This window comes from Exiguobacterium sp. s21 (assembly GCF_018617975.1).
GTDB classification, from domain to species: domain Bacteria; phylum Bacillota; class Bacilli; order Exiguobacteriales; family Exiguobacteriaceae; genus Exiguobacterium; species Exiguobacterium mexicanum_A.
In genome coordinates, this window is sequence record NZ_JACSLF010000006.1 from 114,720 (window position 1) to 159,034 (window position 44,315).

The window sequence follows — 44,315 nt, forward strand, 5'->3', positions numbered from 1 at the left end:
CGCTGATGACGAACATCGAACGGCCTTCAAGCTGCGTAAAATCGATTTGTTCTGTCTCGGCGTAAGGACCGAAGGCGGTGATGGTCAATTGTTCCGGTCTCAAATCGATTCCTCCCCTTCTAAGAAGCGTTGCACCGTCGCATCGGCATCGCGGCCGTGGACGGCTTTAAAGAAGTCCATATATACATCCTCGACCGATTGCCGTTCGAGCTTCTCCCGTTCGAAGCGGGACGTCTGGTCTTGGCGACGCAACAACTCAAGTTCGAGGTGTAAGATGTTCGGATAGACGGTCCGCAACTTCGCCATCGGGTCGAATAACGCACGTTCATCGGTCAAGACGATTTTTAAATAGTCGTCGACGGCCTCGTCTTGATAAAACGACGGATCGAGCAGCTCGTTCAACGTCCCGGTCAAGATGCGCAAGTCACGGCGCGCCTGAAGTGGACGACGTCGACGTGTCCACGTCCCGTCCCATTCGATGACGTCGACCGATTTCACATGCGTCGCCTCGGAGAACGAATATTTCATGAGCGACCCGCTGTACGCGATCCGGTCGTCGCGAATGGCGTCACGGTTATGCAGGTGTCCGAGCGCCGTATAGCCGAACGGCGCGTATAGTCCTTTGGCGACTTGCCCGGCCGTCCCGACGGACAGTTGCCGTTCGGAGTCGGTCTCGAGTCCGCCGGCGACGAAACTGTGGCCGACGGCGACCGCTCGTGCGTCGATCGCCCCATAAGAGTCGACGACTGCGGCGAGCGCGTCATGGTGAGTCCGAATCGACTCGTCGCCGAACGCGTAACGGATGCGCGCCGGCTCGAGGAACGGCATCAAATAAAACGGGATGTCATTCACGACAATCGGCCCTGTTCCCGGGTCATATTTCCCGACGATATGGAGACCGACTTTCGTCAACAGTTTGGAGCTGTATTGGAGCCGCTCGGCCGAATCATGATTGCCGGCGATGGCGAGCACGGGGATGCCCCGCTCGAGGACGAGCGCACGCCACATCTCATCGAGCAAGTCGACGGCCTCGACGGGCGGCACGGCCCGGTCATATAAATCACCGGCGACGACGATGGCATCAGGCTTCTCCTCGTCGACGATGTGTAAAAATGATTCAAATAAAATGATTTGTTGTTCTTCTGTCATGTGGCGGCCGTGGACGATTTTACCTAAATGCCAATCGGCCGTATGTATCCATTTCATGCGACTTCACCTCTGATTCCATTCTAGCATTATTCCGGTGTACGATTCGACGTCTTGACACTTGTTTTCGAAACAGCGAAAGTTAAAAGGAAAGGGGGACGTATCATGGAGTCCACATCCACATGGCAAGCCTTTCTACGCTTGTTCCGCGTCGCTCGACCACCGAAAGGTCTGTTCATCGGCGCTGTATTGATTTCGTTGCTCCAAGCGATGGCGTCACTCGCCATCCCGCTCATCTTGCAACGCGTCGTCGACAATTGGAGCGAGGCCGCGCTTGACGCCCGTCTCGTCGCCATCTTCGTCATCGCGTTTCTGATTCAAGTTATCTCGAGCGCGATTTCGATCTATTGGTTACATATCGTCGGACAACGCGTCGTCGCCAACCTGCGGACGACGTTATGGGAGCATCTCGTCGCGCTTCCGATTCCGTTCTATGACGGCGTCAAATCGGGGGATCTCGTCTCGCGGCTCAGCAATGACACGACGACGTTGCAGCAGCTCTTGTCCGAACAGAGCGTCCGCTTGTTGACGTCGTTCGTCTCGGTCATCGGCGCCGTCGGCATCTTATTCACACTCGATTGGCAGATGACGCTCGTCATCTTGTTCTCGGTGCCGACGACACTCTTGATTGTCATCCCGCTCGGGCGTAAACTTCGGAAAATCGCCAAGGCGACCCAACATGAACTCGGTGACTTGTCCGGGTTTTTCGCCGAACTGCTCGGGGAGATTCGGCTCGTGAAATCACAGGCGACCGAATCCGTCGAGGTCGCAGAAGGAAAACGCCGCATCGAGCGGCTCTTCGGTCTCGGTGTGCGCGAGGGACGGATTCAAGCAATCTTGATTCCGCTCTTGAACGTCACGTTGACGGCGATGCTGATCGCCATTCTCGGCTTCGGGGCTTATCGCGTCTCGACCGGTGCCCTGTCGACCGGCTCGTTGCTCGCGTTCATGCTGTACTTGTTCCAAATCATCACGCCGCTCATCACGATGACGGAGTTTATCACCCGGCTTCAAAAAGCACGCGGGGCGACCGAAAGAATCTCGGAACTGCTCGCCATCGAGCCGGAACCATACACGGCTGAGCCGTCGACGATTCGACAGTCGTCGCTCTCGTTCGAGGGCCTGACGTTCCGTTATGGCGACCAACCTGTGATTGACGACGTGTCCCTCATTGTCCCGTTCGGTGCCACGACAGCCATCGTCGGACGCAGCGGTGCCGGCAAGACGACACTGTTTGCCCTCGTCGAGCAGTTCTACCTTCCGTCGAGCGGTCACATCTATTACGGTGACCGGGATATCTCAACCTACGGCCGCAACGAATGGCGACAAGTCATCGGCTACGTCGCCCAAGATTCGCCCGTCCTATCCGGGACGGTGCGGCAAAATATCTTGTACGGCTTGACCCGGACAGCGACCGAGGACGAGATTCGACGAGCCTGCGACATGGCCAACGCCTGGTCGTTCATCGAGTCGATGCCGGACGGGCTCGATACAGAGATCGGTGAGCGCGGCGTCCGCTTGTCGGGTGGTCAACGACAACGACTCGCCATTGCCCGGGCGCTGTTACGCGACCCGCAAATCTTATTGCTCGACGAGGCGACATCAAGTCTCGACTCGGAATCTGAGCGTGTCGTCCAAGAAGCGCTCGACCGGCTCATGAAAGGCCGGACGACGCTCGTCATCGCCCACCGCCTTTCGACCGTCCAACATGCCGACCAAATCGTCGTGCTCGAGGACGGCGGCATCAGCGGGCTCGGGACGCACCAAGAGTTGCTTCGGGACAACAAACTCTATGAACGACTCGTGAAACAACAACTTTTAGGAGGCAATCAATTATGAAGACAATCGGATTTATCGGACTCGGTGTGATGGGTCAATCGATGGTCAGAAACTTAATGAAGGCGGGATTCGAAGTCCAAGCGTATACGCGGACGAAAGAGAAGGCGGCTGATTTATTGGCGGAAGGTGTCCGCTGGTGTGATTCGGTCGAAGCCGTCTGTCAAAACGCCGATGCCGTCATCACCATCGTTGGCTACCCGTCTGACGTCGAGAGCCTTTATTTCGGGGACGGTATGATTTTGCAGTCGGCCGAGCCGGGAACGCTCGTGATTGATATGACGACGTCTTCGCCGACGCTTGCCGAACGTATCGCTGAGGCGGCAATCGATCGCAGCTTACTCCCGCTCGACGCACCGGTCACGGGTGGCGATGTCGGTGCGAAGAACGGGACGTTGTCGATTCTCGTCGGTGGCGGCGAATACGCCTTCACGAAGGCACGACCGCTGTTCGAGGCGATGGGCCAATCGATCGAACGGATGGGCTATGCCGGGAGTGGCCAATATGGAAAGCTCGCCAATCAAATCGCAATCGCCGGCATCATGATGGGCAACGCCGAGATGCTCGCCTTTGCGAAACAAGCCGGGCTCAATCCCGATCAACTGCGCCAGACGATCCGAGGCGGCGCAGCCGGCAGCTGGACGCTCGAGAACCTTGTCCCGCGGATGATCATCGAGGACTACGCTCCTGGTTTCTTCATCAAACATTTCATCAAAGATATGAAACTTGCCCTCGAGAGCGCAGACCAGTTGAATATCAAACTGCCGAGCCTCGAGTTGGCGCATAAACTGTACTCGATCCTCGAAGAGAACGGCTACGGCGAGAACGGGACGCAGGCGCTCATCGAATACTACATGCACCAGGACGTTTGAATCGGCTCGCTCGTGGAATTAGTAGTACAGAAGGGAGCGATGTAAGATGCCATGGAATATGAAAGATTATCCGGAATCACTGAAAAACTTCGACCCGCTCGTCAAAAAGAAAGCCATTGATATCGCCAACGCCTTGCTCGCCCAAGGTTACTCCGATCAAAAGGCGATTCCGATCGCCACGGAACAAGCGAAAAAATGGCATGAACATGCCTCAAAAGAAGAGAAAGACGAGTTCCGTGACGCTCCCGACCCACAAAAGTCGGATCGGCACGGGACATAAAAACAACCGGTCGGCTCATTCAGCCGACCGGTTGTTCGTTTGCTTCTGTTTCTGCCTTGATTTCGACGTACAGTCCGGCGAGCGCCGTGTTGATATAAGGTTGCACGAAGATATAGGCCAATCCGCCGGTGAATAACACGAGCACATACCAACCGATGAAACTCGCATATAGACGAAGCATCGTGCGCTTGTGTCCAAACATGAGACGGCGGCTTTCACGCATCGCGCCGAAAGTGGATAGTTCCGGCCGGTCCCGTAGGACGAACGGGACGATCCGATACGTCAAATAGAACCAGATTCCCGGCACGATCAAGAACAGCATGAGCACGTTCAAGCCGAGATAAAAGACGGCATAATACGTGACGGCACGCATGTAATCTTTGAGCGAACCGAACGCTTCGAACAGCAGACCGAACGACGGTTTCTCGGCTTTGGCGATGTCAAGGAACACCCAGTTTCGGCCAAGTTCTAGCGGAGCGAGCAAGACGGTCGCGGTGTATAGCAAACCGATCGAGACGAACAGGATGCTCGGGTCTGTCGATTCTAAATCGAGCTGCGTCGTGATGACCGCTTGAACGAGCATCGTTGCCACGACCGCAAGGAACGAGATGCCCCAGTTCCCGGACAACATCCGAAGGGAAAATTGTTTATAGACTGATGATTGCATGACTTCACCTACTGTATCGTTTTTTTCATTATAGCAAAAAAACAGTCATCCGACTGTTTTTAGCGTGTCATCGTTTCCTTGATGGCGTTGAACTTCTGCTCATCTAGCTGTCCATCGGTCCTTACACCACTACCGACATGGACAAAGTCAATGCCTAATCGGTCGACGAGTTGGGACACGTTGTCCGCCGTGATCCCAGCGCCTGGAAGGATGTTCATTTCCGCGACGTCGTGCATCGCGCTCAACCGCTCTAAGCCCTCTAATGCCGTCGCTTGACCGCCAGACGTCAGCACATGGTCCACTTCAGGGAAATCATTCAACACGGTGATGGCGTCCATCAAATCGACCGCGTCATCAATGGCCCGATGGAACGTCAATGCCATCTCGCCCTTATGTTTAATCACTTCCCCGAGCAGTGCCTCATCGATGCGCCCGTCATTCGTCAAAGCACCGAACACGATGCCATCGGCTCCGAGCTCACGACACAGACCGACGTCTGCCAAAATCGTCTCCGCGTCCGCTTCATCATAGACGAATGAGTCTGCATGCGGACGAATCATGACGTGGACCGGAATCGTCGCTTGTTCGAGCACGTTTCGAATCGTCCCGAAACTTGGTGTCGTCCCGCCAGCTCGCATATCCGCAATCAATTCGAGACGGTCCGCCCCGTAACGCTCTGCCTGTTTCGCTTCTTTCAATGTGGTCACAATCACTTCAATCATGTCTTCTGCCTCCTTATTAAGGTGCGAAGCGCCATTCGACCTCGTGCTCCGCTAACGCACGTTTCCAATCTGCGGGCTCCGGGAAATCCGAGATGATTGTCGTCACCTTGGAAAAATCGGAGACCCGATACCGCTTTTGTTGGTTGAACTGGGTATGGTCGGCCAGTAGAAAACATTGTCTACTTTGGTCGAGTACCGCTTGCGTCACGGTCGAGAGACCGTGAGCATCACACGTCAAACCGAGCGAGGGATCGACCCCCTCGACAGAGAAAATCGCCATGTCAAACATGTACGTCTTTAACTGCTGCAAGACGTGTTCGCCGACGGTGACGAGATGCTTCGGATCAATCGTGCCGCCGAGCAGTTGGATGTCCCCCGTGAAGACGCCTTTGGCCCGTTGCTCGAAGAGGGCCTTTGCCGCCATGAGTGACGGTGTGACGACCGTCAAATTTCGTCCGCGAAGTCTCGCGGCGACTTGTTCCGGGGCGACCCCATGACCGATGTAAAGGAGGGTATCATCCTCGACGAGCTGAAACGCCGTATAGGCGATGCGACGAATCCCGTCCATGTTTGAAATCATCATCGGTTGGAACGATACGCTTTGATGCAGCACCGCCCCGCCATACACCCGTTTGATGCGATGTTCTTTTTCAAGTTCTTCTAAGTAGCGGCGGATCGACTCCCCAGAGACGTTCAACCGTTCAATCAACTCACTCGTCTTCACTTTGCCTTCTCGTTCAATCCATTCCACAATCTTTTGCTTACGTTCTTCTCCAATTAAAGACACTTCCCTGCCTCCTCCGCAAATATCGCTTCCTTTCTCAGTGTAGCGAACGGATGTAAATTTAACGTAAACAGAAAGTAAAGAACGGGCAAATCCAACAGATTTTTCGCTCATTTCGACGAAAATCAACAGAAATCCACAAAAAAGACAGTCGAAAGTTGACATCTTGCTTTCAATCCCGAGCGCATCTCATGAAAATGACCGACCTTCTCTCCGTGTCCTCCGAGAGCTTGCCGGTCATCGAAACATTCATTTTCGTTTTTGGAACAGTGGTACTTTCGGTTCAGTGCCGGAGCGAATCCGCTGCCAGTTCGTGCGGTGTTTGATGATGATGAACAAGGCGAGCGGAACGATGACGATGAGCGGTAGCCAATCTTTCGCGATGACACCATACGTGACGACGGTCACGATCCCCACGGCTGCGGCAGCCATCGAAGATAGCGATACCATCTTCGAGACGAACAGCGTCACGAGGAACGTCCCGACGACGACGACGAAAAACCATGGGAACGCCGCGAGCAGAACGCCCGCACTCGTCGCCACCGATTTTCCGCCTTTGAACTTGGCAAACACCGGATACGAATGACCGATGATGGCCGGGATCCCGGCGAGGAGCAAGCTCATCTCGCTCCCGAAGAGGAGCGGTAATAGCGCTGCGACCAACCCTTTACCCATATCCCCGAGCAGAACGAGCGTGCCGGCTTTTTTGCCGAGCACACGGAACGTGTTCGTAGTGCCCAAATTCCCACTCCCATGCTCCCGGACGTCGACCTTATAGCCGAGCTTTCCGACGATAAGAGCAAACGGAATCGCACCGAGTAAATAGCTGATTAAAATGATGATGATTTCTGTCATGTAAGGCATCGCAATTCCCCTTAATCCATTAATTGCTCGAGATAGTGCTCAAGCGGGACGTTCGCCTTGTGGACCTCCGTCGCATGCTCTACCCCGATATAGCGTAAGTGCCACGGTTCGTACATATAACCGGTTTCGGCCTCATATGCACGTTGATAACGGACGATGAATCCGTACGTGTGGGCATTGTCGGCCAACCACTTGCCCTCTTTCGTCTGATCTAGACTTTGTGTCAATTGATAGCCGACCGAGGCGCTCGAAACATCGATGGCGAGCCCGGTCTGATGTTCCGAGTGTCCTGGTGGTGCCGAATATTTCATCGCCTGTTCTTTCCCGTCCCGGGCGACATAGTTATTGAACAATTGCACTTGATAATCGTAGGAACGGAACGCACTCGTCCCTTTCAACTCAATGTCGGCCGCTTTCGCGCCCGTCATGAGCTTCTCGATGGCCTGTGCCGCTTCTTTACGAAGCATCTTCCGCTCCCCGGTCGCCGATTCGACGAAATCGATATTCGCCGTCACGAGATCGGCTGGTTTATAGCCCGCTGGCAAGGCGATTTGCTTATTGACAAGGATGAGTGTATCGAGCTTCAAATTCGCCGTCCCATTCTGTTCAAGCGGTTCGCTCGGCGCTTCAGTCGGCTCCTCTACAGGAGGGGCCTCGGCAACCGGCAATTCTTCTTCAGGCTGATCCTCGGAAGGCTCTTCCGCTGTCGGTTCCTCCGTTTCCGGAGTCGGTTGTTCTGCTTGCTCGTCTTCTTTATCCGTCGGCGTTTCGGTCGGAGTTTCTGTTTGTTGTTCGGTTTCGGCCGGTTTGTTCTCGGTTTCTTCCGTTTTGCTTTGGTCGCTTGTGGTACAGCCCACTAATGTGAGCGTCAAGGCGCAGCACACCATCAGCATAGATGGTTTTCGCATGCGATCTTCCCCTTTCATTGTACAAAAAATACCGTCAAGATATGATACCATACTGACGGTACAAAAGAACCACTGTTATAAGACGGGACTCATGACGCGCATATACATGTCATGCCACTCAGGAAACTCACGGTCGAGTCGAATCGGTTTGAAGTCACCGCGTTTGACGACGACATGTGTGGTCTTCGCCGAACCGACGAGATGACCGTTTTGATCAGTCAACTCATAGCCGTAGACCGTCCGGACCTTCGAATAACTATCGACCCAAACTCGTACGTGGACTGTGTCTCCGTACGTCACGCTCTTCTTATAATCGACCGAGACGTTCGTCACTGGGGAAACAAATCCCGCATCCTCCATGTCTTTATATTCGACCCCGAGCTGGCGCAACAATTCGGTGCGTGCCATTTCAAGATATACTAAATAGTTTGCATGATAGACGATGCCCATCATGTCGGTCTCCTGATAGCGGACCGGAATCTGAATCGTATGCATTGAATCGTCCTCACTTTCAACTTGATTATATTATAACTTGGTCTTAATATCTACTACTAAAATCCGATTCAATTCACTGTCTTGTGACGATGCTTCGATCAAACGATATGATTGTCTCGCGATCGCTTCATCGATCAACGATAGGGCCGTCCGTGCATTCGGTCGGTCGATTTCTTTTAGACGGTCAAGGAGTGCCAGACTGACATCTTCATCACACGTATAGCCGAATTTTGCGGCATACTTCTTGGCGATATCGACGAGCTGTTCAAGCGAGTAGTCCTCGAAGTGAATCGTCCGTTTGATCCGGCTGTTGAGCCCTGGGTTTGAGTCGATCAGGCGACGCATTGGTGCCTCATAGCCCGCCATCACGACGACGAGGTTGTCTCCATGCTTTGGCATCTCGTCGACGAGCGTATCAATCGCTTCACGCCCGTAGTCGTTCGGCCCTCCATTCAGGCTGTATGCCTCATCAATCAACAACACGCCACCGAGCGCATCGCGAATCGCGGCTTTCGTTTTTTGTGCCGTTTGTCCGACATAGCCGCTGACGAGATCGGCCCGGCTGACGACTTTCAAATGTCCGCGTTTTAAATAGCCCGTCTTCTTCAAGAGCTGGGCGTACAGGTGGGCGAACGTCGTTTTTCCGGTCCCGCTGTTCCCGACGAGGGCAGCATGGAGCTGGACGGGTGCCGTCTTCAACCCGAGTTCACGCCGACGCTTCTGAATCGTGACGAGTGCCTCAATCTCGCGCAGTTGACGTTTCGCCTCATCCATCCCGACCAAATCGTCGAGTGTCGGACCGGACGTATCCTCGGTCGCATCCATATCAAAATCGACTTCTGTCAGGAGGGCCATCTCGTCGAGTGGGGCATCGGCACCAAATCGCGACCCTTTCTTGAACATGGCGTCGAGTAGAATGTTGTGCACCGTCCGCGCGTTGCCGAACGTCGCGTCGACCCGTTCCCGGTCGATTCGCGCAATCAAGGCGCGCTTCGCTTCGACCGTCAGGACGTAGTTGTTCTCCGCCGCCACTTTTTCACCGATGGCGACGAGTTCGTCATCACTGTAATTCGGGAGCTCGTAATGGTTGGATTCCGGGAAGCGGGAACGAAGTCCTGGGTTCGCAAGCAGAAAATGACGCATTTCTTCCGGGTAACCGGCGAGAATCACGACAAATTTTCCCGCATACTCCCCGCTCGTCATCGCGGCGACGAGCGTGTCGATGGCTGCTTGTCCATAGTCACTCCCACTCGCATCTTGACGTTTCAAGGCATACGCCTCGTCGATGAATAAGACACCGCCCTCGGCTTCCTTCACCTTGTTCATGACCTGTTCTTCCGTTTGACCGACGAACGCACCGACGAGACTCGACCGGTCCGCCTCGACGACATCGGGACGTGCGAGCAGACCGAGCTCGAAATAAATCTCGGCCATGAGACGCGCGAGCGTCGTCTTGCCGGTCCCTGGATTGCCGGTGAACACGAGATGGAGTGAAGGTTGGTGTTTGGACGAGAACCCCGCTTTCTCACGCTCTTTCTGGAACAACAAGAACCGATACCATGCTTTGACACGTTGCTTCACGTCAGACAAGCCAATCATCGACTCAAGCGACTCAATCGCACTCGACCGTGTCGCTTCAGTTTGTTCTGGTAACAACGCAACGATCGCGTCGAGTCGTTCCTTGACGAGACCGACTCGTTCGCCGAAGCGGTGAAACGCCTCGCGGCTGAAATAATTCCCTTGCATCGACGCCAAGAGTGAGGCTGTGTCGTCTTCGAGCGCGGCAACTTCTTGCATCGCTTCGATGACGACGATGAACAAACGTTCGAGTTGCCCTTTAAACTCCGAGTCCCGTAAATCAGATTTGGCGCGGTCAATCTCATCGTGAAGCTGCTCGAGATGTTCGAGCAACTCGGATGTCTTCGACTCATATTCGGTCAATATTTGAACTTTCATCGACGCGTAATCCGTCTCGCGTAGCTTCGGCCACTCGACATGCAGCTGTTGCTTGTGGCGCCGCAAAAGATCATACAATTGACTGACACGAAGGGCTGGCGGCAAAGCACCGAGCGACTCCAACTCTTTCACCCAACGAGTTAACAGCGGGTCGATCGACTGACGGTGCTGTAACCGTCTCGTCGCGAGTAGTGTCAGTGTGCGAATCAATTCTTGACGATGCCCGGTCGCGCGTGACCAATGGGCGTAAGACAGGAGAGCCGCTTCATCGACGCGCCCACCTTCTTCCCAAGCCGTCAAATCGGTTTGGACTTGCTCCAAGGTGATCTGTTTCATAATATTCTCCTTTTTAGACGACAAAGGAGCCGACGTCTCAGTCTGCTCCTCGCCGGATTATCGTGATTCAAAAGAAGTCATGCGAATCGAATGGAACAACTTTCCGTTGTTACGCGACTCGGCGGCGAGCAGGATGCGCTCGTTCGCATCGACATAGTACGTCACCGCTTCTTCATTCTCATCTTCACTGAAAATCGATGGATACTTCTCGACCCATTCTGCTGGGACGGCTTCCGGTGTTTCTTTCTTGACGAACGCTTGTGCCGTACGACCGATGATATCGACATCGCCTTCGCTCGAGCCAAGTGTTCCGTCGTCTAGCCATTTACGAATCTGTTCGTTCGTCGCCCGTGACAAGAACGGGTGCGGGGCGACCGCGCCTGAGCTCGTCTCTTGACTGTTCGTCTCCTCACCGTCCTGATTGAACTCACGATAGACGGTCCCGTCCCACTCGGCACGGGCACCGACGTTCGGGCCCTCTACGACCTCGGACACGAAATGTCCGTCTTCGTCATATGTCACTTTATATTCACGAACTTCAAGCGTCTCCCCGTCCTCCGGCAACTTTTTCTCTTCATAGCCGATGACCACAGACGTATAGAAAGGCTCGGCCCGATTGGTGCGGCCGTCGTCGTCATTTAAATTGGTGACCAAATAAAAATTATAGGCGAGCAGGGCGCCGACAATGAGAATACCGGCAAAAATCACCCAACTCAATCGCTTCTTTACGTGTTGTTTCATAAAATGCCCTCCCAATCTTCTTCACTTACTATCCTACACTAGCGAGAAGGTCCTGCAAAACATTAACCACTAAAAAAGGCCTCCATAAGAGACCTCTTCGACTTATCCGAGCTTATCTTCTTCTTGCTTATACGCTTCAATATACTTGTCCCGTTCGTCTGGTTCGTCAGACAAATCTTTGAACAAGGCGACGATCATCAGGATTAACACGAAGATGAACGGGAACGCCACGAGGATGGCGACCGCTTGTAGCGCCCCGAGCCCACCTGCATATAAGAGGACGGCAGCGATTGAGGACTGGATGAAGCCCCAAATCAACTTGATGCGAATCGGCGGGATCAGTTTCCCGTTCGTCGTCAGCATTCCGAGCACGTAGGTGGCCGAATCTGCTGACGTGATGAAGAATGTCGAAATCAGGAAGATGGCCACGATACTGAGTACCATCCCAAATCCGCCGAACGTCTCGAACAAGGCGAACAACCCGACTTCCGTCCCGATTTCGTTGACTTGGTCGATCAGTGCTGCGCCGCCGAACAAGTCGGCCCAAATGGCCGATCCGCCGAAGACAGAGAACCAAAGCAGACCGAATGAAGTCGGAACGAGCAGAATCCCGATGATGAACTCACGAATTGTACGTCCTTTTGAGACGCGGGCGATAAAGGTTCCGACGAATGGTGACCAAGAGATCCACCATGCCCAATAGAAAATCGTCCAACCGTTGATCCATTCCCGTTCGACAGGCTCAAATGCACCCGTACGGAAACTCATCGACGGCAACTGTTGCAAATATGTCCCGATCGTCTGCGTGAACAAATCGAGAATGAACGCGCTCGGTCCGGCCACCAGTGTTGCTCCAAGCAAGACGATGGCAAGGAAGATGTTCGTGTTACTTAAAATCCGAATCCCTTTCTCGAGACCCGTCGAAGCGCTAATCATGTATAGCACCGTTACGACAGCGATGATGATCAGTTGTGTCGAGAACGCGTTCGGCACTCCTGGAATCAAGTAATGCAGACCACCAGCGATTTGCTGGGCCCCGAATCCGAGCGAGGTCGCGACACCGAAAGCGGTCGCGATGACTGCTAAAATATCGACTGTCTGTTTGACAGGACGTTCATAGCGGTCATTGACGAGCGATCCGATCGTCTCTCCGATCGTCGCCGGACGACCTTTGCGGAACGTCGAGTAGGCGATGGCGAGCGCGATCATCGCATAAATCGCCCACGGGTGGAAGCCCCAATGGAAGAAGGAATAACGCATCGCAGTGCGCGCATCGCCTTCCGGCGTCGGCGACTCAAACGGTGGTGCATGGAAATGCGACAACGGTTCTGCTGCCCCCCAGAAGATGAGGCCAATCCCCATTCCGGCACTGAACAACATGGCGAACCATGTCAAATAGCTGAATTCTGGTCGGTCCGTATCTTTGCCGAGTCGAATCGAACCAAATCTCGAAAAAATTAGAAAGACGGCGACGAGTAAAATCCCAGTCGCGCTGAGCAAATAAAACCAACCCATCCCGTTCGAGAGCCAACCTTGTAACTTCGTCGTCACGTTCAAGAGACTCGCGTTACCGAGGAGGCGCTCAGGGAAGATACCCCAAATCGTGAACAAGACCGTGATGATGGCTGAAACGAGGAAAACGGTCGTCACTTGGCTTTTTCTTTCCATAATCTCACTCCTATTCAATTTTCTTATTTTCATATACGTTTTCCACCGTAACATAGTTTATAAACCCGACTCAACCCCTCGGCGTGTAATCGCGCCGCTGACAAAAAGAGTGACGATTCGGTTTCGTCACTCTTGCGGCTTCGGTTCTAGCGAGACGATCAATGTCTCGTCCACGACGTAATAAGGCCGTTTCGGCAACACTTTTAAATACCCGCCTTCACGTAATCGTGTCAAATCAAGTTGTAACGTCTGTTGGAATTTTCGCAGCGGTATTTTTTTTTCTTGCTCAAAGTATAAATCGAGCGCCCGCTGCACTTGATCCATCTCATACACTAATTCCCGCTCGTCCTCGGGAACGATATGAAACGTCTCTTTTGACATATAAAACCGCTGTCTCGGTTTTCCGGGCAAGTGTTTTTTCAGTCGAGCCAAATCGATTTCTTGCGCCTCGTCGAGTAAGACCGTACGATTGACGCCTTTCGGTAACGTCTGCTCATATTCATGGATGGCTTCTCGCAATTGTGGAAGCGTGAGATCGATCTCTTCCTCCGGTACTTCCTCTTTTTGCGTCAGCCGTTGCCACCAGCTTTTACCTGATTTCGTTTGTCGCTCCATACACTCCCCCCTCTCCCCATTCTCTTCCCGATATCGTGCACCGTCTCACCTTATATTCGCACATTCACTAAAAAAACCTTCCTTTTTTCAAAGGAAGGTCAGTTGGCTTATTTCAATTTGTTACGGAGGACCATCTGCAAGATTCCACCGTGACGGTAGTAATCGATTTCGACTTCAGAATCGAAGCGGGCGACGACTTGGAACTCGGTCACCGTACCGTTCTCATGAGTCGCTTTGACGTTCAGGATATCACGTGGGCGAACCGATTCGTCGACTTGGATGTCGATCGCCTCTTCACCTGTGAGTCCGAGTGAGTCGGCCGACTCCCCGTCCATGAACTGGAGTGGCAAGACGCCCATCATGACGAGGTTCGAGCGGTGAATCCGTTCGAAGCTTTGCGCGATGACGGCACGAATGCCAAGCAAGTTCGTTCCTTTGGCTGCCCAGTCACGTGACGAGCCCATTCCGTAGTCGTTCCCAGCGAAGACGACGAGGCCTGTGCCCTGCTCTTTGTACTTCATTGCCGCATCGTACATCGGCATGATTTCGCCAGTCGGCCAGTACGTCGTGAAGCCGCCTTCAGTGCCTGGTGCGACTTGGTTACGGATACGGATGTTCGCGAACGTACCGCGCATCATGACTTCGTGGTTTCCGCGGCGTGAGCCGTACGAGTTGAAGTCGAGCGGTGCGACACCTTTTGATTGAAGGTATTGGCCTGCTGGTGTCGTTTTCGAGAATGCTCCGGCTGGTGAGATGTGGTCGGTCGTGACCGAATCAGCAAACTTCCCGATGACGCGGAGTCCGTTCAACGCATGGACGACGCCCGCTTCCGGCTCGAGGTTTTCGAAGAATGGCGGGTTTTGGATATAAGTTGAATCGTCCGAGAAGTCATACAAGTTGCCTTCTGGCACGTCGAGGGCGTTCCAACGCTCGTTTCCTGTGAACACCGTGTCGTACTCTTTACGGAACGCTTCCGGTGAGACGACGTCTTGAACGACCATCTTGATTTCATCATTTGATGGCCAGATGTCTTTGAAGAAGACCTCGTTGCCATCTTTGTCCGTTCCGAACGACTCGTTCATGATGTCGAAGTTGACCGATCCCGCGAGCGCGTACGCGACGACGAGTGGCGGTGACGCCAAGAAGTTCGCTTTCACGAGCGGGTGGACACGGCCTTCGAAGTTACGGTTCCCCGAGAGGACCGACGAGACGAGCAAATCGTTCGATGTGATCGCTTCTTCGACTTCGCGGTCGAGTGGACCCGAGTTTCCAATACAAGTCGTACATCCGTAACCGACGGTGTTGAAACCGAGTTGGTCGAGATACGGCGTGAGACCGGCTTTATCGAGGTAATCGGTAACGACTTTCGAGCCTGGTGCGAGCGACGTCTTCACGAATTTCGGAACCGTGAGACCACGTTCGACGGCTTTCTTCGCCACGAGACCTGCTCCGACCATGACGTATGGGTTCGACGTGTTCGTACAACTTGTGATCGCTGCGATTGCCACGTCACCTGTACGCATGTCGACAGCGCCGTCCGTGTAGTTGACAGCTGCCGTCTTCTCAAGCTCGGCTTTTTCAAGACCGAAACCACTGTGTCCGGCTGGTGCCGTCACGCTGTCGACGAACGCCGTCTGAAGGTCTGATAAGTTGATCCGGTCTTGTGGACGTTTCGGTCCAGCGAGGGACGGCTCTACTTTCGACAAGTCGAGCGTGAGCGTTTTCGTGAACGACGGGTCAGCCTGGTCTGGCGTATAGAACAAGTCGTTCGCTTTCGAGTAGGCTTCGACGAGGTCGATCAATTCTTCTGGGCGACCTGTCGTGCGCATGTAGTTGAGCGTCTCTGTATCGACTGGGAAGAAGCCACATGTCGCGCCATATTCAGGTGCCATGTTGGCGATCGTCGCCCGGTCCGAGAGCGGCATCGTGTGAAGCGACGGTCCGAAGAACTCGACGAACTTGCCGACGACTTTCTCGTTACGGAGCATCTCTGTGACGACGAGCGCGACGTCTGTCGCTGTGACACCCGGGTTGACTTCACCGACGATTTTGACGCCGACGACGTCTGGTACCGGGAAGTAAGACGGTTGTCCGAGCATGCTCGCTTCGGCTTCGATTCCACCGACACCCCAGCCGAGGACACCGAGTCCGTTGATCATCGTCGTGTGCGAGTCCGTTCCGACGAGCGAGTCTGGATAGGCGACATTGCCCGTTCCATCATTCTTTTCGAGCACGACCGAAGCCAAGTACTCCAAGTTGACTTGGTGGACGATCCCTGTTGCTGGCGGGACGGCACGATAGTTGTCGAACGCCGTCTGGGCCCAACGTAAGAACTTGTAACGCTCTTCGTTACGCTCGAACTCGATGTCCATGTTTTTCATGAGTGCGCCGGCGAAACCGTACGCATCGACTTGGACCGAGTGGTCGACGACGAGGTCAACCGGAATTTCCGGGTTGATCTTGTTCGGGTCTCCACCGAGGTCGGCCATCGCTTTACGAAGTGAAGCGAGGTCAACGACCGTCGGTACACCCGTGAAGTCCTGAAGGACGACGCGAGCCGGTTTGAACGGAACATCGATGTCTTTCGAGACTTCGGCAGTACCCCATTTAGCCAAGTTCTCGACATGTTCTTTCGTGATGGCGCGACCATCCTGCTGGCGAAGTACAGATTCGAGCAATACACGAATCGAGTACGGAAGTCGACTAAGTTCCGTCACCCCTTCTTCTTCAAGCTTTTTGAGCCGGTAATAATCGTACGCTTTGCCATTGACCTCGAACTGCGTCCGAGATTTGAAAGCGTCTAATACGTTCGTCTGTTCCATACGATATCCCCCTTTTTGAAAGCGGCGACTTCGGCATGTGCCGTAATCGCTTACTTATCACATGTTTATCATAATACAACTATAGCGTGACGTAAAATACATTCCGTCACAAATTAGCCATAAGTAAAACTTATCAAAATCAACCAAGTCACTGAAACAAAAAAAGGACGGCCCTATGAAGAGCCGTCCATCTATTATTCTGCGCCGATCTCGACGTTGACGTCGAGGGCGTCGACGAGCGTGAGCTCGTCTTCATAGCGTTCTTTGAAGCGGTCGAACGTGAACTCGTTGGCGAACAAGAACACGGGACGCTCCCAGCGGTCTGTCACGAGCATGTTGCGTGAGTCCTGGAACGGCTTGAGCGCCTTCAATTCCTTGTCCTTCACCCAACGGGCGACGCTGTACGAGACCGGCTCCATGCGGATGTCGACGCCGTACTCGTTGTTCAATCGATACTCGAACACTTCGAATTGGAGTTGACCGACCGCACCGAGATAAATCTCGTTGTACTCGTTACGGTACACTTGGATCGCTCCTTCTTGGGCGAGCTGCTCGACACCTTTGTGGAAATGTTTCGACTTGAGCGAGTTGACCGGCGAGACGCGCATAAAGAGTTCCGGTGGGAACGTCGGCAACGCCTCGAACGCGATTTTTTGTTTCGATGTCGTGATCGTGTCGCCGATTTGGTACGTGCCTGAATCATAAATCCCGATCACGTCTCCAGCGAACGCCTTGTCGACCGTCTCCCGGTCGTTGGCCATGAGCTGTGTCGACTGGCTCAACTTGATTTTTTTGCCCGTCCGTGTGAGCGTGACATCCATGCCGCGCTCAAAGACGCCCGAACAGATGCGAACGAAAGCGATGCGGTCGCGGTGGGCCGGGTTCATGTTCGCTTGAATTTTGAAGACGAAGCCGCTGAAGTCCTCTGACGTCGGGTCGATTGGACCGACGTTCGACTTACGTGCCTCAGGCGCCGGTGACATATCAAGGTAGTGATTCAAGAATGACGTCACCCCGAAGTCGACGAGCGCCGTCCCGAAGAAGACCGGCGTCAATTTCCCGTGCTGGATCGCATCGACGTCGATTTCATTGCCGGCACCGTCGAGAAGATCGATTTCATCTCGAAGGTTCGTTAAGTTCTCTTCCGTCAAGTGATCGGCGAGGATTGGATCATTGACCCCTTCTTCGTTCAATGTGAGCGTCGCTTTGTCACCACGGAACAAGTGCACTTCGTTTTTTAAGCGATCGTATACCCCTTCGAACTGCATTCCGCTCCCGATCGGCCAAGTCACGGCGACCGAAGGCATGCCGAGCACTTCTTCAAGTTCTTCCATGAGCTCGAGCGGATCTTTCGCTTGTCGGTCAAGCTTGTTCATGAACGTGAAAATCGGAATCCCGCGCATCCGACAGACTTGGAACAATTTCTTCGTCTGCGTCTCGATCCCTTTGGCCGCATCGATGACCATGACGGCACTGTCGACCGAAGTCAAGACGCGATACGTATCTTCCCCGAAATCGTTGTGTCCTGGTGTGTCCATGATCGAGACGACCTTGTCTTGATAGACGAACTGCATGACCGATGACGTGACCGAGATTCCACGTTGTTTCTCGATCTCCATCCAGTCAGATTTGGCGTGTTTAGAGTTTTTACGGGCTTTGACCGTCCCCGCTTCACGGATGGCTCCCCCGTGAAGGAGCAATTTCTCGGTGAGCGTCGTCTTACCGGCATCCGGGTGCGAGATGATGCCGAAAATACGCCGCTTCTCAACTTCTTGTTTTAATTGGTTCATGTATGGCTCTTTCCTTTCTGAACATTACGATTTACACTGGCTCTTGCTCATTGCAACGCTATCTATTCTAACGAAGCCCGCGCGTTTCGTCCATCTTTATAGTAAGGAACGGATAGCTGTAGCTTTTGTATCGCGCCCCTTTTTTGTATACTTAGCTTGAATGATCGTGAAATGACAGAACGGGGGAAAGACGATGCCAGAAAACTTGGTGATGTATTTCATTGTCTTCTGGGGATTCGTGATGATCGGGTTGATGTCGATCGGCGGCTACTTCATGTTCCGCAAATTTTTAAAACGAATGCCGAAAGAAGACGGGCGCTCACTCCTCGACATCGAGGATGATTACATCGACAAGACACGCCACTTATGGACACCGGAGACGCGTACATTGCTTGATCGTCTCGTCACGCCGGTTCCGGAGCTGTTCCGCGACGTCGCCATCCGAAAGATTGCGGGCAAAATCGGACAGTTCGCTCTCGAGACGCGGGCCCGTGAAATGACGACCGAGCTCGTCGTCAAAGGGTATATCGCCGCGACACCGAAACGGGACCATAAATTTTTAAAAAAGGCGCTTGAAGAAGAACAAATCGACTGGAAAATGTATCAACATTATTTCCAACAATGATGAAACGAGATGCCGGCCTTGGGCTTGGCATCTTTTTGTCTTCACCAGTTCAACTAAGTTATACGAAACGGAAATTGTGCCATACGACTACTAGGTCCAAAGTACCTTTTTTCGACAGATTAATTATTCTTAAATACCGTTCATAATATAGACAATATTGAAAACGCTTACAATAAAGTGGTATGACCAATATTAGTATAACATGCATGGGTTTTAGCAATAAAAAATGGATAGCTTTTCCTTTATTTCCATTTCTATAATGTACGTATCTTTATTCCAAAAGGAGGTTTTCCGATGCATGATGTCACGCACGTCACGCGAACTGACAGCACTCGCTCCGCCGAAACAATCGTCGAGAGCTCGTCATTCCACAAGTTGATGCAAGAAAAGAACCGGTTCATTGTTCCATCCATCATCTTCTCACTCATCTTTTATTTTACGTTACCAATCTCCACGAGCTACTTCACGTTCTTGAACATCGCTGTCGCCGGTGAGATCACTTGGGCCTGGGTGCTCGCCTTCGCTCAATTCTTCATGACCTGGACGTTTTGTGTCATGTATAGCCGCCGGGCCCGCCGCTTCGACGAGCTCGTCGCAGCCATCAAACAAGAGGAGGATGGACGATGAACTGGACAGCTATTCTTCTATTCGTCGCGATTGTTGGACTCACGCTCGTCATCACATTTTTCGCCGCCCAAAAGACAAAGACCGCAAGCGACTTTTATACGGCCGACGGTGGTTTGACCGGATTCCAAAATGGTCTGGCCATCGCCGGTGATTATATGTCGGCCGCTTCATTCCTCGGGATTGCCGGGATATTGCCCTCGCCGGGTTCGATGGGTTCTTTTACTCGATTGGTTTCCTCGTTGCCTACCTCGTCGTCCTATATTTGGTCGCCGAGCCGCTCCGTAACCTTGGAAAGTATACGATGGCCGATATGATTGCGGCACGCTTCAACAAGCCGCGCGTGCGAGGGGTTGCCGCCATGAATGCTATCGTCATCTCCATCTTTTATATGATCGCCCAACTCGTCGGCGCCGGGGCACTCATCGAGCTCTTGCTCGGCATCCCCTACACGACGAGCGTCATCGTCGTCGGAATCTTAATGACCGTCTATGTCGTTTTCGGGGGGATGACCGCGACATCATGGGTACAGATCACAAAAGCCGTCTTGTTGATGATCGGGACCGCCATCATTTCATTCCTCGTGTTCGCCCGCTTTGACTTCTCCGTCTTCACCATGTTTTCCGAGGTCAGTAAGGCGACACCGCTCGGGGAGAGCTTCTTGAACCCTGGCAACAAGTTCAAGCTCCCGCTCGATACGATTTCACTCAATTTGGCACTCGTCCTTGGGACGGCCGGTCTACCGCACATTCTCATCCGCTTCTTCACGGTCAAGGATGCACCGACGGCACGACAATCCGTCGTCTATGCGACATGGGTCATCGGTGCGTTCTACATACTGACGATCTTCCTCGGATTTGGGGCCGCCGCGTTCGTCGGATCGGACGCCATCGTCGCCGCCAACCCGGCCGGGAACATGGCCGCGCCGCTCCTCGCCCAAGTGCTCGGCAGTGACTTATTATTCGCTTTCGTGGCCGCCATCGCCTTCGCCACGATCCTTGCCGTCGTCGCAGGACTCGTCCTATCGGCGGCCTCGGCGTTCGCCCACGACTTTTATGGTCATATCATCCGGAAGGGCGAAGCGACAGAGAAAGAACAAGTCACAGCGGCCCGGATAGCTTCAATCGCGGTCGCACTCGTCTCGATGGGACTCGCCTTCTTCGCCCAATCGATGAACGTCGCATTTCTCGTCTCTCTCGCATTCGCTGTCGCTGCCAGCGCGAACTTGCCGGTCATTTTGTTCACGATTTATTGGAGACGGTTCAATACGGGCGGAGCCGTGTTCGGAATGGTCGTCGGATTATTCTCGTCGCTTTTCCTCGTCGCCATCAGCCCGAACGTGTGGGCACCGGATGGCTCGGCAATCTTTATCGGTGAGGCGTTATTCCCGCTCACGAACCCGGGAATCGTCTCGATCCCGCTCGGCTTCCTGGCCGCCATCGTCGGGACGTACGTGACGAAGTCGGACGAAGTCGCCGGAAACTTCGAACGCATCCTCGTCAAAGCGAACACCGGGATCGATGCCGAGACGGAAGCTGCCATGACGAAAAAATCTTCATAATCGACAAAACGGCGTCCCTCGCGAGGGACGCCGTTCATGTTGAAGCGATTTGTTTATATTTTTGGTACATGGCGATGCGCCATGGGACGATCATGCCCCAGGCAATCAAGTAGAACAGTCCGCCCGTCGCGAAAATATTGACTTCGTCTCCGAGAAACGCCTTCATGACCGTCCGAATCGCCAATAAGACGAAGACGACGATAAAGAACGCTTTCGAGCGGGATAAGTACACCTCACCATCACGTTTCTCGAAGTTCGATGTCTTGATGAGAAATACGCTGAAAATCAATCCGACGATTAAAGCTTCTCCGACCTCGAGCCAAGTCAATCGAAACGCCGGGACGAGAAATTGCAACATCCCGGTCGACATCGCCAAGGGCGGAATCAAGATCTTTTTAGCATTCGTCGGACGTGCTGATGCTTTGACGCGAACGAAGCTCGCAATCAGGCCCATCATTAGTGCGACGAGGGTCGATCCCCAAAATATCGACATTCGGTCAACCCCTTTTAAAATCCGGTGAATCCTACTAATTCGCTCATCCAAGCAGCGAAGCGATTCATGCCATCAAAATATAATACGACGCCGAAGGCCATCATCAAATAACCTCCGAATTTTGCCAACTTGGCACTGTTGCGCGCCAAGTATTTGATTTTCCCGACAAAGCTCGCCATGATGAGGAATGGGATGGCGAAGCCGATGACGTACGCCAACATATAGCCCATCCCTTGACTCGGGTTCGAGGCCGCGAGCGCGATGACACCGGCAAGAATCGGTCCGGTACACGGGGTCCACCCCGCCGCGAATCCAATTCCGATCAATGCCGTTCCAAAGTAGCCGCTTTTACGCTCCCCTAAAGCGAGCTTTTTCTCGCGCATCATGAAACTAGGTTGCCAAAGTCCCGCCAAAAAGACGCCGAATACGAAGATGAGGATGGCACCGAACATGCGCAAACTATCCTTATATTGAATGAACACGTCGGCAATGAGCGAGGTCGACAGACCGAGCACGAGGAAGACGATCGAGAAACCAATCAAGAATGAGAACGTGTGAAACCAGGCCGTGCGTTGTCGCAGTCCCTCGCTCTTTAAATCAGAGACTGAGACCCCAGTGATATACGATAAAAAGACTGGATACAACGGTAGCGTGCAGGGTGATAAAAATGATAAGACGCCCGCCCCAAATGCGAGCCAAAGTGTGACTTCCATGCGATCTTCCACCTTTCAGCCCCATTATAGCGAAAACCTTTTCAAAATGCTCGCATCTTTTTCCGAGCACCTTACATGATTGAATTTGTAATCTTTGAAATGGAAATGAAACTTGTAAACGGTAGTGTTAGATGCTAAGATTTGGATATTCTTATTAGTCAGTATCGATCTTACAATGATGGGGGAAACACCGTGGCGGTCATCACAGCTGAAAACTTACATTATGCCATTGAACAGAAACGCGATGAACTGTATGAAATCGCCTCGCAGCACAGTTGGACGTCTCCAGAAGTGATTCATGTCAGCCAAGAATTGGACAAGCTGATTACACGTCACGTCCTAGCCATACACGCTTCAGACCACATAAATTAATCGAACCAAACGGCCCGTCCTTCTTTGAAGTGGCGGGCTTTTTCCATGGAAAAAAGACACCTTGACGGTGTCTTTTTTGTAATTTATGACATCAGACGTTGACCAGATTGAAGTTCGTACATCTTTTTGTACAGCCCATCCTGTTTTAAAAGCGCCTGATGGTTACCTCGTTCGACGATCTCACCCCGATGAAGGACGAGAATCAAGTCGGCATCTTGAATCGTCGACAGACGGTGAGCGATGGCAATCGTCGTCCGTCCCCGTCTCATCCGATCGAGGGCGAGCTGGACACGCTCCTCGGTCTCGGTGTCAATCGAACTCGTCGCCTCATCTAAAATCAAAATCTTCGGGTCACGGGCGACCGTCCGGGCGAAGGCGAGCAGTTGCCGTTCTCCGCTCGAGAATGTCGCGCCGCGCTCACCGACCGTATGTCCGTAACCGGCCTCAAGCTTCTCGACGAACGTATGAGCTTGCACGAACTCGGCCGCTTCCCGGACTTTGTCCGAGTCGATCGTCGGATTGAACAGTTTCAAGTTATCCTCGATCGTCCCTGTGAACAAAAATGGATCTTGGAGCACAAGCCCGACTTTGGCTCGGAGCTCGGCTTCCTCGAACTGCTCAATCGGATACCCGTCGATCGTGATTTGGCCTGATTGATACGGATAGAACCGGGTCAACAGGTTGATGATCGAACTCTTTCCGCTACCCGTGTGACCGACGAGGGCGACCGTCTCGCCTGGTTTGGCGACGAATGATATCTGTTTCAATACATCGACTTCCCCATCGTAGCTGAACGTGACGTTCTCGAACCGGACTTCCCCGGAGCCGATTTCGGCAGGACCGGCAAGACTCTTTCCTGGAGCCGGTTCATCCGTGTCCAAGATTTTGAAGACACGGTCCGCCGAGACGACCGCCTGTTGAAACTCGCTCAAACGTTGCATGATGTCGAGCACCGGACGGAAGATGCGCTCGATGTAGCTGATGAAGGCATAGACGACCCCGACCTGCACTTGCTCGGTCGTCGACAAGACGCCGTAATAGCCGAGCAGTCCAATGATGGAGAAGGCGAGCAACAGCTCGATGATCGGTCGCAGCAACATGCTGTCGAGCTTCAAGTTTCGATAACGTGCCTCTTGGTGGGCCTCGTTCGTTTCTTCGAACTGGCGGACGAGCCGCTCTTCTTGTCGGAACTGTTGAACGATTCCCATCCCGTTGATCGATTCATTCAATTGCCCGTTCAATTGTGACAACAAGTCACGCACTTGGGCAAAATATTTTGTCGAATAGCGGCGATACGCCCAGATGATGAGCCAGAACAGCGGAACAAGGACGAGCCCCATCGTCGCGAGCGTCGGTTCGAGGATATAAAGGAACACGTACGTCCCGACCAATTGAACTGCTGACTGTACGAACGTGCTCATTACCCCGACGTACAGTTCCTTGACGGCCTCGGTGTCGTTCGTGATTCGAGAGACAAGCACTCCCGCCGGAGTCCGGTCAAAGTAGGCGAGCCGCATCCCCATCACATGTCGGAAGATATCCATCCGGATGTTTTGCACGATCTTCAAGGCAATCTTTTGGAACGAAATCGACTGCAAGTAGTCGAAGATGATCGCCGAGATATGGAGGACGAGATAGACGACGAGCAAGGTGACGACCCAGTTTGTCGGATAGACGCCAGGCGTCACGAACTCATCGATGAACACTTTGATTAAGAACGGGCCTGCTAGTTTTGCGCCGGTGGCGAGCAACAAGAACACAAAAGCGAGTCCGAGCGGACGTGCGTAGCGGTTCGTGTAGGCCAACAGGCGTTTGATGACCGCCCATTCCTGAACGTCATGCTTCATGGTGGCCACCTCCTTCGACAATCGCCTCAAGTTGTTGGCGATCGTACGTGTCTTTGTACCAACCGGGCTCGCGAATCAAGTCCTGATGACGCCCGCGTTGGATGATTCGACCGTCCTCAAGGACGAGAATCTCATCAGCATGCTCGACCGCAGACAGTCGATGCGCCACGATCAAGCGGGACTGGTCAGGGTTCCCGGTCCGGAAATGCTCGATGATCGCCTCCTCCGTCTTCGCATCGACAGCCGAGAGGGCATCGTCGAGGATCAACACGTCCGCCTCAATCATGAGGGCACGTGCGATTGAAATCCGTTGCTTCTGACCACCCGACAACGTCACACCCCGTTCCCCGACGAGCGTGGCGTATCCTTCCGGCAGCCGCATGATGTCATCATGAACCTCGGCGATTTTGGCCGCCTCCATGATTTCGTCGAGTTTCGCTTCCGGTTTGCCGAATGCGATATTGTTCGCAATCGAATCGCTGAACAAGAAATGATCTTGCGGGACGACGGCGACTTTATCGAGCAGAAGTGATTTTTTCACTTGGCGAATGTTGATACCACCGATTTTGATCGTCCCATCATGTACGTCATACTCTCGTGTCAACAAGCGTACAATCGTCGTCTTACCAGAACCGGTACGGCCGACGAGTCCGAGCGTCCGTCCGCGTTCGAGGCGGAATGTGACGTCTTGCAGGACGGGCGTCTCGTCATAGCGGAACGCACGAATATCCGCTTCGATCTCCGAATGGGCGAGTTTCGTCGCCGCCATCGGGTCATCCTGAATCTCAGGTTTGACGGCGAGCATCCGCTCGATCCGGTCGTAAGACGCCCGCCCTCGTTCGACGATATTGAACAGCCAGCCGAACGCGAGCATCGGCCATGTGAGCAAGCCGAGATAGGCGGTGAAACTAACGATCTGTCCGATGGTCAGCTCTCCTTGTTCAATCAAATACGCGCCATAACCGATCGACAAGATATACGAGAGGCCGACGATTCCGAAGATGGTCGGGTCGTACAAGGCGTCGATTTTCGCGACACGTACGTTTTTCGCCATGACTTCGTCGGATAACTTCTCGAACGAGTCGACGTCGCGGCCGACTTCCCCGGTCGACTTCAACACCCGGACACCGCTGACGCTCTCTTGGACTTTATCGTTTAGTTCAGAGAACGCCGCTTGGGCGACCCCGAACCGATTATGTAAGAGCTTGCCGTATCGCGTCGTCAACGCGACCATGATCGGCAGCGGCAACAATGCTACAACCGTCAACTTCCAACTGATGGTCGTCACCATCGTGATGATGACGAACGTCCCCATGGTTATGCTGTCGACAAGTGTCAAAATCCCCGCACCCGCCGTCGTCGAGACGGCCTGGACATCGTTTGTCGCATGGGCCATCAAATCCCCGACCCGCGACTTCTTATAAAACCGTTGATCTAAATCGGTGAAATGGCGATAGAGTTGACTCCGCAACATCCTACCGAGGCGAATCGAAGCCCCGAAGATGAAGTATCGCCAGAAGAAACGGGCCACATAGTTCCCGATCCCGACGGCCGCGAGCCCGCCGAGCAACATCCATAATAAATCTGTTCCAAGCGTTCCCCGGTTGATCTCATCGACGATTCGGCCGATGATGCGCGGCGGTATAAGTTCGAGCGCCGCGACGAACATGAGTAAGACGATGCCGAGCGCATACGTCCGCCACTCGAGCTTGAAGAACCAAGCCAGTTGTTTGAATACACGAATTGGAAACACCCCCTATGTTGTCTTGAATTCAGACTATTCTATTAGATTAGCGAAAGTTTGTTCGATTGTCTAACAAAAACTGGATGAAAAAAGCACTTTGCGGGCGCAAAGTGCTTCGGTCAATCGAGTTTATTTCTTTTCGTTCTTCATTTGAACGTTCATGGCGCGCATCACTTGGTTGACTTTCTTCTGTGACGGCTTTTGACCCATTTGCATCATCAATGTACGAATCATATCTTCGTTGATCGGTGGGTTCTGTTCGAGGTAGTTCATCATGTATTTACGAGCGATAAAGAAACCGATCGCGATACCCCCGATTAGTGCTGCCACGACAAGAAGAATCCAGAATAATGTACTCAAGGCTTAACCTCCTCTACCATATGAAACATCGTTTTTTACTATACACTATATTACGCTAATTCGCTAGTCGTCTGAAAAAAAAGTGGTGACCCAAAACCTCCGGGCCACCACTGACAATATGCGATTAAAGTGATTTGACAGCTGCGACGACGTTGTCGACCGACATGCCGTATTCTTTCATGAGGAGATCTCCAGGAGCAGAGGCGCCGAACTTGTCGATGCCGAGTACTTTTCCGCCGAAACCGACGTACTTGTACCAACCGAGCGTCGCGCCCGCTTCGAGCGAGACACGTTTCGTGATTGACGACGGAAGGACCGATTCTTTGTATTCTGCCGATTGAGCTTCGAACAATTCCCACGAAGGCACCGAGACGACAGCCGCGTTCACGCCTTCAGCCGCGAGTGCTTCGCGTGCTTCGACGAGGACGTGTACTTCAGAACCTGTACCGAGAAGGAGGACGTCTGCCTCGCTTGAGTTGCCGGCGACGACATAGCCACCTTTAGCTGCGTCTTCGATCGACGTGCCTTCGAGTTCTGGCAATGCTTGACGCGTCAAGACGAGAAGTGATGGTGATGTTTTCGTCGTGATTGCTTGCTTCCAAGCCGCGATCGTCTCTTTTCCGTCAGCTGGACGGAGAACAGACAAGTTTGGCATCGCACGGAAGCTCATCAAGTGCTCGACCGGTTCGTGCGTCGGGCCATCTTCGCCGACCGCGATTGAATCGTGCGTCAAGACGAACGTTGATGGGATTCCCATGAGCGCAGCAAGTCGAACTGCCGGGCGAAGGTAATCCGAGAAGACGAAGAACGTCGCGCCGTATGGGAGGACCCCACCGTGGAGCGCCATCCCGTTGACGGCTGCTGCCATCGCGAATTCACGGACTCCGAACCAGATGTTGCGGCCGGCTGGATCTTCATCGAAGTCCGCAGCGCCTTTGATCATCGTGTTGTTTGAGCCAGCGAGGTCAGCCGAGCCTCCGAAGAGAGTCGGAACCGCTTTGGCGATCGCGTTCAATACTTCACCGCTCGTTTGACGAGTCGCTTTTTTCGAACCGATTTCGAACGTCGGCAATTCGCTGTCCCAACCTTCTGGGAGCTCGTTGTTCATCGCACGTTCGAACTGGGCACCAAGTTCAGGGTGTGCTGACTTGTAAGCTTCAACGAGTTCGTTCCAGTCCGCTTCATGCTTCGCGCCTGGCTCAACGACTTTATCGTTGAACAAGTCGTATACTTCGTTCGGTACGTAGAAGTTCTCGCCTTCCCACTTGTAGAACTGCTTCGTGAGTTCAATTTCAGCTTCGCCGAGTGGCGCACCGTGTGATGCCGATTTGCCTGACTTGTTCGGTGAACCGAAGCCGATAACCGTCTTCACTTCGATGAGGGTTGGTTTCGACGTTTCAGCTTTCGCTTCGTCGATCGCTTTCGCGATCGTATCGATATCCGTACCATCTTCGACACGGATCACTTGCCAACCGTAGGCGTTGAAACGATCTTCAACGCTTTCCGAGAACGATTTGTGAAGGTCGCCGTCAAGCGAGATATCATTTGAATCGTAAAGGACGACGAGTTTGCCGAGTTTCAAATGACCAGCGAGCGAAGCAGCTTCTGCCGATACGCCTTCCATCAAGTCACCGTCTCCGCAAATCGCGTATGTGAAGTGGTCAACCACTTTGAACTCATCGCGGTTGTACGTCGCTTCCAAATGTTTCTCTGCCATTGCCATCCCGACAGCCATGGCGATCCCTTGTCCGAGCGGTCCAGTCGTCGCGTCGACACCTGCCGTGTGACGGTACTCTGGATGTCCAGGCGTTTTCGAATCCATTTGGCGGAACGATTTGAGGTCGTCCATTGAGAGATCGTAACCAGATAAGTGAAGAAGCGAGTACAAGAGCATCGAACCGTGTCCCGCTGAAAGGACGAACCGATCACGGTTGAACCAGTTCGGGTTTTTCGGGTTGTGACGCATTTTGTCCGTCCAAAGTGTGAACGCCATCGGAGCCGCACCCATCGGCATACCCGGGTGACCTGAGTTCGCTTTTTGGACCGCATCGATTGAGAGTGTCCGAATCGAGTTAATCGCTAATAATTCTTTAGTAGTTGTTTCCACTAATTTCATCCTCTCTGTTGTTAACAAAGTTTCTACCCGTCATATTTTAGCACACTCATTCGTGTGTCACAACTAATTAATTAGTATAACACATTAAATGGAATCGTTTACTTCCTTTCGTTTGAAAACGCATCAATGAGTCCCCCTGATCAACGTTCGCGTATAACAAACATGCACATCCTATATGAAATAGGATGTGCATTCATGGTCATTCTGAGCGGTAACGTTCCTGCTCATCTTTTAATTTTTCTGGCGTTACGTCGTTTCCTTCCGGATCGACGACCTTCATTCCCATCATTTGTGATTTGAATGATTGGCGGAACGCTTGCAAATATTGTTGGCGCAGCGCTTGCTGCTCATCCATCTCTTGTGGTGACAGACCATCTGTCTTTGCTTTGTTGGCGAGGAAATTGATTCGCTCCAACTGTTCAGGTGCTAGCATCGGGCTCGCCCCCTCTCTACTGAATTTGTCCTTCTACTGTACAAAATCAGCGAGCAGGAATCAAGTTTCTGGTACCGACACGTGCTCCAAGTAGCGCCGGTTCACGGTCGCTTTCGATACCTCATAACCAAAACCGCGGAGGGTGGCGGCAATTTCAGCGAACGTGAGTCCACGTTCACGCAATTGGACGATTTCTTCAATCGGAACTTCGATTCGGCTCCGGCCTCCCTGGTCATGGTGCTGGATATTCCGATGCGGATTAAATCCGTTCGCGACCGCCCGACGCATTCCTCGTGAAATTTTAGCGTTATGGATCTTACGTTGATACTCTTCGACGACACTGACGATCTCGAGCACCATCTTCTCGGCGTCGGAGACGATATATTCATCGGACGACTGCATCGTCAACAAGCGCACGTTATGTTTCATGAGCGTATGCAAGATAGCGATTTTTGCATTTCCCCGTCCGAGACGGCTGTCGTCGCTCACGAGCACGGCATCGAGATCAGACGTCGAGACGTGCTCCAATAGATCGAGCAGTCCCGCCCGATTGACCTCATACCCGCTCTCTTGTTCACTGATCACATCGACAACCTCAGCATCAAGACGTCTCGCCATCTGCTTCAATTCGTCCGCCTGACGACTGAGCGACGTCTCTTGGGTGGACTTGTTCGTCGATACGCGACAATAAATGACGACTCGCATCGCGTCACTTCCTTTCTTTCCATTCGCCCTCTACGATACACAGGATGAAGGGATGTTCGCAATCAGAAACGATTATTCGGCGGCGAACCACGTCGTCTTGTCGTCTTTTTCCTCATCCCGTTTAGCGAGAATGTGCGCTTCGAGCGTCTCCGCCTCTTTTAAGGCGACTTCTTCTTCAATACTGTGTTCGACTTTTTGTTCGGTCACGACGACCGCTTCGTTGTCACGAAGCTCTCCGACCGCGAAAAATACGAACATACCGAGTGCCAACATGCCGACTAAGATGATTCCATTGATTGTGTCTCTCATAATCATTGCCTCCTGGGAATAAGAATACACGTTCTCGAGAACGTCTGTTCGTTTATCTGTTCTCATCATAAAACAAGAACTTCTGTTCGGTCAAGCAGAAAAAAACGAACGAATGTTTGTGCGCTCATGTGTTCTTGTGTTAAACTAAACCCATAAAGAATAGGATGCGTTCGCAGGTTATTCGACATAATCGAGGTGAAATCCATTGAAAAAAATGTCAGCAAGACAACAACAGATTCTTGATTTTATAAAAGCCGAGGTCCGGGCGAAAGGGTATCCCCCTTCGGTCCGCGAAATTGGCGAGGCTGTCGGGCTCGCATCGAGCTCGACTGTACACGGTCACTTGGACCGTCTTGAGAAGCGTGGATTGATTCGACGTGATAAGACGAAGCCACGCGCCATCGAGATTTTGGATGAAGAGATGTCCGTCGTCGAAGACCACGATGCCGTCATGTATGTGCCGGTCATCGGGAAAGTCACAGCCGGTACGCCGATCACGGCCATCGAGAACGTGGAAGAACACTTCCCGCTCCCGGCTCACGTCGTCGGTTCCGACAACGTCTACATGCTCTCTGTCTCAGGGGACTCGATGATTAACGCGGGGATCTTGGATGGGGACCGCGTCCTCGTCCGTCAACAGAACACGGCCGACAATGGAGAGATTGTCGTCGCCATGACGGATGAAGGTGAAGCGACCGTGAAGCGGATTTATAAAGAAGCTTCGAAAGTTCGCCTCCAGCCGGAGAACGACGAGCTCGAAGCGATGTATTTCGATAACGTGTCGATTTTAGGGAAGGTCATCGGTGTATACCGCACGATTCACTAATGGCTAGTGGCAAGACACATACCCGTACGAATCTCGTGGCAATCGGTGCTCTTGCGATTGCCACGCCTTTTATTGACATCGATGTTCCGACCGTGTTCCTGCTTGGCGCCCTCATCGGGACGTTCTGGCTCTCCCCGGATCTCGATTTGAAGTCGGACGCCTATTATCGATGGGGACCGCTTCGGGGCTTTTGGCTCCCTTATGTGAAGATTATGCCCCATCGGTCGTTATTCTCGCATTTTCCGCTCTTGAGCGATCTGATCCGGGTCATCTATCTCGGTTTCCCGCTCATGCTTCTGCTCACGGTCACGCCGTATGAGGAAGCTGTCAGATCGTGGCTCGACCTGAACGGGGCAGCATGCTTCTTCGGACTCGTTTTAGCGACGACGCTACATACGACGCTCGACTATGCGTCCACGTTCTTCAAACGTGCGTTTTAACCAGATCGTTATGTTATACGCTAAAAAAGGGCAACCCGTCTAAATAGACAGGGTTGCCCTTTTCGAACCATCGATCGTATCCATACGTAATAATCAATCGTCACGTTTATGCAACATGACATGATTTTCAGCCACTTCTAGTCCATTTACTAACAAGACGACGCGATGCTCCCCTGGATAATGCCGACGGGTCGTCAAATCTGACCAGTCGTGCACTCTGGTCGCTGCAAGTCGCGCGCCCCCAGCGACGGTTCTATTCGCTAGCAGGAATGCTTTACGACTCGCTTTCCCGTTGGCCTTTATAAACGCAATCGCGTATTCGATACGAACATAAGCAGCATCCCCTGGACGAATGGACACATCGTACTGAATCTCGCACGCCTCCCCTATGCGGATCACGTTCGGATGTATAGAAATCGATGAGTCGACGGTTAAATTTGTTTCCTGCGTATAACCGAATATCGTTAACGCGTCAGGATGGGCTGACTTGATCAGTGTCCGGCATCCGTGTCTAATGATCCAATCGGTATGAGGATGCTTGCCCTGCCATCGTCGTGAGACTGCGAGTACAGCTTCTGGGTGATCTTTCGAGATATCGTTGAGGTTGTTAGCGACACTTTTTCTCACATATAATGATGGATCGTCTTTTAACAACTCTAAAATCTCCAACACTGGAGCTGGGTCTTCTTTGAACATCGGTAACGATTCCGCCCACGGAAGGCGAGGACGACAACCCTCACTCGCCAAACGCCGAACATGTTCGTTCGGATGAATGGCCCAAGCTGTCATTTGGTGCATCACACGCGTTGGTTCCCGCAACAAAAAAGACCTGATCGCAAATTCAGAAGACGACTTCTGTGTGAAGCGTTCGAGCGCTGACATCGAGCGTTCCCAATGCTCTTCTGCCTGTCCATACACCGCTACAAAGTCCGGGAAAAACAAATAAGGAAAGCCGACGCAGTCATCTGCAATTTCAACCAATACGTCCAAAGCTGATTCGTAATTCTGTGGCAAATACTGACCTAGTTTTATCGAAATACGTCGAGTACGCCCTTTGAGTGTCAACGCTTCCCACGATTCATCTATGATTGATGCGATAAAAGCCTGTACGTCAAATGACGGATACACGGTTTGAATACGTCGTCCAAATTCCAACAAAAAGGTCTCATCATACACGTCTTTTAATGGTGTTGCCACTTCTCGTCCCCCTATCCCATTCCATTACATTTATAGTGATATACATTCTCCCTCATTATATTGATTAGTTGAAGCGAATTATAGAAAAAGAGTCCTGAATGAGCACTTCATACGAAGACTCGTTCAGGACTCTGATTTTAAAGGGAATATCCCTTATTAGTCGACTTAGTAGAGCGTCATGTACTGATCGCGTTCCCACTCTGTCACTTGCGTACGGAACATATCCCACTCGATTTCTTTCAACTCGAGGAAGTGTTCACCGATGTGGTCACCGAGAGCATCCATCACGACTTTATCGGCACGGAGTACTTCGAGTGCGTCAAAGAGTGTAGCCGGAAGATCATCGATTCCGTTGGCAACACGCTCTGGCTTGTCCATCACGTAGATGTTGCTGTCAATCGGCTTCGGTGCCGTCATGTCTTTCTCGATTCCGTCGAGGCCAGAAGCCAAGAGCGTCGACAAGGCGAGATACGGGTTCGCCGCTGGGTCAACCGAACGCACTTCGATACGCGTCGAGAGGCCACGGGCCGCCGGTACACGAACGAGTGGTGAACGGTTGCGCGCGCTCCATGCTACATAGCAAGGTGCTTCGTAACCAGGCACGAGGCGCTTGTACGAGTTGACAGTCGGGTTACAGACAGCCGTGAACGCACGAGCGTGCTCGAGAATTCCTGCCGTGAAGGCGCGGGCTGTATCTGATAATTCCATGTCGCCGTTCGGGTCGTAGAAGACGTTCGTGTCACCTTTGAAGAGCGACATGTTGGCGTGCATCCCAGAACCGTTGACACCGAAGAGTGGCTTCGGCATGAACGTCGCGTGAAGGCCATATTTCGCTGCAATCGTCTTGACGACGAGTTTGAACGTTTGGATGTTATCAGCCGTTGTGACTGCATCCGCGTATTTGAAGTCGATTTCGTGCTGACCTGGAGCGACTTCGTGGTGTGATGCTTCGATTTCGAAGCCCATGTTTTCGAGCTCGATGACGATCTCTTTACGACAGTTCTCGCCGAGGTCGACCGGTGCCAAGTCGAAGTAACCGCCTTGGTCATTGAGTTCGAGTGTCGGTTTGCCGTTCAAGTCTTTCTTGAAGAGGAAGAACTCAGGCTCTGGTCCGACGTTGAACGCTGTGAAGCCGAGCTTTTGCATGCGCTCGAGGTTACGCTTCAAGCTACCGCGCGGGTCACCGCTGAACGGTGTGCCGTCCGGGTTATAAATATCACAAATCAAGCGAGCGACTTTACCGCTGCCGTCTGTCCACGGGAAGACAACCCATGTGTCGAGGTCTGGATAGAGGTACATGTCTGATTCCTCGATGCGTACGAAGCCTTCGATCGAAGAGCCGTCGAACATCATCTTGTTATCAAGTGCTTTGTCCAATTGGCTGATCGGCACCTCGACGTTTTTAATCGTACCGAGGATATCCGTGAATTGAAGACGAATAAAGCGTACGTCCTCTTCTTGTGCGATCCGTTTGATGTCTTCTTTCGTGAACGTTTTTCTGGCCATGGTAAAATGTCCCCTCTCACATTGTGTAATGGTTAATGTACTGGCGTCATCGATAAAAACGTGACAACTCACCTTGAATGAGCGACGTCTTATTGAAACGGCCAGCTTCTTGAAGCTGTGTTTTCAATAGTTTGTGTAACTCTTGTTCAGAGATCTTTGGTGGTTCCTCGACCGTTGTTTTTGCTGGTTCCACTTCTTTGGCGTCCGCATTGTCGAGCATATGACGAATCGCCGCCAAGTTGAACCCTTGATCGATGAAATCCTTGATCGCGAGTAGACGTTCGACATCATTAAAGGAATAGAGCCGTCGTTTCGATTCCGTCCGACTAGGCGAAATCAGACCCTGTTCTTCATAGTACCGAATCTGTCTACCTGTCAGTTGGGTCAAATCTTGAACGATTCCAATCGGAAACAACGGGTTGGAGCGACGAAATTGATCGGCCATCTCTTACCCCTCCTTTTCTGTCTCACACTGTGAGAATAATACATGACAACTTACCTGTCAATAGATGTTAAGAAAGTTAACATGACATTTCGGTTACAACTTCTGTGAGATTTTGTCACGGTCAAATGTGACGAGCTCTTTCGTGCGTAATTGGCTCAAGGCGAGCATGAGTGCGACCTTGACGTGGGCGTAAGTCAAACCGCCTTGCACATAGGCAGTGTAAGGGGCGCGAAGCGGTCCGTCGGCCGACAGTTCAATCGACGAGCCTTGAATGAATGTCCCGGCCGCCATGATGACATCATCCTCGTATCCCGGCATATAGGCCGGTACCGGCAACGCGTGGGCATTGACCGGTGATGCCATTTGGATGCTCTGACAAAACGCAATCATCTTGTCGCGATCGCGGAACGTTACCGATTGAATCAAATCAGTCCGTGGCGTCGTGTAGTGTGGGTCGGTCTCGAAACCGAGCAATCCGAGCAGGCTCGCCGTCAAGTGTGCCCCTTTCAACGCTTGGGCGACCGTATGTGGCGCCATGTAAAACCCTTGGTACATCTCTTGGAGCGAGTAGAGTGACGGACCGGCCTCGCTCCCGATGCCTGGCGTCGTCATGCGGAACGAACAGCGTTCGACGAGTTCTTTCGTCCCGGCGATATAGCCGCCCGTCTTCGCCAAGCCGCCACCCGGGTTCTTGATGAGCGAGCCGGCCATGAGATCGGCCCCGACGTGGGTCGGTTCGATCGTCTCGACGAACTCGCCGTAGCAGTTGTCGACGAAGATGAAGACGTGCGGATGTGCCGCTTTGATCTTCCTGATCGCCTCACCGATTTCTTGGACCGGGATGCTGCGACGATTGGCGTAACCTTTCGAGCGCTGGATGCCGACGAGCTTTGTCTCAGGACGAATCCGTCCGATGACGGTCTCGACGTCGATTTGGTCCTCTTTCAGCTCGACCGTGTCGTAGCCGACACCGAGCTCTTTGAGCGACCCACGGCCGTCTCCCCGAATCCCGACGATCTCTTCGAGCGTATCGTACGGCTTGCCGGTGATATAGAGCAGCTCATCTCCTGGCAACAACACACCGAACAAGGCAATCCCGATGGCGTGTGTCCCGGAGATGATTTGCGGACGGCATAGGGCGAGGTCCGCCCCGAACACGTCGGCGTAGATCGACTCGAGCGTGTCGCGCCCGATATCGTCATAACCGTACCCGGTCGTCGGATTGAAATGGAAATCCGACACTTTGTGTTTCTTGAACGACTCGAGGACACGGTATTGGTTGAACTCCGCCGTCGCCTCGATCGTTTCAAAATATGGTTTTACCCGTTCTTCCGCCTCGGTCACGAACGGGGCCAATTCATCATAGTACGCAATCTTTTCTTGCCACATCATTGTTTCACACCTCAAATGGTTTCAGCGTCGCATATAGACGCGTGTCTTCTCTCATATATCCGACGAGTTCGACCGAACCGTCATCGAGGAACTTCTCCTCGAGACGATACATCGAATCTTTGGCCGGATGGTAATGCTCGAACGAGCGGACCGGCAAGACGACGTGTACTTTCGTCAACACATCCGCAATCTTATCTTCAATCGCGCCGATGAGCGTCTCAATATCGGTCGAATCGAGCGCCGAGATGACGAGCGGTCCGCCGACGAAGTCTTCGGTCACCCGGTCTTTCTTATTGTATACTTCGAGCTGCGGTACCTCACTGGCCCCAAGTTCCGACAAGACCGAATTCGTCGTGTCGATTTGGTTCATGTAATGCGGATTCGATGCGTCGATGACGTGCAAGACGAGGTCGGCCCCGAGCACTTCCTCGAGCGTCGAGCGGAACGCGGCGACGAGTTTCGTCGGCAAGTCACGAATAAATCCGACCGTGTCCGTGATCAGCACTTTACCGCCCCGCGGCAACTCGAGCTCGCGCGTGAGCGGGTCGAGCGTCGCGAACAGTTCGTCCTGTTCGTACGTATCCGCATCCGTCAAGCGGTTAAAGATTGTCGACTTCCCGGCGTTCGTGTAACCGACGAGCGCGACTTGGAACACACGGTTTTCTTTCCGACGCTCCCGGTAACGGTCACGGTGCGCGACCGTGCCTTCGAGATTTTTCTTGATTTCATCGATGCGGCGCTTGATGTGACGACGGTCGGACTCAAGTTTCGTCTCACCCGGTCCCCGAGTCCCGATTCCGCCACCGAGACGTGACAACTGCGTGCCTTGTCCGATCAAACGTGGAAGCAGGTAGTTCATCTGAGCGAGCTCGACTTGGAGCTTCCCTTCTTTCGATTGGGCCCGTCCGGCAAAGATGTCTAAAATCAATTGCGTCCGGTCAATCAGTTTCATCTCGTCCGGGTCGTTCAGCGAGATGCGGATATTCTTCGATTGGGCCGGCGACAGCTCGGCGTTGAAGATGACGATGTCCGGCTCGAACTGTTCGATGAGCACCGCGAGCTCCTCGACTTTCCCTTTTCCGATGAATGTGCGGCGGTCGACTTGTTGCCGTTTCTGATCGAGACGGGCGACGACCTCACCTCGTGCCGTATCGACCAATTCGACGAGTTCCCCCATCGATTGTTCATATGTCCAATCGTCGACGGTCGGTAATTGACACCCGACGATAATGACTTTCTCTCGTTGCATAAAAATCCCTCATTCCTATAAGTCTCATCCTCCATCTTACCACGAAACGACGAATGGAGAACGTCCGTTTGTGGTACGATATGAGGAGAAGGAGGAACGTCCATGACGAAACGTAGAAAAGAGTATCCATTGCCTGAATATATCGAGGCGTACTTGTTCCATCTCGGCGCGAGCGGCCGTCAACCGTCGACGCTGAAACGCTATCGGTACGATTTGATCGATGTGCACAAATACTTTCATGACCATAACGTCGAGCTCGATGCCCCGGAGGCGTGGCTCGCCGTCCCGCTCGAATCGTGGAAGACGTTCGTCAACGACTTCCTCATCGAGGAGAAGCAATATCAACAGGCGACGGTCGCCCGGATTGTCACCGTCATCAATAGCCTGACCGTCTTCTTGAACCCGCTCCGTAAGAAGATGCTGACGTATGCGCAACCGGCCCACACGCTCACCGTCGACCAGATCGCCTTGCCCGCTGAGTTCAACAAGCTCGTCCGAACGATCCGCTCAACAAGCGGTCTGAGCGAGAATCAGCTTCAGGCGCATCCATACCTCGTCAACCGAAACGAGTTGATCGTCACTCTGTTCTATAAGTACGGTCTCCGGGTCCACCATATCATCCGTCTCCGGATGAACGACCTGCACCTCGCGAGCCACGAGTTCGACGTCTATGACCGGCTCGGCAACCGGTTCACGTTGAAACTTAGTCCAGAGGACCAGGCACTTCTCATGAACTATTTGGCCGACATCCCGACGCCGGTCCGTCCGCGCTGGTACTCGGATGATCCTGTATTCGTCTCTTTCGATTTCGCCCGAATGACATTCCGCTGGGTATATGCGAAGAACCAGCCGAAACAGTTGACGATCGTCATGATCACGAAGATGATGCGCCAATTGAACGAACGGAGCGGTCTCACCCGCTCGGTCACACCATCGATGCTCCGGAACGCCCACGTCTTGAAGACGTACGCGACCGACATGACGTCACTCGAGCGGATGAATGTGACATGTATGCATAAAGAGTCATCACTCCGGCGCTACGAACAGGCGTACGCGGAGTTCGGTAGCGAACTCTACGGCGAACAAATCCCAAACGAAAACCCCGCCTTGTAACAGGACGGGGTTTTGTATGTTAATGGGACCATTCATCTCGCAACAGCCCGTACACGACGTGGTCGACGTAGCGGTCATAGAGCCACTCCGCATTGCGAAGCACCCCTTCTTCGAGGAAACCGAATCGCTCGGGCAGCGCCCGGCTCTTCACGTTCCCAGTTGCGACCCGAATCTCGATTTTATCGAGTTTCAAATCACGGAACCCATAATCGATGACCGTCTCGAGCGCTTGACTCATGATGCCCTTGCCTTGAAAGTCTTGGCCGAGCCAATAGCCGACCGTCCCGCATTTGATGCCCCGGTCGATGTCATTGAAGCCGATCGTCCCGGCGAGCTCGTCCTGATACACAATCGCGAACGATTTCGGATAGCCGCCCGTCTCCATCAATCCTTTGATTCGTCCTTCGATGTTTTGCCGCGAATCTTCGACCGTCTCGGTGTAATCGAGCCACCCGAGCCACTCGCGAAGGTATGGCTTCGATGCCATCGTCAATTGGAACAACGCCTCCGCGTCGTCAATGGTGAACATTCGTAGTTGAAGCTGATCATTGATGTCATAGCGTAACATGTCATTTCCCCCGTTAAGTTACCAATTATTGTGTTCTTCATCATTTCATCGTAAACTATTTGTAAATAATTTGAAAGCGGTGAAAGTATGTAATTCGACCTCATGTCATCCACCCAAAATTGAATAGTTCCGGAGGAGAGTCATGATGAAGTCGTTTTACCTGATGCTGGTCAGTCAATGGCTGGCCAATATTGGTGACGTGCTTTATATCGTCGCCTTAATCGCTTTGTTATATCAACAGACCGGTTCCGCCCTGGCTGCGGCCAGTTTCCCGATTGCCGTCACGCTCGGCATGACCGTGAGCGGTCTGTTCTTTGCCCGCGTCTTATCTCGGTTCACCCTCGGTCAGACGTTGCTCGTCACACAACTGTTGAAGACAGTCTTGCTCGGGGCCGTCATTTGGTCGGAGTCGATTCTCGTCCTCGGCCTCGTCGTGTTCATCGCCTTCTTGGATGGGTTCGCCCGTCCGGTCCAGGCGTCGTTCATCCCCAGGCTGACGACGAATCGCCAACAAGCGAACAGTCTCGTCCAAGGGTCGAACCAGTTCATTCAGCTGGCGATGTGGCCTCTCGGCACGATGGTCGTCGCTTCCTTCTCAAGCGAGCTCGCTCTGATGATCGCGTTGATGTTGTTCATGCTCTCGACGCTCGTCACGCTTCGCTTCGTCCGTTCACTCGACCGCGACGTGACGGTAGAAGATGGCGAATCAGACATATCGCTTAAGGACAGCCTCGCCTTCGTGCGCACTGCTCCTTTCGCCAGGTTAATCACGGTGTTCGTCACGTTCGAGTCGTTCGTCAGCACACTCTGAATCTCGGCGCTCTTGCTCGTCTATCTGGAACGCCACCTCCACATCGATACGGGCTGGTGGGGAACGATGAACGCGAGCTTCTTGATTAGCATGATTCTGGCCAGCGCTTACCTGTATCGCGCAAAGCGCAACAGCTCGCTCGCCGTCAGCTCCATCTTGTCTGTCTTAGCGGCCCTATTGTTCGGCATGACATCTCATATCGCGTTCGCGCTCATCGCGCTCGCGGTTCAAGGATACGCCACCCAGCTCCGCATCATCCAGACACGAACACGGTGCTCCAAGAAATGACACCTGCCTCGCAACTTCCGTACGTGTATAGCGTCCAACAGACGGCCTACACCCTCGCCTTCAGCATCGGCAGCCTGACGTTCGGACTACTCGCGGACGGATTGCCGATTGCCATCGTCTATTTGATTGGCGCAGCGTTGACCGTTCCGCTCGTCTGGCTCGGTCGACAAATCGATTTAACGGACGATGTGATTCAATCTGCATAACAAGACGGCGCCTTCTCGGTCAGAGAGGGCGCCTGTTTGCTGATATGAGTGCTTCATACGATTACTCGTAGTAATGCTTCCCGCCAAAATAGATGGTCGGGCTGCCGCGACGGATGCATTTCAATCCGATCGCCACCTCGACAATCGGTTCCGACATCGTGATGATTTCGAGGACCGTGTCCAATCCGTATATCCGATAGTGGCAAAATGTAACGACGTCCGGTTTGATGTACTCCCACAATTGGAAACGTGTTTCTTGGAGTTGCTCGAGATAGCCTGATTTCATGTAACGAATGATTTGATGTCCTTCAAACTGGTCATGAGGCGTGATCACCACGCCATCGGCATACGATTCATCGATGACTTCCAAGTAGATAATCTCTTCAAAGCGGAGCTTCACGTTCACCATCTCGCTTTGTGGAGGAATCCCATTCGCCTCGAGCCGCTCGCGGAAGGAGGCGTTCCGTTTCCTAGGGTGGTCGGAGAGCTGCAGATTGAACGTCAGAGTCTTAGGTCCGAGGTCATAATTGAAAGCAAATACGTGCATCATCCCGTCATACAAGAATAAATCTTCAAATTTCATTGGAAATCACTTTTCCCGGAAGTTTATACTGAAACGCACCGTACCCATCCCCTTGCGTCAAATCGCCTCCGATAAACAATGAGACGGTTTCTGCCTCGGTCGGGATGAGGAATCGAATGCCTTTCCACTCTTCATATTGGTTTACTATTGACACAAGCTGATGCAAAGCATGTTCTGAAAGTTGTGATACGTCACATCTCACCTTATATGTCTTCGACCACATCCATTTCTCGATGTGTTCTATCGAATGGTCACATCCCGTCCGTTTCGCCCAGATTTCAAAACCGGACAAAAATTCATTCTTTGATGAAACGATATGAAATGATTGAGCGCCAAGCGTGACCAATAAATAAGTGATAAATGATGTAGGTTCTTTCAACTTCGGTAAATAAAACTCTCTCCATTGGCTGTCCCACAAATTGTCCCCCGAAAAATCATAGAGTGATTCCATTTGTGCAGAGAATGAATCTGGATAATGAAATGTCTGACTGTGTGCTAATAAAAAATCGAGGAAAGAAACATTGTGTCCGGCTAGCTCGATGGACACAACTTTTTCTGTATATAATTTGCGATGATACGAATTATACAAAAAGACTAATTTTTCATTCGAATAGATGCCAATCGGTAACGTCAAATCGATCCATCGAAGCTGAAGTAATTCTTGCTTCGTCACATGTAAGTTCAGTTCGGAATAATCTGTCACACGGTAAGAATCATTCAGCAGACAATCAGACCAAATCGTTTTGATTTGAAACAAATCAATCGTCTGGAACGTCTGCTCGTGTAGCTGCTGAACATTAACCTCTTCAAAGTTCATCGTACATTCCCCTTTCTCTAAATGAATTATAAATAGATAACGAAAATATCTTATACTGATAAAAACTGCTGAAATGGAGTGAAGAATCATGGCTAACTTCTCAACTGGAGACAGAAACGAGTTATTCGCTATTCTCGAAGCACGTTTTCACACCCACATGGAACGACATCCCAATGTCGTCTGGTCAGACGTGTTCACGAAACTGGAGACGGATTCGAACAAGCTCATCATACTCTCTGAAATGGAGCGGACCGGAGGGGAACCTGATGTGATTCGACTTCCGAATGGCGCCTTAGCTTTTTGCGACTGCTCACCTGAAAGTCCGAGCGGCCGACGCAGCCTATGCTATGACGATGCGGCGTTAGCGGCACGAAAGAAAAACAAACCGGATGGGAGTGCCGTCGCATCAGCTGAGAAGATGGGAATCGAGCTACTCGACGAAGCAACGTATCGCCATCTGCAGACGCTCGGCTCATTTGACTTGAAAACGTCGAGTTGGATTGCTACACCGGAAGCGATTCGTCAAAAAGGCGGCGCCTTGTTCTGCGACCGCCGCTATGACCATATCTTTGTCTATCATAATGGTGCCGATTCATATTATGCGGCCCGTGGATTCCGCGGGATGCTCATCCTCTAAGCAAGGCTACGCGCCTTGCTTTCTTATGTAAAAAGCCAATTGAAGAAAACAGGAATATATTTGATGAAGAAGAGGCTTACGAAAAAGAGCGAGGGTACCTTTAACTGATTTAGGCGAGAATTATCCCTCCTCTAAGCGTCTGGGGCGAAGCCCGGTGTAGGTGGGAGATGAATCGCCCGTCCCCGACGCCCTCGGCCACTGCTATGACAGAACGACGAACAAAAGTTCGTGATTTCGTCAGATTTCCTTGCCCCCTCCGCGGGTATCGGAATGGGACGAGCATCATCCTGACACTGGGCAAAGGAGGGACGGACATGCTGAAGGCATACAAATACCGGCTCCACCCGACCTTGGCACAGGCCGAGTTCCTGATCCGGACGATCGGTTGCGCCCGCTTCATCTACAACAAGCTGCTCGAGGACCGCATCACCATCCACGAGGAGGCGAAGGCGAAGCTGCACCTCGACACGGCGTTCGCAAAGTTCTTCGCCGGGACGGCCGGTTTCCCGGTGTTCAAGTCGAGACGAAAATCGCGCGCGTCCTACACGACGAACAACCAGCACGGCACGATCCGCATCGAGGCGGGAAAAGTCCGTCTGCCGAAGGTCGGGTTCATCCGGTTCACACAGCACCGAAGTTTCGACGAGGAGATCCGCTCGGCGACCGTGTCGATGACACGGACGGGCACGTTCTTCGTGTCGCTCCTCGTCGAGCAGGCCGACGAGCCGTGGGTCCCGGCCGAGCACAAGGTCGGGATCGACCTCGGGCTGGAACACTTCGCCACCATGACGAACGACGCGCTCGTCACAGAGAAGGTCCCCAACCCGCGCAACCTGCGACAGGCCGAGGCGGGGCTCAAACGAGCGCAGCGCGCCCTCGCCCGCAAGAGGCCCGGCAGCCGGAACCGTGAGAAGGCGCGGCTCCTCCTCGCGAAGAGACACGGACAGGTCAAGAACCGGCGGCACGACTTCCTCCACAAGCTGTCTCGACGCATCGTCGACGAGAACCAAGTCGTCGTGGTCGAGACGCTCCGAACGAGGGAGATGATGCGGGACCGCCGCCTGGCGAAATCGATCGGGGACGCCGGATGGGGCGAGTTCGTCCGACAACTCGAATATAAATGTAGGTCCCACGGGCGGACGCTGATCAAGGCCGACCCGTGGTTCGCCTCGACCCAAGTCTGTTCGAGCTGCGGCGAGAACGGCGGCAAGAAGGACTTGCATATCCGGGAGTGGACATGCGGCGCGCACCACGACCGCGACGTCAACGCAAGCCTCAACCTGTTGCGCCTCGCCGACCGGAACAACTCAGGGCAGGGACTGCCCGATGAGCTTGGTAAATAATCGTAGCTAGTAAAAGTACGGTCTTCCCAAGAAGCTCCCACTTCAGGTTGCGAAGCAAGCAAGTGGTGAGTAGTTCACATAACAAATACATGCCGGCGGTAGATAAAATGATACCTAGACAAGCAATTAAAAATAGGTCAATCGCTAACATCTTTCTTGTGACTCCCTTTTTTATATAAATGTGGTATTTGAAATAAAATAATGAACACCGAGTGCTCACCTGTTCAAATTTTAGAGCCTGCCCTCCTATATGTCTACCAAAAACTGCAAATGAATGAACGGATGGGCATGATGGTTTATCTCACGTCTACATCACCCCAACAAAAAAACTGCAGACGATTTGAAGTGCTCCCTGTCAAGTAGACAGGACAAATAATGAAAACCAGCCTAGGCGGCTTGAGACCTGTATTCGACAGGGCTCAAGCCGTTT

45 protein-coding genes and 1 pseudogene (1 of these 46 only partly in view) are annotated in these 44,315 nt (G+C 52.7%); 15 read left to right on the top strand and 31 right to left on the bottom strand.

Annotated features, from left to right (window positions below):
* Both KNP06_RS08980 and KNP06_RS08985 read right to left on the bottom strand, forming a co-directional pair.
* A protein-coding gene (locus KNP06_RS08980) for an AAA family ATPase (RefSeq protein ID WP_214711317.1) crosses the window boundary here: on the bottom strand, positions 1 to 103 show its start. Its footprint begins 2,909 nt before the window's first position; the window shows 103 of its 3,012 coding nt (coding positions 1–103); it begins with the start codon at positions 101 to 103; the stop codon falls past the left edge of the window.
* Positions 100 to 1,206, bottom strand: a complete 1,107-nt coding sequence (locus KNP06_RS08985) for an exonuclease SbcCD subunit D (RefSeq protein ID WP_138859352.1) — start codon at positions 1,204 to 1,206, stop codon at positions 100 to 102. Before KNP06_RS08985 ends, KNP06_RS08980 begins: the two co-directional genes overlap by 4 nt.
* Before the next feature lie 105 nt (positions 1,207 to 1,311).
* Here KNP06_RS08985 and KNP06_RS08990 point away from each other — a divergent pair, with 105 nt between their 5' ends.
* From KNP06_RS08990 to KNP06_RS09000, 3 genes are read left to right on the top strand one after another with little or no spacing between them, the layout of a single operon-like run.
* Complete coding sequence (locus tag KNP06_RS08990) at positions 1,312 to 3,045, top strand: ABC transporter ATP-binding protein (protein ID WP_214711316.1); 1,734 nt, start codon at positions 1,312 to 1,314, stop codon at positions 3,043 to 3,045.
* On the top strand, positions 3,042 to 3,914 hold the full coding sequence (locus tag KNP06_RS08995; protein ID WP_034777753.1) for an NAD(P)-dependent oxidoreductase: 873 nt from the start codon (positions 3,042 to 3,044) through the stop codon (positions 3,912 to 3,914). The genes KNP06_RS08990 and KNP06_RS08995 overlap by 4 nt, the downstream gene beginning before the upstream one ends.
* A 46-nt stretch (positions 3,915 to 3,960) precedes the next feature.
* Complete coding sequence (locus KNP06_RS09000) at positions 3,961 to 4,194, top strand: DUF2188 domain-containing protein (protein ID WP_052090131.1); 234 nt, start codon at positions 3,961 to 3,963, stop codon at positions 4,192 to 4,194.
* 19 nt (positions 4,195 to 4,213) lie between these two features.
* Here KNP06_RS09000 and KNP06_RS09005 read toward each other — a convergent pair whose 3' ends face one another.
* From KNP06_RS09005 to KNP06_RS09060, 12 genes are all read right to left on the bottom strand, one after another.
* Entirely contained in the window at positions 4,214 to 4,861 is a 648-nt protein-coding gene (locus tag KNP06_RS09005; protein WP_214711315.1) for a DUF975 family protein, read from the bottom strand.
* 59 nt (positions 4,862 to 4,920) lie between these two features.
* Positions 4,921 to 5,583, bottom strand: coding sequence for a copper homeostasis protein CutC (locus KNP06_RS09010; RefSeq protein ID WP_214711314.1), 663 nt, complete (start codon positions 5,581 to 5,583; stop codon positions 4,921 to 4,923).
* 16 nt (positions 5,584 to 5,599) lie between these two features.
* On the bottom strand, positions 5,600 to 6,370 hold the full coding sequence (locus tag KNP06_RS09015) for a DeoR/GlpR family DNA-binding transcription regulator (protein ID WP_034777760.1): 771 nt from the start codon (positions 6,368 to 6,370) through the stop codon (positions 5,600 to 5,602).
* A gap of 246 nt (positions 6,371 to 6,616) precedes the next feature.
* Positions 6,617 to 7,231 (bottom strand): glycerol-3-phosphate 1-O-acyltransferase PlsY, encoded by a 615-nt coding sequence (gene plsY / locus KNP06_RS09020; RefSeq protein ID WP_371815275.1) that lies wholly within the window; start codon positions 7,229 to 7,231, stop codon positions 6,617 to 6,619.
* Positions 7,232 to 7,242: 11 nt separating this feature from the next.
* Positions 7,243 to 8,139 carry a M15 family metallopeptidase gene (locus KNP06_RS09025; RefSeq protein WP_214788499.1) on the bottom strand — a complete coding sequence of 299 codons (897 nt, stop codon included), beginning with the start codon at positions 8,137 to 8,139 and terminating at the stop codon, positions 7,243 to 7,245.
* Between the two features lie 75 nt (positions 8,140 to 8,214).
* Positions 8,215 to 8,634, bottom strand: coding sequence for an acyl-CoA thioesterase (locus tag KNP06_RS09030; RefSeq protein WP_214711312.1), 420 nt, complete (start codon positions 8,632 to 8,634; stop codon positions 8,215 to 8,217).
* A 30-nt stretch (positions 8,635 to 8,664) separates the two neighbouring features.
* Complete coding sequence (locus KNP06_RS09035) at positions 8,665 to 10,926, bottom strand: AAA family ATPase (RefSeq protein WP_034777765.1); 2,262 nt, start codon at positions 10,924 to 10,926, stop codon at positions 8,665 to 8,667.
* A 57-nt stretch (positions 10,927 to 10,983) separates the two neighbouring features.
* Positions 10,984 to 11,667 (bottom strand): hypothetical protein, encoded by a 684-nt coding sequence (locus tag KNP06_RS09040; protein WP_138859346.1) that lies wholly within the window; start codon positions 11,665 to 11,667, stop codon positions 10,984 to 10,986.
* Between the two features lie 102 nt (positions 11,668 to 11,769).
* Entirely contained in the window at positions 11,770 to 13,335 is a 1,566-nt protein-coding gene (locus KNP06_RS09045; protein WP_214711311.1) for a BCCT family transporter, read from the bottom strand.
* 126 nt (positions 13,336 to 13,461) lie between these two features.
* Positions 13,462 to 13,950 carry a DUF3939 domain-containing protein gene (locus KNP06_RS09050; RefSeq protein WP_214711310.1) on the bottom strand — a complete coding sequence of 163 codons (489 nt, stop codon included), beginning with the start codon at positions 13,948 to 13,950 and terminating at the stop codon, positions 13,462 to 13,464.
* A gap of 107 nt (positions 13,951 to 14,057) precedes the next feature.
* Positions 14,058 to 16,772, bottom strand: a complete 2,715-nt coding sequence (acnA, locus tag KNP06_RS09055) for an aconitate hydratase AcnA (RefSeq protein WP_214711309.1) — start codon at positions 16,770 to 16,772, stop codon at positions 14,058 to 14,060.
* A 194-nt stretch (positions 16,773 to 16,966) separates the two neighbouring features.
* Complete coding sequence (locus tag KNP06_RS09060) at positions 16,967 to 18,562, bottom strand: peptide chain release factor 3 (protein ID WP_214707626.1); 1,596 nt, start codon at positions 18,560 to 18,562, stop codon at positions 16,967 to 16,969.
* A gap of 193 nt (positions 18,563 to 18,755) precedes the next feature.
* Here KNP06_RS09060 and KNP06_RS09065 point away from each other — a divergent pair, with 193 nt between their 5' ends.
* The 3 genes and pseudogenes from KNP06_RS09065 to KNP06_RS09075 all read left to right on the top strand — a co-directional run bounded on the left by KNP06_RS09065 (position 18,756) and on the right by KNP06_RS09075 (position 21,372).
* Positions 18,756 to 19,187, top strand: a complete 432-nt coding sequence (locus KNP06_RS09065; protein ID WP_034777781.1) for a DUF2621 family protein — start codon at positions 18,756 to 18,758, stop codon at positions 19,185 to 19,187.
* Between the two features lie 294 nt (positions 19,188 to 19,481).
* Positions 19,482 to 19,814, top strand: a complete 333-nt coding sequence (locus KNP06_RS09070; RefSeq protein WP_214711308.1) for a DUF485 domain-containing protein — start codon at positions 19,482 to 19,484, stop codon at positions 19,812 to 19,814.
* Positions 19,811 to 21,372: pseudogene (locus KNP06_RS09075) on the top strand (solute symporter family protein). The gene KNP06_RS09070 and the pseudogene KNP06_RS09075 overlap by 4 nt, the downstream one beginning before the upstream one ends.
* Before the next feature lie 34 nt (positions 21,373 to 21,406).
* Here KNP06_RS09075 and KNP06_RS09080 read toward each other — a convergent pair.
* Together KNP06_RS09080 and KNP06_RS09085 are read right to left on the bottom strand one after the other, a co-directional pair.
* Positions 21,407 to 21,859, bottom strand: a complete 453-nt coding sequence (locus KNP06_RS09080; protein ID WP_034779932.1) for a CcdC family protein — start codon at positions 21,857 to 21,859, stop codon at positions 21,407 to 21,409.
* 20 nt (positions 21,860 to 21,879) lie between these two features.
* Complete coding sequence (locus KNP06_RS09085) at positions 21,880 to 22,578, bottom strand: cytochrome c biogenesis CcdA family protein (protein WP_214711307.1); 699 nt, start codon at positions 22,576 to 22,578, stop codon at positions 21,880 to 21,882.
* Positions 22,579 to 22,770: 192 nt separating this feature from the next.
* Between KNP06_RS09085 and KNP06_RS09090 the strand changes: the two genes are divergently transcribed.
* Positions 22,771 to 22,950, top strand: a complete 180-nt coding sequence (locus KNP06_RS09090; RefSeq protein ID WP_034777785.1) for an aspartyl-phosphate phosphatase Spo0E family protein — start codon at positions 22,771 to 22,773, stop codon at positions 22,948 to 22,950.
* Positions 22,951 to 23,033: 83 nt separating this feature from the next.
* Here KNP06_RS09090 and KNP06_RS09095 read toward each other — a convergent pair whose 3' ends face one another.
* The 7 genes from KNP06_RS09095 to KNP06_RS09125 form a co-directional block, all read right to left on the bottom strand.
* Positions 23,034 to 24,797, bottom strand: a complete 1,764-nt coding sequence (locus KNP06_RS09095; RefSeq protein WP_034777786.1) for an ABC transporter ATP-binding protein — start codon at positions 24,795 to 24,797, stop codon at positions 23,034 to 23,036.
* Complete coding sequence (locus tag KNP06_RS09100) at positions 24,787 to 26,541, bottom strand: ABC transporter transmembrane domain-containing protein (protein WP_214711394.1); 1,755 nt, start codon at positions 26,539 to 26,541, stop codon at positions 24,787 to 24,789. Before KNP06_RS09100 ends, KNP06_RS09095 begins: the two co-directional genes overlap by 11 nt.
* A 129-nt stretch (positions 26,542 to 26,670) precedes the next feature.
* Positions 26,671 to 26,901 carry a YneF family protein gene (locus tag KNP06_RS09105; RefSeq protein ID WP_138859339.1) on the bottom strand — a complete coding sequence of 77 codons (231 nt, stop codon included), beginning with the start codon at positions 26,899 to 26,901 and terminating at the stop codon, positions 26,671 to 26,673.
* A 124-nt stretch (positions 26,902 to 27,025) separates the two neighbouring features.
* Positions 27,026 to 29,017 carry a transketolase gene (gene tkt / locus KNP06_RS09110; RefSeq protein WP_214711306.1) on the bottom strand — a complete coding sequence of 664 codons (1,992 nt, stop codon included), beginning with the start codon at positions 29,015 to 29,017 and terminating at the stop codon, positions 27,026 to 27,028.
* A gap of 199 nt (positions 29,018 to 29,216) precedes the next feature.
* A complete protein-coding gene (locus KNP06_RS09115) occupies positions 29,217 to 29,450 on the bottom strand; it encodes a DUF896 domain-containing protein (protein ID WP_034777788.1) in 234 nt (77 codons plus the stop codon).
* A gap of 60 nt (positions 29,451 to 29,510) precedes the next feature.
* Complete coding sequence (locus KNP06_RS09120; RefSeq protein ID WP_034777790.1) at positions 29,511 to 30,155, bottom strand: YneB family resolvase-like protein; 645 nt, start codon at positions 30,153 to 30,155, stop codon at positions 29,511 to 29,513.
* A gap of 72 nt (positions 30,156 to 30,227) precedes the next feature.
* The gene (locus tag KNP06_RS09125; protein ID WP_214711305.1) at positions 30,228 to 30,464 is read right to left on the bottom strand and encodes a hypothetical protein; all 237 of its coding nucleotides are present in this window, start codon (positions 30,462 to 30,464) and stop codon (positions 30,228 to 30,230) included.
* Between the two features lie 205 nt (positions 30,465 to 30,669).
* Between KNP06_RS09125 and lexA the strand changes: the two genes are divergently transcribed.
* Both lexA and KNP06_RS09135 read left to right on the top strand, forming a co-directional pair.
* Positions 30,670 to 31,290, top strand: a complete 621-nt coding sequence (gene lexA, locus KNP06_RS09130; protein ID WP_021067589.1) for a transcriptional repressor LexA — start codon at positions 30,670 to 30,672, stop codon at positions 31,288 to 31,290.
* The gene (locus KNP06_RS09135) at positions 31,290 to 31,730 is read left to right on the top strand and encodes a metal-binding protein (RefSeq protein WP_214711304.1); all 441 of its coding nucleotides are present in this window, start codon (positions 31,290 to 31,292) and stop codon (positions 31,728 to 31,730) included. The genes lexA and KNP06_RS09135 overlap by 1 nt, the downstream gene beginning before the upstream one ends.
* A gap of 93 nt (positions 31,731 to 31,823) precedes the next feature.
* Here KNP06_RS09135 and KNP06_RS09140 read toward each other — a convergent pair whose 3' ends face one another.
* The 5 genes from KNP06_RS09140 to hflX all read right to left on the bottom strand — a co-directional run bounded on the left by KNP06_RS09140 (position 31,824) and on the right by hflX (position 37,519).
* Positions 31,824 to 32,927 carry a DNA alkylation repair protein gene (locus KNP06_RS09140; RefSeq protein WP_214711303.1) on the bottom strand — a complete coding sequence of 368 codons (1,104 nt, stop codon included), beginning with the start codon at positions 32,925 to 32,927 and terminating at the stop codon, positions 31,824 to 31,826.
* 165 nt (positions 32,928 to 33,092) lie between these two features.
* On the bottom strand, positions 33,093 to 34,433 hold the full coding sequence (glnA, locus tag KNP06_RS09145; protein WP_214707608.1) for a type I glutamate--ammonia ligase: 1,341 nt from the start codon (positions 34,431 to 34,433) through the stop codon (positions 33,093 to 33,095).
* Between the two features lie 46 nt (positions 34,434 to 34,479).
* The gene (locus KNP06_RS09150) at positions 34,480 to 34,878 is read right to left on the bottom strand and encodes a MerR family transcriptional regulator (RefSeq protein WP_128122378.1); all 399 of its coding nucleotides are present in this window, start codon (positions 34,876 to 34,878) and stop codon (positions 34,480 to 34,482) included.
* A gap of 93 nt (positions 34,879 to 34,971) precedes the next feature.
* A complete protein-coding gene (locus tag KNP06_RS09155; RefSeq protein WP_214711393.1) occupies positions 34,972 to 36,267 on the bottom strand; it encodes a methionine gamma-lyase family protein in 1,296 nt (431 codons plus the stop codon).
* Positions 36,268 to 36,274: 7 nt separating this feature from the next.
* Positions 36,275 to 37,519 (bottom strand): GTPase HflX, encoded by a 1,245-nt coding sequence (gene hflX / locus KNP06_RS09160; protein ID WP_214711302.1) that lies wholly within the window; start codon positions 37,517 to 37,519, stop codon positions 36,275 to 36,277.
* Between the two features lie 102 nt (positions 37,520 to 37,621).
* On the opposite strand from hflX, the gene KNP06_RS09165 reads away from it, so the two are divergent.
* Positions 37,622 to 38,632 carry a site-specific integrase gene (locus KNP06_RS09165; RefSeq protein WP_214711301.1) on the top strand — a complete coding sequence of 337 codons (1,011 nt, stop codon included), beginning with the start codon at positions 37,622 to 37,624 and terminating at the stop codon, positions 38,630 to 38,632.
* Between the two features lie 19 nt (positions 38,633 to 38,651).
* On the opposite strand, the gene KNP06_RS09170 is transcribed toward KNP06_RS09165, so the two are convergent.
* Positions 38,652 to 39,200, bottom strand: coding sequence for a GNAT family N-acetyltransferase (locus KNP06_RS09170; RefSeq protein WP_214711300.1), 549 nt, complete (start codon positions 39,198 to 39,200; stop codon positions 38,652 to 38,654).
* 145 nt (positions 39,201 to 39,345) lie between these two features.
* On the opposite strand from KNP06_RS09170, the gene KNP06_RS09175 reads away from it, so the two are divergent.
* Genes KNP06_RS09175 through KNP06_RS09185 form a run of 3 tightly spaced genes read left to right on the top strand, consistent with a single transcriptional unit; the run spans position 39,346 to position 40,505 of the window.
* Complete coding sequence (locus KNP06_RS09175; protein ID WP_214711299.1) at positions 39,346 to 40,011, top strand: MFS transporter; 666 nt, start codon at positions 39,346 to 39,348, stop codon at positions 40,009 to 40,011.
* Between the two features lie 12 nt (positions 40,012 to 40,023).
* On the top strand, positions 40,024 to 40,299 hold the full coding sequence (locus KNP06_RS09180; protein WP_214711298.1) for an MFS transporter: 276 nt from the start codon (positions 40,024 to 40,026) through the stop codon (positions 40,297 to 40,299).
* Entirely contained in the window at positions 40,296 to 40,505 is a 210-nt protein-coding gene (locus KNP06_RS09185; RefSeq protein ID WP_214711297.1) for a hypothetical protein, read from the top strand. Before KNP06_RS09180 ends, KNP06_RS09185 begins: the two co-directional genes overlap by 4 nt.
* Before the next feature lie 61 nt (positions 40,506 to 40,566).
* On the opposite strand, the gene KNP06_RS09190 is transcribed toward KNP06_RS09185, so the two are convergent.
* Together KNP06_RS09190 and KNP06_RS09195 are read right to left on the bottom strand one after the other, a co-directional pair.
* Positions 40,567 to 41,088 (bottom strand): hypothetical protein, encoded by a 522-nt coding sequence (locus tag KNP06_RS09190; RefSeq protein WP_214711296.1) that lies wholly within the window; start codon positions 41,086 to 41,088, stop codon positions 40,567 to 40,569.
* Entirely contained in the window at positions 41,078 to 41,905 is an 828-nt protein-coding gene (locus KNP06_RS09195) for a hypothetical protein (RefSeq protein ID WP_214711295.1), read from the bottom strand. The genes KNP06_RS09190 and KNP06_RS09195 overlap by 11 nt, the downstream gene beginning before the upstream one ends.
* Positions 41,906 to 41,993: 88 nt before the next feature.
* On the opposite strand from KNP06_RS09195, the gene KNP06_RS09200 reads away from it, so the two are divergent.
* Both KNP06_RS09200 and KNP06_RS09205 read left to right on the top strand, forming a co-directional pair.
* On the top strand, positions 41,994 to 42,542 hold the full coding sequence (locus tag KNP06_RS09200) for a DUF4256 domain-containing protein (RefSeq protein ID WP_214711294.1): 549 nt from the start codon (positions 41,994 to 41,996) through the stop codon (positions 42,540 to 42,542).
* A gap of 314 nt (positions 42,543 to 42,856) precedes the next feature.
* Positions 42,857 to 43,885 (top strand): RNA-guided endonuclease InsQ/TnpB family protein, encoded by a 1,029-nt coding sequence (locus tag KNP06_RS09205; protein WP_214711293.1) that lies wholly within the window; start codon positions 42,857 to 42,859, stop codon positions 43,883 to 43,885.
* Positions 43,886 to 44,315 lie beyond the last annotated feature (430 nt).

What these genes read in the sequence shown, in the direction of transcription:
- KNP06_RS09165 (WP_214711301.1), top strand. Translation starts at nt 37,622, where the DNA reads ATGACGAAACGTAGAAAAGAGTATCCATTGCCTGAATATATCGAGGCG.
- acnA (WP_214711309.1), bottom strand. Translation starts at nt 16,772, where the DNA reads ATGGAACAGACGAACGTATTAGACGCTTTCAAATCTCGGACGCAGTTC.
- KNP06_RS09205 (WP_214711293.1), top strand. Translation starts at nt 42,857, where the DNA reads ATGCTGAAGGCATACAAATACCGGCTCCACCCGACCTTGGCACAGGCC.
- KNP06_RS09175 (WP_214711299.1), top strand. Translation starts at nt 39,346, where the DNA reads ATGAAGTCGTTTTACCTGATGCTGGTCAGTCAATGGCTGGCCAATATT.
- KNP06_RS09155 (WP_214711393.1), bottom strand. Translation starts at nt 36,267, where the DNA reads ATGTGGCAAGAAAAGATTGCGTACTATGATGAATTGGCCCCGTTCGTG.
- KNP06_RS09030 (WP_214711312.1), bottom strand. Translation starts at nt 8,634, where the DNA reads ATGCATACGATTCAGATTCCGGTCCGCTATCAGGAGACCGACATGATG.
- KNP06_RS09200 (WP_214711294.1), top strand. Translation starts at nt 41,994, where the DNA reads ATGGCTAACTTCTCAACTGGAGACAGAAACGAGTTATTCGCTATTCTC.
- KNP06_RS09095 (WP_034777786.1), bottom strand. Translation starts at nt 24,797, where the DNA reads ATGAAGCATGACGTTCAGGAATGGGCGGTCATCAAACGCCTGTTGGCC.
- KNP06_RS08985 (WP_138859352.1), bottom strand. Translation starts at nt 1,206, where the DNA reads ATGAAATGGATACATACGGCCGATTGGCATTTAGGTAAAATCGTCCAC.
- KNP06_RS09125 (WP_214711305.1), bottom strand. Translation starts at nt 30,464, where the DNA reads ATGAGAGACACAATCAATGGAATCATCTTAGTCGGCATGTTGGCACTC.
- KNP06_RS09195 (WP_214711295.1), bottom strand. Translation starts at nt 41,905, where the DNA reads ATGAACTTTGAAGAGGTTAATGTTCAGCAGCTACACGAGCAGACGTTC.
- KNP06_RS09085 (WP_214711307.1), bottom strand. Translation starts at nt 22,578, where the DNA reads ATGGAAGTCACACTTTGGCTCGCATTTGGGGCGGGCGTCTTATCATTT.
- KNP06_RS09150 (WP_128122378.1), bottom strand. Translation starts at nt 34,878, where the DNA reads ATGGCCGATCAATTTCGTCGCTCCAACCCGTTGTTTCCGATTGGAATC.
- KNP06_RS09045 (WP_214711311.1), bottom strand. Translation starts at nt 13,335, where the DNA reads ATGGAAAGAAAAAGCCAAGTGACGACCGTTTTCCTCGTTTCAGCCATC.
- KNP06_RS09115 (WP_034777788.1), bottom strand. Translation starts at nt 29,450, where the DNA reads ATGCTAGCACCTGAACAGTTGGAGCGAATCAATTTCCTCGCCAACAAA.
- KNP06_RS09005 (WP_214711315.1), bottom strand. Translation starts at nt 4,861, where the DNA reads ATGCAATCATCAGTCTATAAACAATTTTCCCTTCGGATGTTGTCCGGG.
- KNP06_RS09025 (WP_214788499.1), bottom strand. Translation starts at nt 8,139, where the DNA reads ATGCGAAAACCATCTATGCTGATGGTGTGCTGCGCCTTGACGCTCACA.
- KNP06_RS09065 (WP_034777781.1), top strand. Translation starts at nt 18,756, where the DNA reads ATGCCAGAAAACTTGGTGATGTATTTCATTGTCTTCTGGGGATTCGTG.
- KNP06_RS09170 (WP_214711300.1), bottom strand. Translation starts at nt 39,200, where the DNA reads ATGTTACGCTATGACATCAATGATCAGCTTCAACTACGAATGTTCACC.
- KNP06_RS08995 (WP_034777753.1), top strand. Translation starts at nt 3,042, where the DNA reads ATGAAGACAATCGGATTTATCGGACTCGGTGTGATGGGTCAATCGATG.
- glnA (WP_214707608.1), bottom strand. Translation starts at nt 34,433, where the DNA reads ATGGCCAGAAAAACGTTCACGAAAGAAGACATCAAACGGATCGCACAA.
- plsY (WP_371815275.1), bottom strand. Translation starts at nt 7,231, where the DNA reads ATGCCTTACATGACAGAAATCATCATCATTTTAATCAGCTATTTACTC.
- KNP06_RS09185 (WP_214711297.1), top strand. Translation starts at nt 40,296, where the DNA reads ATGACACCTGCCTCGCAACTTCCGTACGTGTATAGCGTCCAACAGACG.
- KNP06_RS09040 (WP_138859346.1), bottom strand. Translation starts at nt 11,667, where the DNA reads ATGAAACAACACGTAAAGAAGCGATTGAGTTGGGTGATTTTTGCCGGT.
- KNP06_RS09120 (WP_034777790.1), bottom strand. Translation starts at nt 30,155, where the DNA reads ATGCGAGTCGTCATTTATTGTCGCGTATCGACGAACAAGTCCACCCAA.
- KNP06_RS09010 (WP_214711314.1), bottom strand. Translation starts at nt 5,583, where the DNA reads ATGATTGAAGTGATTGTGACCACATTGAAAGAAGCGAAACAGGCAGAG.
- tkt (WP_214711306.1), bottom strand. Translation starts at nt 29,017, where the DNA reads ATGAAATTAGTGGAAACAACTACTAAAGAATTATTAGCGATTAACTCG.
- KNP06_RS09070 (WP_214711308.1), top strand. Translation starts at nt 19,482, where the DNA reads ATGCATGATGTCACGCACGTCACGCGAACTGACAGCACTCGCTCCGCC.
- KNP06_RS08990 (WP_214711316.1), top strand. Translation starts at nt 1,312, where the DNA reads ATGGAGTCCACATCCACATGGCAAGCCTTTCTACGCTTGTTCCGCGTC.
- KNP06_RS09190 (WP_214711296.1), bottom strand. Translation starts at nt 41,088, where the DNA reads ATGAAATTTGAAGATTTATTCTTGTATGACGGGATGATGCACGTATTT.
- KNP06_RS09050 (WP_214711310.1), bottom strand. Translation starts at nt 13,950, where the DNA reads ATGGAGCGACAAACGAAATCAGGTAAAAGCTGGTGGCAACGGCTGACG.
- KNP06_RS09035 (WP_034777765.1), bottom strand. Translation starts at nt 10,926, where the DNA reads ATGAAACAGATCACCTTGGAGCAAGTCCAAACCGATTTGACGGCTTGG.
- KNP06_RS09000 (WP_052090131.1), top strand. Translation starts at nt 3,961, where the DNA reads ATGCCATGGAATATGAAAGATTATCCGGAATCACTGAAAAACTTCGAC.
- KNP06_RS09060 (WP_214707626.1), bottom strand. Translation starts at nt 18,562, where the DNA reads ATGAACCAATTAAAACAAGAAGTTGAGAAGCGGCGTATTTTCGGCATC.
- KNP06_RS09135 (WP_214711304.1), top strand. Translation starts at nt 31,290, where the DNA reads ATGGCTAGTGGCAAGACACATACCCGTACGAATCTCGTGGCAATCGGT.
- hflX (WP_214711302.1), bottom strand. Translation starts at nt 37,519, where the DNA reads ATGCAACGAGAGAAAGTCATTATCGTCGGGTGTCAATTACCGACCGTC.